Source organism: Humibacter soli, assembly GCF_054779035.1.
The window spans coordinates 1591910-1648128 of the sequence record NZ_BAAGYX010000001.1 but is presented as its reverse complement, the minus strand read 5'-3'; the positions used below and the strand labels follow the sequence as shown (position 1 = coordinate 1648128).

Genomic DNA, 56219 nt, shown 5'->3' with positions numbered 1-56219 from the left:
AGGCTCACCGAGCTCAACAGCAGGGAACTCGCCGAGTTCGCGCCTGCGGATCGCTTCGTGACCGTGCGCAACCTGCCGAACGTGCAGCGTGTGCTCGATGGGGTGCAGGAGCCGCTCGAGACTCTCGACGGTCATCCGATCGACGAGGAGACGTTCGAGGCGATCGTCCCCCCGTGGGTCCCGGAGCTCCAGGAGCACAAGGGCAGGTGGTTCGTCACCGTCGGCAGGCTCTCGCCCGAGAAGAACCACGCGCGGCTCATCCGTGCCTTCGCCGCCGTGCACGCCGAGCATCCCGACACCCGGCTGCTGATCGTCGGAACGGGCCCGCTCCGCGCCGAGCTCGAAGAGCAGATCCAGTCGCTGCGACTCGGCGGCATCGTCACGCTCACCGGCGCCTACCAGAACCCCTTCGCGATCATGGCCGCTGCTGACTGCTTCGTGCTCTCGAGCGTGTACGAGGGCCAGCCGATGGTGCTCCTCGAGGCGGCGGTGTGCCGTCTCCCGATCGTCTCGACCGCGTTCTCGTCGGTGCACGACTCCCTGCCGGGCGACTCGATCCACGTGGTCGGGCAGAGCGACGTCGCCCTCAGGGACGGCATGATCGCGTACCTGAACGGGGAGGTCGCGGAGAGCGGCCTCGACATCCCCGCCTACCAGGCGGAGGTCACGAGCGAGTTCGCGGCTCTGGTCGCAACGCCGGCACACGAGAGGACATGAACGGGACGGCCACTCCCGTCGCGTTGCGTCCGGTGCGACATCCGTGGCTCCTCGCCGTGATCGGGATGGCGGGCATCGCGCTCACGATCGTGATCGGTCTTCTCGTGACCCACTCGGCCTCGTGGACGGCGGTGGAGACCAGGGCCCCCGAGGCCATCGCGTCGAACCGCACCGCGCTAGGCCTGTCGGCTGCGCAGTTCGTCGCCTGGCTGTTCGGTGTCGCGGTTGCGCTCTGCCTGAGCCTCGTGATCGCTGTCGTGATCTGGCTCGTGACGAGGTCGCTGACGAGAGCCGTCGTGTTCTGCGCGGTCGTGCTTCTGTGCTGGAGTGCGACGGCGGCGATGAAGCACATCATCCAGCGGCCGAGGCCTCAGTTGAGCGCCGCGGTCGTCGCGACACCTCACGGGTTCAGCTTTCCCAGCGGGCACACGGCCCTTGCGTGCGCCGTGGTGATCGGATTGCTGCTGACCCTGCGCGACTGCCGGCATCGGTGGGCATATGTGACGGGCGGTGCCGTCGTCGTCGCGATCGTCGCCTGGTCACGCCTCTATCTCGGGGTGCACTACCCGACGGATGTCGCTGCATCGGTCCTGTTGACGGTCTCGGCCGCCTGCATCGTGATACCCCTGATCCTGAACGTCGTGCTGCCCGCGATCCACGGCCCGCGACGACGACACGCGGGAGGCGCACCATGACAGTGGCTGACGAGACCCGGGCGCGCCCCTACCTGCTGCTCATCGAGGACGACCCTCGACTGGGCCCGCTGATGGCCAAGGTGCTGCAGGCCTCCTTCGAGGTCGAGTTGATCGCCGACGGGCAGGCGGGGTTCGAGAGAGCGGAGACGGGCGACCACGACGTGATCGTCCTCGATCGCCGACTGCCGACCCTCGACGGGCTGAGCATCGTGCGCAAGCTGCGCGACGCGAGGGTGGTCACCCCGATTCTGCTGCTCACGGCGCTCGGCACGACGGCCGACAAGGTCGACGGACTCGACGCCGGAGCCAATGACTACCTGGTCAAGCCGTTCGAGTACGACGAGCTCACTGCGCGACTGCGCGCGCTGACCAGGCGCTTCGATCCGCAGGGCGTGGGGATGCCGGTGGGGGACTGGACCTTCTACCCTGACGATGCCTGCATCTACTCGCCGCACATCGGGCGCATCCTGCTCACGCCTCGTGAGAACGCACTGCTCAGGCTGTTCGCCGACCATCCGGATCGTACGTTCACCAGAGAGCAGATCTTGCGCGCAGTGTTCAGCTCGGACGACCAGCCGGGCACCGTCGACACCTACGTGCACTATCTGCGGCGCAAGACCGACAAGGACGTCATCCTCACGGTGCGTCGCAGAGGCTACCGTCTGGGGCAGCTCTGATGGCTCGTCGCCCGCGGCCGATCGGTGGGGATGCCGCAGCCATCGCCCACGCGTCGCGCGTGGTCACGGCACGCATCACCATCGCCGCCGCAGCGATCGTCGTGCTGGTCGTGGCGGCGACGGCCGCGTTCATCCTCGATCAGTCGCGGCCCAGCGAGTTGCTGGAGAAGCCGCAGCCGGGCCAGACGAAGATCTACGTCGACGCGGACGACCTGCTGATCGCCATGATCGGCGTCGGCGCGATCGCGATCGTGCTCGCCGGCTTCCTCAGCTGGGTGATCGCCCGCGGCGCGGTCGAGCCGCTCGGGGAGGCGCTGCGCATCCAGCGCACGTTCGTCGCGGATGCCAGCCACGAGCTTCGCACGCCGGTCGCCGTCGTCGCCGCGCGCGTCGAGGTGCTCAAGCAGGAGATCGACGCGGGGGATGACCCCGGCGACAACCTCAGGGAGCTGCAGCACGACGTCCGCCTGCTGGGAGACGTGATCACCGACCTTCTCCTCGCCGCGGCCCCGCCGGCGGAGCGGGAACAGGAAGGGCCGGTTCATGTCGCAGAGGTGGTGGACGACACACTGACCGACCTGCGCATCCTGGCGGAGCCGAGGGGCGTCGTTCTCGACGCAACGGTCGACGGTGATATCGCCACGACGATGCCGCGCACCTCGCTGCGCCGTTGCGTCGTCGTGCTCGTCGACAACGCGATCGGCCACTCTCCCGATGGCGGAACCGTCGGGGTGAGGGTCGCGTCGACCAGGGACAGGCAATGGTTCACCCTCGCGGTCGAAGACCACGGCTCCGGCATCAGCGGCGTCGACCCCGGTCGACTGTTCGAGCGGTTCGCGCACGGCGACGACGCGGTCACCGGACCCGTGCGCACCGGATACGGCATCGGGCTGTCTCTGGTGCGCGATCTCGCAGACCGCTACGGCGGACGCATCGAGGTGACCGACACGTCGAGCGCAGGCACCACCTTCACGCTCCACCTCCCGCGCGCCTGAACCGGCCTCTGGGACGTATCTGGGAACGGCTCGTGAACGCTGGACGAAGAAGCGGATCGTGGAGGTGCCGTGAAGGTGAAATGGATCGTGGGAACAGCGGTGGTGGCCACCGTTGCACTTGCGACGATCGCCTTTCTCGGCCTGGCCCTGCTCGGCGATGAAGTGCGGCTCCGCAACGAGGAGTGGCCACTCGACGAGCGGGACTGGAGCGAGGACTGACTGAGGAACGATTCAGACGACTTCCGCATGACGGCCTGGTGATCGTGCTCGGCGGGCCATTCTTGCTTGGCCGCTGCTGGGAACGCTTAGCCTGTTCTGGGAGAGTTTCGCATTGACTCCGGGCATGCTCGAACTCACTCTGCCGGCAGCGCAATCGTCCGCCGTGCGGGGTGCCGGACCGCGCCGTCTTGGGCTGGTCACGCTCGTCGTCGGAGCCGTCGCGACGGTGATCGGCCTGATCGGGTCGTGGATCCCGTCGCTGTGGGGCGACGAGGCGGCGAGCATGATGTCGGCGACCCGACCGCTCGGCAGCCTCGTCATGATGCTCGGTCACGTGGATGCCGTTCACGGCCTCTACTACGTGGCATTGCACTTCTGGGTCGAGGTTTTCGGTTCGAGCCCGTTCGCACTTCGATTGCCGAGCGCGTTCGCGATCGGCGTCGCCGCTGCCGCCGTCACCTGGATGTGCGGGCGTCTCGGCTCCCTCAGACTCGCCCTGTTCGCCGGCGGGATCGCTGCGATCCTCCCGCGTCTCACCTACGCCGCCGAGGAGGCGCGCGCCTACGCATTCGATGCCGCGATCGCCGCGGTGATCTGCGCCGTGGTCGTCGAGATCGTGCTGAGGGCGCGGCGATCGCCTGCGGAGCGGACGACCCGACTGTGGGTCGCCTACGGCGCCCTTCTCACGCTCGGGGTCTACTCGTTCCTCTACGACGGCCTGATGGCCCTCGCCGTCGGTGCGTTCTTCGCCGTCACGCCGTCTGTGCGCAGGCAGCTGAGGCCGTGGGCGCTCAGCACGGGAGCGGCGCTCGTCTGCAGCATCCCTCTCATCGTCTTCGCGTTTCTGGAACGTTCCCAGATCTCCTATCTGGTGCACCAGACCGAGGTCACGCCGTTCTCGGTGCTGGTGCAAATGTGGTTCGCCGCGGTGCCGTTCGCGATCGTCGCGTGGGTGCTCATCGCGATCGCGGTGGGCGACCTGGTGGTGAAGGCGGTGCGCCAACGCCGTGAGCGCGCCCAGGGCGAGGTCACGCCGATCGAGCCCGACCCGCGACGCGACCTGGTCGTGCTCGCGCTGTGCTGGCTGCTGATCCCGATGGGACTGCTCGTCATCACGAGCCCGGTGCTGGCGGGCTTCACCGCGCGTTACGGAACGTTCGCGGCGCCTGCGGCGGCCGTGCTGATGGCCGTCGCAGTCGACCGCATCTCCCGGCGAGTGTGGATGGCGGCCGTGCCCGCCGCGCTCATCCTGGCCACGGCGGTTCCGGTGTGGGTCGGGCAGCGCGAGGCGTATGCCATGAACCAGTCCGACTGGAACGAGATCGCCGCGACGATCCAAGCTCACGCTCAGAAGGGCGACGGGATCGTGTTCGACGAGGGGGAGCGTCCTTCGCGGCGAACCAGGCTCGCCATGAACACCGACCCCGCGGCGTTCTCGGCGGTGCGCGATGTGGACCTTCGCTCTCCGTACGCGTCGAACCCGACCTGGTACGACACGACCTACACGGTTGACGAGGCGGCGTCGCTCGGCCGATTCGCCGGCGTCGACCGTGTCTGGGTCGTCGAGTACTCGCTCGCGGGCCACACTGACACCTGGGGCATCCCGTCGCTCGAGCGGCTGGGGTATCACTCCACCGAACAGTTCGTCGATCACACCAGCGTCATCTCGCTGTTCACCCGTTGACCCACTCCCGAAAGACTCGACGCCCCATGACCGGCACCGCCCTCCGTCCGCGCGCGAAAGCACAGCGTGTTCCCGATCCCACGCCGCTGTTCTGGATCACGAAGGGCGTCTCGACGGCCATGGGCGAGGCGGTCTCCGACTTCTCCATCCACGTGATGCCGCCCGTGCTCGCCGTGCTGTGCGGCTTCGGGCTCTTCATCATCGCGCTGATCGTTCAACTCACGCGTCGCCGATACACCCCGTGGGCGTACTGGACGGCGGTCGGCATGGTCGGTGTCTTCGGCACCATGGCCGCCGACGTGATGCACGTCGCTCTCGGCGTGCCGTACGCGGTGTCGACGCTGTTCTACGCCGTCGTGCTTGCGGCGGTGTTCCTGCTCTGGTTGCGTTTCGAGCACACCCTGTCGGTGCACGAGATCCGCAACCTGCGTCGGGAGCTGTTCTACTGGGCGGCCGTCGTCGCCACGTTCGCGATGGGCACCGCACTGGGCGACCTCGCCGCCGTGGGGCTCGGGCTCGGCTACCTCGCGTCGATCGTGGTGTTCGCGGTGGTCATCCTCATTCCGGCCCTCGGGTACCGGTTCCTGCGCTGGAACGCGGTGTTCGCGTTCTGGTTCGCCTACGTGGTGACGCGCCCGCTTGGCGCCTCCATCGCCGACTGGTTGGGCAAGCCCGTGGCGGAGGGCGGGCTCGGAGTCGGCGAGGGATGGACATCCCTCGCCCTCGTGGTCCTCATGGTCTGCCTCGTCGCGGCGATGTACGTCGGCGCGCCGCGCAGGCAGCGCGCTTTCGCCGTGGATTCGTAGGTCAGTCGTTTCTTGGAGCCGGGCCGTGAGGCTGAAGGTCGACCCTTCATCGCTCAGCCCTCGCAAGGAGAACGACCGTGCACCTGCTCTCGACGCTGCTCAGCATCACCCCGTCGGCCGCAGGCGCCGTCGTCCACACGTCGTCGACCAGCGTCGCGTATGCGGGGTGGCTCGAGTCGGCGGGGCCATGGCTGCTCGTCATCGTCGCCGTCTTCGTGATCATCGAGACGGGGCTGCTCTTCCCGTTCCTGCCAGGCGACACGCTGCTCTTCGCTGCTGCGATCATGGCCGGTGCGGCAGGGGTGCCCGTTCCGCTGCTCATCGTCGTCGCGGCGGGGGCGGCGATCCTGGGAGACCAGATCGGCTATCTGATCGGCAGGCGGTTCGGTCGGGGCCTGTTCAAGGATGACGCACGCATTCTGAAGACGAAGTACCTGGTGCGCACCGACGCGTTCTTCGAGAAGTACGGACCCTTCGCGATCGTGCTCGCCCGCTTCGTGCCGCTGGTGCGCACGTTCGTGCCGCCGCTGGCAGGGGCATCCACCATGCGCTACCGCGTCTTCCTGCTCTGGAACATCGTCGGAGGCGTCGCATGGGCGACCGTCATCAGCGTTGCCGGATTGCTGCTGGGTAAGATTCCCTTCGTGGGTTCCAACCTCGACGTCATCTCGGTCGTCATCCTCGTGCTCTCCCTGGCGCCGTTCGGCGTCTCGTACCTGCGGAGCAGGCGGCGCGCGCGCCGCGATGTGGTGACGACGGAATCGGCAGGCGGGCCGGCTTCGCTTTCGTGACGGCGTCTCACCCTCAGGTAGGCGGCACGACCAAGAAGAGGAGCCGCAAACTCTACGAGCTCGAGGTCGTGCGCGTGCTCACCTTCGCGTGCGTGATCGCGGTGCACGTCGTCAGCCACACGGCGCGGGGGGATGTACCGCTCATCGCCTCGCTGATGCTGCTGCACTTCACCAGAGAGGTCTTCTTCGCCCTCACGGGGTTCGTGCTGACCCTCAGCTATCTGCGCCGTCCGCAGCCGATGCGCACGTTCTGGCCGAAGCGGTTCCTCCTCGTCGGCGTCCCCTATCTGGTGTGGTCGCTGATCTACTGCATCGTCGACCAGGTCGGGCATCCGTTCGATCTCGGCGCCTTCGTGGTGCACTACCTGTGGGCGGTGCTGACCGGCACGGCGTTCTACCACATGTACTTCCTGCTCGTCACGATGCAGATCTACCTGCTGGCGCCTCTGCTGTTCCGGCTCGTGGTCTGGAGCAGACGCTGGCACTGGCTGGTGCTCGCCATCGCGTTCGCCGGCCAGCTGACGACGAGCTCGCTCGACGCCTACGCTCCGGGGTCCCTGCACTGGCTCAACATCGTCACCAACGTGATCAACTACCAGGCGTTCGTGATCGGGGGTGCGATCGCTGCCGACCACGTGCCTGCCGTGATGGCATTCGTTCGCGCGCACAGGCGCGGCATCGCGATCACCACGGTCGTCGCCGCGATCCTCACGCTCGGGGTGTACTTCTTCCAGGTGTTCGTCGTCGGGTACTCGCCGTATCGTGCCGCGACGGCATACCAACCAGCGGTCATCCTGTGGTCGGTCGTCGCGGGCGTCGCCCTGATGGCGATCGGAGCGTGGTGGATCGACAGGCGAGCGGATGCACCGCATCGCACCCTCGACTACCTGTCCGATCGATCGTTCGGCGTCTTCCTCGCGCACCCGCTCGTGCTCTGGGCGCTCCTCGCGGTCGCGGGGTCGCTGTTCGACTCGTGGCCGCCGGTCGTCGTGGCGCTCGTCGCGTATCCGATCGTGGCGCTCGGGGCGCTCGGAATCGCGGATGGCGCGCGCAGGAGCATCCTGAGCCTTCCGCTTGCAGGACGCAGGCACACCCCTCGGCTGAAGAACACTCCGTGACCGACCGCGGGCCCGTTCGAGACCCGCTTCCCGAACCCGTAGGTTGGTAGTCATGACCGCTGTGAGCATGGGGCTGCCCATCCACACCCGTGCCCCTGGCAAGGTCAATCTGTACCTCGGCGTCGGCGCGGTCGGCGACGATGGCTATCACGATGTCGCGACGGTCTATCAGGCCGTGTCGCTCTACGAAGACGTTCGCGTCTGGCCGGCCGAGACGATCTCGGTCGGCTTCACCGGCCCCATCGACTGCTCTGGGCTGCCGACGGATGGCCGCAACATCGCCGTGCGTGCGGCCCAACTCGTCGCCGATGCGGCAGGCGTGCCGGGCGGGGTGCGCATCGAGATCGAGAAGAACGTCCCCATCGCAGGAGGCATGGGCGGAGGATCGGCGGATGCCGCAGCGACGCTCGTCGCGTGCGATGCGCTGTGGGATGCCGGCCTCAGCCGGGAGCGGCTGCACGAGCTGGCGGCCGAGCTGGGAGCCGACGTGCCGTTCGCGCTCTCCGGCGGAACGGCGATCGGGCTGGGACGCGGTGACGAGCTGAGCCCCGTGCTCACGCAGGGCCGGTTCGACTGGGTGCTCGTGCTGCCCCGGGGCGAGCTGTCCACGCCTGCCGTGTACCGTGAGCTCGACCTTCACCGGGAACGGCACGCGGGGGAGCTGGCGCCGGTCGTCGAGCATCCGACCGTGAACACCGAGCTGCTGCAGGCGCTGCGTGCAGGCGATCCGGCGATGCTGGCCGAGAACCTCGCGAACGATCTGCAGGCCCCTGCCATCCACCTCTCCGACGAGCTCGCCGACGTGCTCGAGCTGGGGGAGCGCAGCGGCGCCCTCGCCGGGCTGGTGTCGGGGTCGGGCCCGACGGTCGCGTTCCTCGCCGAGGACCGGGAGTCGGCGATCGACCTGCAGATCGCGCTGAGCGCGGCGCAGCTTCGCGCCGCACGCGTCTCCGCACCCGTGCACGGCGCGCGGGTGATGCCGCCGTCCTAGCCCCTCCGCCGGTCGACCCTTCCGTCGCGCACACCGACGGGTGAAGGATGAGCCCATGTTCGGTGAGTACACGGATGCCCAGTGGGTCGGGCTCTCGCTGGTCTTCCTCGGCATCGCGCTGATCCTCGCTGCGGTCATCCGCCGCTACGTACCGATCCTCGCCAGGCTGTACCTGCCGGCAAGCGTGATCGCGGGATTCCTCATCCTGCTTCTGGGGCCCCAGGTGCTCGGCCTCAGCGGTTGGAGCCCGATCCCCGTGCAGGTCACCGAGATCATGGCCCGGCTGCCTGGCTTGATGATCAACGTGGTGTTCGCCGGCATCATGATCGGCAAGAAACTGCCGTCGGTGAAGCAGATCTGGAGCGACGCCGCGCCTCACGTCATCCTGGGCTCGGTGTTCTCGTTCGGTCAGTTCGCACTCGGGGCGTTCGCCGTGGTGTTCATCCTGACCCCGTTCTTCGGCCTGCCGGACGTCGCGGGGTCGATCCTCGAGCTCTCCTTCGCCGGTGGCCACGGCACCATCGCGGGCATGGGCGGCCTCCTCACAGAGGCCGGCGCACCGGAGATGATCGACGTCGGGCTCGGGCTCGCCACGATCAGCATGATCACGGGCGTCGTCGGCGGGTCCATCCTGGTGAACTACGCGGTGCGCAACCCCCGCATCTCAGTCGCCCGCCAGCAGCCGACGCACGGTGAAGGTGCGGGAAAGCTGCAGGATGTGCGTCCCAACGCCGGCGATCAGGCCGGCGACATCGGCATCGGGTCGATCAGCCGGAGCTTCGGCGCGATTTCGGTCTCCATCGCGATCGCGATCGTTATCCTCGAGCTGCTGCGCTGGATCACCAACTCGTTCGGCTCCGACATCTTCGACCGCTTTCCGCTCTTCCCGTTCACGGTGATCGGCGGCTTCCTCGTGCAGCTCGTGCTGACGGTGACGAAGAAGGAGCACTGGGTCGAGCGGCGCACCGTCAACGACATCACCGGCCTCGCGCTCGACATCCTGATCGCCGCCGCCATCGGAACGATGTCGCTCGCCGCGCTCGGGTCGAACATCCCCGCCCTGGTCATCCTCACCGTGATCGCGTTCGCGTGGAGCGTGCTCGGCATGCTGTGGCTCGGCCCGCTCATCCACAGGAAGAACTGGTTCGAGCATTCCATCGCCGACTACGGGCAATCGCAGGGCAACGTCGCGACGGGCTTCGTGCTCGCCGATATGGCGGACCCCGAGCAGGTCACCACCACTGCCCGCGGCTACGGGTACAAGCAGCTCATCTACGAGCCGTTCCTCGGTGGTGGCATCCTCACGGCGTTCAGCATCCCGATCATCCTGCAGATCGGGTCGCTCTGGTTCGGCATCCTGTCGCTGCTCGCCACGATCGGCCTGATCGCGTGGGGCGTGCTGCGCGGACGACGTGCCGAGCCGTCAGGAACAGAATCGACCGGATGACCGAGCCTGGCGATACTCAGCCGTCGCAGCGGCTCAGCCGATCGCCTCGGTGAGCTCGAACCACCGTTCCTCGAGCTCCTCGGCCTCGCGCTCGAGGGCTCCGATCGCGTCGGTCTTCTCGCCGAGACCGACGTAGTCAGACTGGTCGTGTTCGGCCAGCGCGGTTCGTGCGGTGTCGATCCGCTCGGCGAGCTTGCCGAGACGGCGCTCCAGCGACGCGACTTCCTTCTGCGCGTCGCGCAGTGCTGCGCCGCTCAGCCCGGAGGCGCCCTCCTCGGCCGGTCCGGTGCTGGTCGACCCGCCGCCGGTCGTGGAGCCCGTCGACGTTCCTCGCACGGGGCCCGCAGCGGCGGAGGCATCCCGCCGCTCCTCCAGCGCGCGCAGCCGCAGGTACTCGTCGACGCCGCCTGGGAGATGCCGCAGGTGTCCGTCGAGGATCGCGTACTGCTGGTCGGTGACGCGCTCGATGAAGTACCTGTCGTGCGAGACGACGATGAGCGTGCCCGGCCAGGTGTCGAGCAGGTCCTCGATGGCCGCGAGCATGTCGGTGTCGAGGTCGTTCGTCGGCTCGTCCAGGATGAGCACGTTCGGCTGATCCAGCAGGATGAGCAACAGCTGCAGTCGCCGCTTCTGGCCGCCCGAGAGGTCCTTCACGGGGGTCGAGAGCTGCGGGGACGCGAACCCGAGCCGCTCCAGCATCTGGCCGGGCGTCAGCTCCTGCGCCTTCGATCCGGTGCCGATCGTGTACGTCGTGCGCAGGCGTGAGAGCACGACTCGCACCGGATCGTCGAGGTGCTCGTCGAGCTCGTCCATCTGCTGGGTGAGCGAGGCCACCTTCACGGTCTTGCCGCGTTTGACGCGCCCGGAGGTCGGCTGGATCGTGCCGTCGACCAGACCGAGCAGCGTCGACTTGCCCGCACCGTTCACGCCGAGGATGCCCGTGCGCTCGCCCGGCGCGATGCGCCACTCCACGTCGCGCAGCACCGTGCGCTCACCGCCAGCGCCGTCGGCTGCCGCTGTACCGCCAGCGCCCCCGCCCGCGGCCTCGCCCTTTCTCGCCGGATACGTGACGCCGGCGTCCACGAGGTCGACGACCTCTTTGCCCAGCCGCGACACGGCGAGCGCCTTCAGAGACACGGAGTCGCGGATCGGCGGCACATCGGAGATGAGCGCGTTCGCCGCGTCGATGCGGAACTTCGGCTTCGACGTGCGCGCAGGCGCTCCGCGGCGCAACCAGGCGAGCTCCTTGCGGGCGAGGTTCTGACGCTTGGCCCCTGAGGCCGCGGCCATCCGATCGCGTTCGACGCGCTGCAGGATGTACGCCGCGTACCCGCCCTCGAACGGCTCGACGATGCGGTCGTGCACCTCCCAGGTCGCCGTTCCCACCTCGTCGAGGAACCACCTGTCGTGCGTGACGACGAGCAGGCCGCCCGCGCTCGCGGGCCACCGGCCCTTCACGTGCCGTGCGAGCCACGTGATGGCCTCGACGTCGAGGTGGTTCGTGGGCTCATCGAGAGCGAGCACGTCCCAGTCGCCCGTGAGCAGAGCGGCGAGCGCGACGCGTCGTCGCTGTCCACCGCTCAGGGTGCCGACCGTTGCATCCCACGGGATGTCGGTGAGGAGCCCTGCGATCACGTCACGAACCCGAGCGTCGCCGGCCCACTCGTGCTCGGGCGTCTCGCCGACGACGACCCGCGACACGACATCCGCGTCGTCGAGCGTGTCCTGCTGGTCGAGCACGCCGATGCGGGTTCCGCCGCGCACGGTGACGCGTCCGGAGTCCGGCGTGAGGCGTCCGGACAGCATCGCCAGCAGGCTGGACTTGCCGTCGCCGTTGCGGCCGACGATGCCGATGCGGTCGCCCTCGTTCACGCCCAGCGAGACGGAGTCGAAGACCACTCGGGTCGGGTACTCGAGATGCAGGGCCTCAGCCCCGAGAAGATGCGCCATGTCAGGTTCAAGGGTAGGGGAGCGGCGCCGCGGTGCTGGATTTCGGAGATTCACCCCGACGCTCCGACGGGATGCCCCGACACGCCGACCCGCTCGGTGAATCTCCGAAATCCAGCGCTCAGCTCAGATCTAGATCAGCCCCAGCGCCAGCATGGCGTCGGCGACCTGCGTGAACCCGGCGATGTTGGCGCCCGCCACGTAGTTGCCAGGCGCGCCGTACTCGTCGGCGGTCGACAGGCAGCGGTCGTGGATCGAGCTCATGATGTCGGCGAGCCGCTGCTCGGTGTGCTCGAACGACCAGGAGTCGCGCGACGCGTTCTGCTGCATCTCGAGCGCGCTCGTGGCGACCCCGCCGGCATTGGCAGCCTTGCCCGGCGCGAAGGCGACCGAGGCGTCGCGCAGCAGGCGGGTGGCCTCGGGAGTGGTAGGCATGTTCGCGCCCTCGGCCACGATGCGGCATCCGTTCGCGATCAGCGTGGTGGCCGCCTTGGCGTCGAGCTCGTTCTGGGTCGCGCAGGGGAGTGCAATGTCGCACGGCACGTCCCAGACGGAGCCGCCAGCGACGTAGTGCACGGATGCCCCGCGTCGCTCCGCGTAGTCGCTGACGCGCCCGCGGTGACCGTTCTTGATCTCCTTGAGCAGCTCGAGGTCGATGCCCGCCTCGTCGACGATGTAGCCGTTGGAGTCCGAGCAGGCGACGACCCGTCCGCCGAGCTGGTGCACCTTCTCGATGGCGTAGATCGCGACGTTGCCCGACCCGGAGACGACGACGCGCTTGCCCTCGAAGGAGTCGCCGGAGGTCTTCAGCATCTCGTCGACGAAGAACACGACGCCGTAGCCGGTCGCCTCTGTGCGCACCTGGGATCCGCCCCACGTGAGGCCCTTGCCGGTGAGGGTGCCGGACTCGTAGCGGTTCGTGATGCGCTTGTACTGGCCGAAGAGGTAGCCGATCTCACGGCCCCCGACACCGATGTCGCCCGCCGGGACATCCGTGTTCTCCCCGATGTGCCGGTAGAGCTCCGTCATGAACGACTGGCAGAACCGCATCACCTCGGCGTCGGACTTGCCCTTGGGGTCGAAGTCCGAGCCGCCCTTGCCGCCGCCGATCGGCAGGCCGGTGAGGGAGTTCTTGAAGATCTGCTCGAACCCGAGGAACTTCACGATGCCGAGGTAAACGCTCGGATGGAAGCGCAGGCCGCCCTTGTACGGACCGAGAGCGGAGTTGAACTCGACGCGGAACCCACGGTTGAGCTGCACGCGACCTGAGTCGTCGGTCCACGGCACGCGGAAGATGATCTGGCGCTCCGGCTCGCACAGCCTACGGATGACCTCGGCATCGGCGTACTCCGAGTGCTTGGAGACGACCGGGCCGAGACTCTCCAGAACCTCGCGCACTGCCTGGTGGAACTCGTGCTCACCCGGATTGCGGCGCATGACCTCGTCGAAGACGGCGTGAAGGTTCTTATCTAGTTCGGGCACAGGGGAGTTCCAATCGGCGAGACGCGGGGGGTGTGCGGCCAAGCGATGCCGCGGCACGCCCAGTCTACCGTTACTGAGAGGACTCTCAGATTCAGTGGATCACCCTCTGGACATCCCACCGACCAAGCAGCGGACTAGGCCGCCGGCTCCTTTCGAGCCCGTTCGACGACCCGTCCGCGGGCCGACTCGGGGAACGTCGTCAGCAGGTAGCGCACCTGGTCGGCATCCACGTCCGCCCCGAACAGCTCGGTGTTCGGCTCCAAGCGGATGCCTTCCTTCAAGGGGCCGGCGACCACCGGGTCGAAGCCGAGCGCGTCGACGATGTGGGCGACGGCATCCACCTCGTCGGCCCCGTCTCCGGCGATCGCGATGGCCTTGCGTCCCTCCGCGCCGGGCGGGCGCGTCTCATCCTCGAGGTCGTGGTACCCCATGTGGTTGAGCGCCTTGACGACGCGCGACTCCGGCAGGAACCGCTGCACGATCTCGCTCGTCGACGTCAGGGGATCGTTGAGATCGTCGCGGATGCCGTCGACCTCCCACCAGTAGTTCATCGCGTCGATGACGAGCTTGTCTTTGAGCGCATCGACCGGCAGCGACTCGTGCTTGCCGAGCGGCAGGGCGAGGATGACCGCGTCCGCGTCCTTGGCGGCGTCTTCGGCGCTCACCGCTTTCGCCCCCGGCACGAGCACCTCGACGATCAGCGCGATCTTCCCGGGATCTCCCGACCCCGCGATCAGCACGTCGTACCCGGCAGCGACGGCGAGTCGGCCGAGAACCGTGCCGAGCTTGCCTGCACCGAGGATGCCGATGGTGCGGATGTCTGCTGCCTCCACGTCATACCTTCCGTTCACGCTGTGTGTTCAGTCATCGGTGAGTTTCACCGCACGTGTGCTTCGTCATCGGGGGAAACGTCGGGCGTGCTCCGCGGATTCCGCACTCAGGCCGGGGCGTCCGGCAGCGTTCGCATCCCGATCAGGGGTGAGAACACCACGATGCCGCACGACAGCAGCCCCAGCACGCAGCCGAGCCACATGGTCGGCACGACTCCGATCCATCCGCCGAGGAGTCCGGCTGCTACACCCGCGATCGGGATGACGCCCCAGACGACGAAGCGGATCGACGCGTTCATCCGACCGAGCAGCGGCGGCGGGCAGATGCGCTGACGGAACGACAGCTGCGAGATGTTGTACACGAGCACCGCGAACATGAAGAAGAAGTCTCCGCCGATGAGCAGCGCGATCGAGGCGCTCGGAACGGCGGCCGCCAGCGGGATGAGGAACGGGGCGATCGCGCTCACCAGTGCCGCGACCACGATGATGCGCCCCTCGCCGATCCGTCGCGACAGGGCCGGTGCCGCGATCGCGCCGAGGATGCCGCCGACGGCGCTCACTCCGCCGATGATGCCGTACACGGCAGGGGAGAGGCCCAGCTCCCGCAGCACGAACAGCGACGACAGAGTCGTCACCAGTCCCTCGAACAGATTGGATGCCCCGGTCATCATCACGATGCGTCGCAGCAGTCTGTTGCCGAAGACGAACCGCAGCCCCTCGCCGATCTCCCGTGCCAGCGACGCCTGCGGCGTCTTCACGTGCTTGGGCTCGGCGTCGCGAATGGAGGCGACGAACCCGAATGAGAACACGTAGCCGATCGACGTCGCCAAAACCACCAGCGGCGCGGGCATGATGTTCAGCAGACCGCCCGACACGGCAGGGCCGGCCACCCTTGCGACCTGCGCGCTCGTCTCCAACCCCGAGTTCGCCGAGGTCATCTGCTTCGGCTCAACGAGTCGAGGAACGTAGCTCTGGTACGTCACGTCGAAGAACACCGTCGCGCCGCCCACCACCGCTCCGACGACGTACAGCTGCCACATCTGCAGCAGTCCCAGCCACCAGAGCACGGGAATGGATGCCAGCGCAAGGGCTCGCACGACGTCGGCGGTCATCATCACGCGACGCTTGCGCATCCGGTCGACCCACGCCCCGACAGGCAGCCCGATCACCAGGAACGCGAGCGTCTCCGCCGCGCTGAGAAGACCCACCTGCTCCGCGGTGGCGTTGAGCACGAGCACGGCGAGTACCGGGATCGCGAGCGTTCCGACCTGTTCGCCGGCCTGGCTGAGCGTCTCGCCGATCCAGAGGCGCACGTACGACTGATTGCGCCACACCGACGCGGTGCGGGGAGTTGCGGTCTCAGCGACGGCGACATCCTCGACGCCGGCCTCGACCCCGGTGCCGTCGCCCTCGTCGAGCGGACGCGACGACTCCTGCGAGGAGGCGTCGGTCGGCTCGGACACCCGTCCACCCTAGTTCTTCCCCGCGAGCCACCCACTTCCCGTTGAGCCACCCACTTCCCGTCGAGCCACCCATATATCGACGCGGATTTCGTGGTGGTTCGGCGACAGGGTGGTCGCTCGGCGGGAAGCTGGTGGCTCGCGGGTGGGCATCCTGCGGTCTACCTGCCTATGGAGAACTCCTGCGTTCCCAGCACCGACAGGAGGCGCAGCTTTTCCGAGGCCTCGGTTCCGGGCGGAGCGGTCAGGATGAGCAACGCCTGGCCCTGATCCTCGGTGAACAGCACCTGGCAGTCCAACTCGATGGCACCGACCTCGGGATGGATGAGCACCTTGTGGTCCTCGAACCGCTTCGCGACCTCGTGGCGCTCCCAGATCTGCGTGAACTCGTCGCTGATCTCCTGCAGTCTTCGCACCAGCTCGCCGGCCCGCGAAGACGGCCCGGAAGTGCCGTACGAGACCCGCAGGCTGGCGACCAGTGCTCGCGACTGTCGTGGCCTGTCGTTCTCCGGATACAGCACCCGCTCGGTCCCCGGATGTGCGAACCAGCGGTACACCTCGCTGCGCTCGAGGCCGGTCAGCGCCGAGCGATCGCCGAACAGGGCATCCGCCATCCGGTTCTGCACCAACGACTCTCCGAGGCTGGAGATGATCAGCGCGGGGGAGTCGTCGAGCCGATCGAGCACGCGGAGCAGCGCAGGCGCAACGTTGGATGCCGTCGAGTTGCGATCGGGGATGCCGTGCCCGGCCATCCGATGCAGGTAGTCCTGTTCGTCACGGCTCAGCCGCAGGGCCCTCGCGAGCGACGCCAGCATCTGCTCGCTCGGCTGCGGACCGCGCTGCTGCTCCAGCCTCGTGTAGTAGTCGACCGACATCGAGGCGAGCTGCGCCACCTCCTCGCGTCGGAGCCCGGGCGCTCGCCGCCGTGCGCCCTGCGGCAGGCCGACGTCGGCGGGGGTGAGCTCGGCGCGGCGGCGACGCAGGAAGTCGGCGAGGGCGGCAGCATCCATGTGATCCATCATCCCCGCGTCGCGCCGTCGCAACCAGGGATCGCCGATCCCCCGGTGAGCGCTCTCTGCCGCGGTTTCGGCCGCTCGATCACGCTGAAGTCATGCAGATCAGCGGAAACACCATCTTCATCCCAGGTGCCACCAGCGGCATCGGACTCGCGCTCGCCATCGCCCTCGAGGCGAAGGGCAACACCGTCGTGATCGGCGGGCGGCGCACGGAGCTGCTTGCGAGCATCCGGTCGGAGCACCCCGGCATAGACACCATCGAGATCGACACGGCGGATGCCGCGAGCATCGCCTGCGCATCGGCCCAGGTGCTGCAGGCGCACCCCGACCTGAACGTGCTCATCGCGATGGCGGGCATCATGCGCGCCGAGGACTGGCACACACCCGCCTGCTTCGTCGCCAACGCCGAGCAGACCGTCACGACCAACCTGCTCGGGCCTATCCGGCTCATCGGAGCTTTCATCGATCACCTGCAGGGCAGGGATGACGCAACGATCATGACCGTCTCGTCCGGACTCGCCTTCACCCCGCTCGCCATCACCCCGAGCTACAACGCGACCAAGGCGGCCATCCACATGCTCAGCGAATCGCTGCGACTGCAGCTGGCCGACACGAGCGTTCGCGTCACCGAGCTCGTTCCGCCTGCGGTGCGCACCCAGCTGATGCCCGGTCACGACGAGAACGAGCACGCGATGCCCCTCGACGAGTTCATCGACGAGGTGATGCAGCTGCTCGAGACCCAGCCGGATGCCAAGGAGGTACAGGTGCAGACCGTCAAGTTCCTGCGCTACGGCGAGGTCCGCGGCGACTACGACCAGGTCGTCGGGATCCTCAACCAGAACCACCCGAGCGAAGACGCCGCCTGACCCGGGTGCGGGAACGGCTGTCTGCCACACTGGCCGCATGGCACAGATCGTCGTCTACGGGCACGCCGATGCCCTCCGTCCCCGCATCCCGGCTCTGTCGGATGCCATCCACACGGCCGCCGTCGAGACCCTGCAGCTGCCCGAGACCAAGCGCTTCCACCGGTTCGTGCCGCTCGACGACGGCCTGCTGATCGCGCCGAATGATCGCAGCAGGGACTACACGATCATCGAGGTCAGCATGTTCGAGGGCAGAACGACGGAGACCAAGAAGGCGTTCATCCGCGCGGTGTACCGCGAGACGTCCGCGCTGGGCATCGCGCCGAACGATGTGGAGATCACGATCACCGAGACGCCGCGCGCCAACTGGGGCATCCGCGGGGTCCCCGCCGACGAGCTCGAGCTGAGCTACCGCATCGACGTGTGAGGGGGTCGGCCACGTCTGCTACGCTCACCGTCATGACAACCCGCTGGTATGCGTATTTCGCGTTGGCTCTGGAGGAGCCGACGGTCACGAAGCGCTGACCAGCACCCTCCAGAGCCAACGGGCAGGATCCGACAGGAACCTGCCCTTCGTCGTTAAGGCGAAGATCGGCTCGGGAGACGGGCTGGGTCTCTCGCCGGGCGGCATCCGACCACGAAGCGAGAGAAGACCATGGACTCCACCTCCGATACCCGAGTCACATCGATCGAAGCGTTGCCCACCCCTGCGCAGGTGCGTGCAGAGGCGCCGCTGACGCCTGCCGCAGCCGAGTTCGTCGCGAACAGCCGGCGTGAGATCGAGGCGGTGCTGCGCGGCGACGACCCGCGGCTGCTCGTCGTCGTCGGGCCCTGCTCGGTGCACGACCCCGAGGCGGCGCTCGACTACGCACGTCGGCTGGCGGTCGCTGCGCGCGAGCATCGGGACGACCTGCTCATCGTCATGCGCGTGTACTTCGAGAAGCCGCGTTCCACCGGCGGGTGGAAGGGCCTCATCAACGACCCTCACCTCGACGGGACGCACCGCGTCGCCGATGGACTCCGCATCGCGCGGAGGCTCCTGCTCGACATCCTCGAGCTCGGTCTGCCCGTCGGGTGCGAGTTCCTCGAGCCGACCAGCCCGCAGTACATCGCGGATGCCGTGAGCTGGGGTGCGATCGGCGCCCGCACGACCGAGAGCCAGATCCACCGGCAGCTCGCCAGCGGGCTCTCGATGCCGATCGGCTTCAAGAACGCCACGGACGGCGACGTGCAGGTCGCGGTCGACGGCTGCACGGTCGCGGCTCAGCGGCACGTGTTCTTCGGAGTGACGGAGACGGGCCAGGCGGCGCTGGTGTCGACGAGCGGCAACGACGCGGCGCACGTCATCCTGCGCGGCGGACGCGGCACCCCCAACTACGACACGGCGAGCATCGAGGATGCCGCAGCCCTGCTCGCCCGCGCCGGCCTGACGCCTCGCGTGGTGGTGGACGCCAGCCACGGCAACAGCGGCAAGGACCACGTTCGACAGGCGGCCGTGCTGCGGGAGCTCGCCGACCAGGTGCGCGCGGGCGAGCCGATCGCCGGGGTGATGGCCGAGAGCTTCCTCGAGCCAGGCAACCAGAAGCTCACGGATGCTGGCCTCGCCGGTCTCGTGTACGGACAGTCGGTCACCGACGCGTGCATCGGCTGGGGCGACACCGCCGAGCTGCTGGGCGAGCTCGCCGCGGCCGCTGACGCCCGCAGCCGCCCCCGCCACGGTGCCGCCGTCTGACAGCGTCGACCCGCGCCAGCGTCGACCCGCGCCAGCGTCGACCCGCGCCAGCGTCGACCCGCGGCAGCGTCGACCCGCGGTAGCGTCGACCCGCGGCAGCGTCGACCCGCACTCCGATAACGCCGACCGGGCCCTCCGGTAGTGCCGACCCGGCCCTCCGGCAGCCAGCAGCGCCACGTTCGCTCTAGTGGGCCACTCCAACTGGCGCAATAGAGCGCAACTGGCGCAATAGTGGGCAGGTCGGCCCGGCTGGGCTGCCCGGCTGGGCTGCCCGGCTGGGCGGGTCGGCGAGTCAGCGGGTGGAGGCAGGGAGAGGCCGTCAGATCGCGAGCGTGCGCGGCGGCTGCGGGTAGCCGCGCACTTCGTGGTGCAGCCGCTCCATGGTCGCGTCGAGGTGTGCAGCGGTCTCGGCCGCCTCGGTGAGCCCGTCGATGAGGTGCCGCGGCACCTGTCGGTCGTACTTGTAGTAGGTCTTGTGCTCGAGGCTGGCCCAGAAGTCCATCGCGATGGTGCGGAACTGCACCTCGACACGCACCTGCTCCGGGCCGCCGGAGAGGAACACGGGCACCTCGAGGATGACGTGCAGGCTGCGGTACCCGTTCGGCTTGGGGTTCGCGATGTAGTCCTTGACCTCGAGCACGGTGATGTCGGCCTGCGAGGTCAGCATGTCGAAGATGCGGTACACGTCGCTGACGAAGCTGCAGATCACGCGCACGCCTGCGATGTCGGAGAGCCCGTCCTCGATGGCGCCGAGGTCGAGCGGGATGCCCTTGCGCATCGCCTTCTCGAGCACACCGTCGAGCGACTTGACGCGGCACGCGATGTTCTCGATCGGGTTGTACCCGGCGGTGAGGTTGAACTCCTCGCGCAGGATCGTGAGCTTCGTCTCCACCTCGGAGATTCCGAACTTGTAGCGCATCAGGAACCGGTTGAGCTGGTCGCGCAGGGACGTGAGTTCGGCCACAGTACCGCTGTCGGCGTGATCGAGGAGCTCGACGGTGCGATCGCTCAGCAGGGGCGCGCCGGTTCGGGTCGGGAGGGGGTCGTCGTCACTCATCCCTACGAAGGTATCGGCATCGACTTGGGGCTCGTTGTGAGCCTGCCATCGACCCCTTCAGTGACTAGTCAAAATCAAGGCTGAGCTTGCGGAGTAGCGCAGCCAAGCGCGTCTGGTCGCCGGATGCCAGCGTGCGCAGCAACTCCGCCTCGGCGTCGACGAGGCGGGTGATCGCGGCATCCACCCTGGTGAGGCCCTGCGAGGTCATCCGCACCAGGATGCCCCGCCCGTCGTTCGGATCCGTCTGCCGTTCGACAAGGCCGCGCTCGACGAGCCGGTCGATGCGGTTGGTCATCGTGCCGCTGGAGACCAGCGTCTGCGTGAGCAGCGCTTTCGGGCTCAGCCGGTACGGCGAGCCGGCGCGTCGCAATGCCGAGAGCACATCGAACTCCCACGACTGCAGCTCCGACCGACCGAAAGCACCCTTCCGTGCCCGATCGAGGTGCCGCGAGAGCCGGTCGACTCGCGACAGCACCTGCAGGGGAGCGAAGTCGAGATCGGGTCGCTCCCGCTCCCACGCGTCGACGATCCTGTCGACCTCGTCAGCGTGCTCGGACATCCCACCATTATCCCGTGCCCGCTTTCGGCTCTGGGTGGCCGTTCTGGCAGACTGGGGGGCGCGATCCGCCGTGGTGTAATGGCAGCACGACAGCCTTTGGAGCTGTGAAGTCTAGGTTCGAGTCCTGGCGGCGGAGCTTCTGTCTGGATGACGCCGGTCGGCACACGCAGCCCGTTCGGGAATACTTGTACGGTGACCGATCCGAACCTCGCCATCATCGTGCTCGCCGCAGGGCAGGGCACCCGCATGAAGTCGTCGACTCCCAAGCTGCTGCACGACCTGGCAGGCGCGCCGATCGTCAGCCACGTGCTCGCCACGGCGGAAGCATTGGACCCCGCCATCGTGCTCGCGGTCGTGCGGCATGAGCGCGATCGCGTGAGCGAGGCGATCACCGCGGTGCTGCCGCAGGCCGTGATCATCGACCAGGACCACGTGCCAGGCACTGGTCGCGCGGTGGAGCAGGCGGTCGACGGTCTCCCCGTCGGGTTCGCCGGCGACGTCCTCGTTCTCAACGGCGATGTTCCGCTCTTGGATGCCGACACCTTGCACGAGCTCGTCGCGCGTCATCGCAGCAGTGGCGCGGCGGCGACCGTGCTGAGCAGTGTCGTCAGGGATGCCGCGGGCTATGGACGCATCGTGCGGGGTTCCGACGGTGATCTCGACCGCATCGTCGAGCATCAGGACGCGACCGCTGCTGAGCTCGCCATCGACGAGATCAACGCGGGCATCTACGTGTTCGGCGTGAACGCGCTGCGCGACCAGCTCGCCCACCTCGGCACCCACAACGCCCAGGGCGAGAAATACCTCACGGATGTCATCGAGCTTCTGCGCCGCGCGGGAAGCGACGTCGGCGCCATGCCCGTCGAGGACTCGTGGAAGGCGGAGGGCATCAACGACAGAGCCCAGCTCAGCGAGGCTGCCGCCCGGCTCAACGCCCTCATCGTGCGCGGCTGGCAGCTGAACGGCGTCACCGTGCAAGACCCGGCGACCACCTGGATCGACCTCACGGTCACGCTCGCGAACGACGTGACGATCCTGCCCGGCACGCAGCTCAAGGGTGCGACGACGGTGGAGAAGGACGCCGTGATCGGGCCGGACACAACGCTCGTCGACTGCGAGGTCGGGGAGGGTGCGACCGTGAAGCGCACGGACGGAACCCTCGCCGTGATCGGCGCGCGTGCGACCGTCGGCCCGTTCTCGTACCTGCGGCCCGGCACCGTGCTCGACGAGAACGGCAAGATCGGCACGTTCGTCGAGACGAAGAACTCGCACATCGGCGAGGGCAGCAAGGTTCCGCACCTCAGCTACATCGGAGACACCACGATCGGCCGTCACGTCAACCTCGGCGCGGGCGCCATCACAGCCAACTACGACGACCTCGTCAAGCACCGCACCGAAATCGGCGACGAGGTGCACACCGGCTCGCACAACGTGTTCGTTGCGCCCGTTAGGATCGGAGACGGCGCGAAGACAGGGGCCGGTGCCGTCGTCCGCAAGGATGTTCCCGCTGGAGCCCTCGCACTCAGCGTCGCACCTCAGCGCAACATCGAGGGGTGGGTCGAGAAGAACCGACCGGGCACGGGGGCAGCGGATGTCGCTGTCCGGGCCCGGTCCGCACAGAAGGCGGACGATGGGACGCAAGGACAAGACGGTTGATCTCGATCGGGAACGCGGAATTGCGCCCGGCATCGTCGCGAAGACGAAGAAGCGACTCGTCGTCGCTTCCGGCAGGTCGCATCACGGGCTAGCCGCCGAGGTGGCTGACCACCTCGGCACCGAGCTGGTTCCCACCGAGTACCGCACCTTCGCGTCGGGGGAGATCCTCACCCGGTTCGAGGTGTCGATTCGCGGATGCGACGTGTTCCTCGTGCAGTCGTTCGGCCCTCCGGTCAACGAGTGGCTCATGGAGTTGCTCATCATGCTGGATGCCGCCAAGCGCGCGTCCGCCAAGCGCATCACCGTCGTCGCGCCCTACTACCCGTACTCGCGGCAGGACAAGAAGGGCCGCGGACGCGAGCCGATCAGCGCCCGTCTCGTCGCCGACCTCCTCAAGACCGCCGGCGCGGACCGGGTGATGACCCTCGACCTGCACGCTGCGCAGATCCAGGGGTTCTTCGACGGGCCGGTCGACCACCTGTTCGCCAAGCCCGTGCTGCTCGAGCACTTCCAGCAGAACCTCTCGGCCGAAGACCGCGAGAAGCTCACCGTCGTCTCGCCGGACACCGGCCGGGTGCGCGTCGCCGACCAATGGTCCGACAGCCTGAATGCGCCCCTCGCGATCATCCACAAGCGTCGTGATCCCAATGTGGCCAATCAGGTCACGGTGAACGAGATCGTCGGTCGCGTGCAGGGCCGGGTGTGCCTGCTGGTCGACGACATGATCGACACCGGCGGCACCATCGTCAAGGCCGCGCAGGCACTCAAGGCGAACGGTGCGGAGCGCGTCATCGTCGCAGCGACGCACGCTATCTTCAGCGACCCGGCGGTCGAGCGGTTGCAGGACGATTCGGTCGACGAGGTCGTCGTCACCGACACCGTTCCGATTCCGGCCGAGAAGCGGTTCCCAGGGCTCACGATCCTGCCGATCGCCCCGCTGCTGGCGCGCGCGATCCACGAGGTGTTCGAAGACGGCTCGGTCACCTCGATGTTCGACGGCGCGGCGTAGCTACGCCGTCACGAGAACCGACGCGATCCCCGTACCACAGGCGAGAAGCGTAGCGAGGGCGAGCAGCCCGAGCGGCACCGCGGGCGCGGCGACCGGCTCCTTATCGTGGTGGCGTCCGTGACCGGAGATCGCCCTGCCGCGCAGGTTGCCGTAGATGACGAAGGCGGCCGATATGAGCAGCAGCACGATGCCTGTCACAGTGAGCGTCACCGTACCGGACACCCAGCCGTTGCGCAGTGCGAGCAGCCCGTTCACGGCCAGCGCCAGGCAGGTGCGCGACCACGACAGGGTCGTGCGCTCGCCCTGCAGGCCGGGGTCTCGCGATGACGACTCGCTCATCGCCCGTAGATCACCAGCAGCACCGTGAGGATCGCCGCGACGGCGAGCACGACGGCGGCGATGAGCGGGATCGCGACGGTGAGCGGCAGCCTGCGCCCCTCGCGCATGGCGATCTCGTTGGCGCGCCACCGCACGTACGCGATCACCGCGAGCACCGCGGAGAGCGCGCCGAGCACCACGGCGAGCACGACCGTGACCCAGTGCGGACCGATGTGCGAGCTGAACTCCTCGAGCAGCACCGCCCCCGCGAGAATGGCGAGAGCGGTGCGGATCCAGGCCAGAAATGTGCGTTCGTTCGCCAGCGAGAACCGGTAGTCGGGGTCTTGACCGCTGTCACGCCATCTCGGTTCACGCATGTGTCAAGGCTAGCGACACCTGAGTGTCGTACCCGCTCGCTACGCTGGCCCGATGACCGCGCATCCGGCCACAGCAGAGACCCACGATTCCACCGCAGTTCAGCGAGATTCCCGCGTGCTGTGGCTCCTTCTCGTAGCGACGTTCGTCGTCATCCTCAACGAGACGATCATGTCGGTGGCGATCACCGACATCATGGCCGACTTCCACGTCGATGCAAGGGCCGGACAGTGGCTGACGACGGCGTTCATGCTGACGCTCGCGGTGGTCATCCCGATCACGGGAATTCTGCTGCAGAGGTTCAGTACGCGCACCATGTTCATCGCGGCCATGAGCCTGTTCAGCACCGGCACGCTGATCGCGGCGATCGCTCCGACGTTCGGCGTGCTGCTCGCTGCGCGCGTGGTGCAGGCGTCCGGAACGGCCATCATGATGCCGTTGCTGATGACGACCATCATGACCGTGGTCGCGCCCGGCAAACGCGGCAGGACGATGGGCAACGTCTCGATCGTCATCTCGGTGGCGCCGGCCGTCGGTCCGACGATCGCCGGCATCATCCTCAGCGCCCTGACGTGGCGGTGGATCTTCTGGTTCGTGCTGCCGATCTCGCTGCTCATGCTGGTCATCGGCGCCTTCAAGGTGCGCAACGTGTCGACGCCGCGACAGGTGCCCATCGACGTGCTCTCCGTCGTGCTCTCCGTGTTCGGGTTCGGTGGTCTCGTCTACGGACTCAGTCAGATCGGAGGAGCGGGCAGCGGAGCGGATGCCTCGACCTCAGCCCTCTCGATGACGCTCGCCTTCGTGGTCGGCGGCATCGCCCTCGTGCTGTTCGTCATCAGGCAGCTGAGCCTCGCCAGGCACGATCGCGCGCTGCTCGATCTGCGCACCTTCGGGTCGTCGACGTTCGCGGTATCGATCGTGCTGATGGCGATCAGCATGGCGGCCCTGCTGGGCACGGTCATCCTACTTCCGCTCTACATGCAGCAGGTGCTCGGCCTCGACCCGTTGTTCATCGGCCTGATCCTGCTGCCCGGCGGCCTCATCATGGGTCTGCTCGCACCGTTCGTCGGGAGGCTGTACGACAGGGTCGGCGCCAGAATTCTCATCGTCCCAGGTGCCGTCGTGATGAGCGCCGCGCTCTGGATGCTGACACTGATCGGACCGAACACGTCGCCGTGGTACCTGCTCGGCGCCCACATCACGCTCAGTGTCGGACTCGCGTTCCTGTTCACCCCGCTGTTCACCGCAGGGCTCGGCGCCGTGCCCGAACGCTACTACTCGCACGGAAGCGCGATCATCGGCACCGTGCAGCAGGTCGCGGGAGCCGCTGGCACGGCGCTGTTCGTCGCTGTGCTGTCGGTGCGCAGCGCCGCGCTGGTGGCCGCGGGGGAGACCCAGCAGGACGCCACGGCATCCGGTGTCGCGCTCGCGTTCCTGGTGGGCGCGATCATCTCGCTCGGCGGCATCGTTGCGGCATGCTTCGTGCGCACCCCGCCGGCGCAGACCGAGGATGCCGATGCTCCACAACAGGGAGCCATTGCGGCGCTGGCCGAGTGACCGGCTGCGCCCCTCCCAGGGGTTGAGGAACTCGCCCGACGCGCGCTTCGCGAGCTCCTCAACCTGCGGTGAGGTCGTTCAGTGGCTGGACGGCGTGGTCTCGATCTCGGTGCGGTCGCCCGACCACAGCGTGTGGAAGATGCCGTCCTTGTCGACGCGCTTGTAGGTGTGCGCGCCGAAGAAGTCGCGCTGTCCCTGCACGAGCGCCGCCGGCAGCCGGTCCGCACGCAGACCGTCGTAGTAGGCCAGGCTCGAACTGAACGCGGGGGAGGGGATCCCGCCCTGCGCCGCGGTCACGACCACTCGACGCCACGCCTCCTGCGTGCGCTCCAGCGCCTCGCGGAAGTACGGTGCGGTCAGCAGCGCGACGAGTCCGGCATCCTCTGCGTACGCCTCGGTGATGCGGTTCAGGAACTGCGCACGGATGATGCAGCCTCCGCGCCAGATCGCGGCGATGTCGCCCTTCTTGATGTCCCAGCCGTACTGCTCTGCGCCGGCGACGATCTCGTCGAAGCCCTGCGAGTACGCGACGATCTTCGACGCGTAGAGGGCCTGGCGGACGTCTTCGACGAACGCGTCGGGGTCGGAGACCTTCCACGCCTCCGACGGGCCGGGGAGGTCCGACGCGGCGGCGCGCTGGGCTGGCTTGCTCGACAGCGAGCGGGCGAAGACGGCCTCGGCGATGCCGGAGACGGGGATGCCCAGGTCGAGCGCCGTCTGCACCGTCCAGGCGCCAGTGCCCTTGGCGCCGGCCTGGTCGAGGATGACGTCGACGAGCGGCTTGCCGGTGTCGGCGTCGGTCTGGCGGAGCACCTCAGCGGTGATCTCGATGAGGTAGCTCTCGAGTTCGCCCTTGTTCCATTCGGCGAAGATGTCGGCGATCTCTGCCGGACTCTTGCCCGTGCCGCGACGGATCAGGTCGTACGCCTCGGCGATCAGCTGCATGTCGGCGTACTCGATGCCGTTGTGCACCATCTTCACGAAGTGGCCGGCGCCGTCGTGGCCGACGTGCGTGACGCAGGGCTCGCCCTCGGCGACAGCGGCGATCGAGCGAAGGATCGGTCCGAGCGTGACCCACGACTCGTCCGAGCCGCCCGGCATGATGGACGGCCCGAGCAGGGCGCCTTCCTCACCGCCGGAGATGCCCGCGCCGACGAAGTTGATGCCGGTCTCGCGAACGGCCTTCTCGCGGCGGATGGTGTCGGTGAAGAGCGCGTTGCCGCCGTCGACGATGATGTCGCCCGGCTCGAAGACCTTGGTGAGCTCGTCGATCACGGCGTCCGTGCCGCGACCCGCCTGCACCATGATGATCGCGGTGCGCGGCTTCGACAGCGTCGCAGCGAACTCCTCATAGGTCGAGGCCGACAGGAATCCGGCCTCCGGGTGCTCGTCGAGCAGCGTCTGCGTCTTCTCGTAACTGCGGTTGAAGATCGCGACGGTGTTGCCCTCACGGCTGGCGAGGTTGCGGGCGAGGTTCGACCCCATCACCGCCAGTCCGACAACACCGATGTTCGCTTCTTGCTTCTCTGACACGACACTGCTCCTCAGGCGGGGGATGAGTGGTATTCCGCGATACGCGGGAGTTACCACTTTAGCGAAGGGTGGGATACCGACCACGATGGCTGCAAGCCGCCGCCGGTCGGTCAGAATGGTGCGATGACCGTCGTTCCTCCCGCCCAGCTGCCGCCCATCGTGCTGATGGGAGTGAGCGGCGCAGGCAAATCAGTGGTCGGAAACGCACTCGCGGATGAGTCTGGTCGCGTCTTCATCGACGGCGATGACCTGCATCCTGCCGCCAACAAGGCGAAGATGCGCGCTGGCATCCCGCTGACCGATTCCGATCGGGAGCCGTGGCTGCGCATCGTCGGCGAACGGCTTGCGGTCGGCGACGGAGTCATCCTCGCGTGCAGCGCGCTCAAGCGGAGCTATCGCGATCTGCTGCGCGAGTATGCGCCCGGCACGTTCTTCGCTCACCTCGATCCGGGCCGCGACGTGCTCGAGAAGCGCCTTGCGGTGCGCGTGCACGAGTACATGCCCGCGGGGCTGCTCGACTCGCAGCTCGGCACGCTCGAACCGCTCGGGCCCGACGAGTTCGGAGCGGTCTTCCGCGTCGACGAATCGGTAGAGGCCACGGCAGCCGACATCAGGGCGGCGCTCGCGGGCGACTGACCTGCACGGCCAACGCACCCGACCCCAGGTCTGGTCAAGTCTGGTCAACCGGGTTAGCCTGGAACCATGACGACTCACGCCTACAACATCTACGAAGCGAAGACGCACCTCTCGCGGCTCGTGAACGAGGTTGAGGCGGGAGAGGAAGTGGTGATCAGCCGCAACGGCCGCCCAGTGGCCAAGCTGGTACCGGTCGAGCCCGAGCGCAAGCCACGGGTACCGGGATCACTCAAGGGCAAAATCTGGATTTCCGATGATTTCGACGAGTTCACCGAGCAAGACGAGAAAGATTGGTACGGCGAGTGAGGATTCTCCTCGACACGCACGTACTTCTGTGGTGGCAGCAGGACGATCCGCGTCTGTCACGGGCGCACCGGAACCTCATCCGGGGTCCCGAGAATGTCGTTCTCGTCTCGGCGATCTCCGTCGCTGAAGCATCGATCAAGGCGTCGCTGGGCAAACTTGAGATCGTTGATGACCTGGTTGCTCAGCTTGAAATCGACGGATTCGAGGAGTTGCCGTTCATCGCGGAACACGCCGAGGCGCTGCGCGACCTCCCGCTGCTTCACCGTGACCCGTTCGACCGCATGCTCGTCGTGCAGGCGAAGGTCGAGGGCATCCCGTTGCTCACCGTCGACCCTCGAGTGAAGGCCTACGACGTCGCGACGATCTGAGGGCACGCCCACGATTCCGCCACGCCACCACTCAGGCGGCACCTGGGAGAATGACACGGTGAACGACTCCAGCATCCGCACGCCAGCGCGCTCCGGCAAGGACGAGAGCGGGGCTCGCCGTCCCCAGGTTCGCCCGGCGACCGAGGGTTGGACCCAGCAGCTCAACGCCGAGGGACGCCCGGCGCTGCAGTTCGCGTCGCCGCGTCGCAAGCAGCCTGAGACGCACTTGGCCGACCTCACGCCGGCCGAGCGCAAGGCGAAGGCCGAGGAGCTCGGCCTGCCGGGCTTCCGCGCGAAGCAGCTCTCGACGCACTACTTCACGCACTACACGACGGATGCCGCTGCCATGACGGATCTGCCGGCCGCCGGTCGCGACGATCTCGTCGCCTCGCTGCTGCCTCCGCTGCTCACGGAGGTTCGCCGGTTCCGCACCGACGACGGCCGCACGATCAAGTTCCTGTGGCGCCTCTTCGACGGTGCCCTCGTCGAGTCGGTTCTGATGCGTTACCCGGGCCGCATCACCCTGTGCATCTCGTCGCAGGCCGGCTGCGGCATGAACTGCCCGTTCTGCGCCACCGGACAGCAGGGCCTCACACGCAATCTGTCGGCCGCCGAGATCGTCGATCAGGTGGTCGCCGCGAACCGTGCCATCGCCGAAGGCGACCTGGGGCATCGTGCCTCCGGTGCCCCGGAGCGCGTGAACAACATCGTGTTCATGGGCATGGGGGAGCCGCTGGCGAACTACAACCGGCTCATGAAGGCGATCCGCACCCTCATCGCGCCGCAGCCCGACGGCCTCGGCATGTCGGCGCGCGGCATCACCGTCTCGTCGGTCGGACTCGTGCCCGCCATCCGCAAGCTCGCCGACGAGGACATCCCGCTCACCTTCGCTCTCTCGCTGCACGCACCCGACGACGGGTTGCGCGACGAGCTCATTCCGGTGAACTCGCGCTGGAAGGTCGACGAGGCGCTGGATGCCGCCCGCTACTACTTCGAGAAGACCGGGCGCCGCGTCTCCATCGAGTACGCGCTCATCAAGGACATGAACGACCACGGCTGGCGCGCCGACCTGCTCGGCCAGAAGCTCAACGAGCGCGGCCGCGGCTGGGTGCACGTCAACCCGATTCCGCTGAACCCGACGCCCGGCTCCATCTGGACGGCGAGCGCGAAGGATGTCACGAACGAGTTCGTGCAGCGTCTCGAGTCGGCAGGCATCCCGACCACGCTGCGTGACACCCGCGGCAAGGAGATCGACGGAGCCTGCGGGCAGTTGGCCGCTGCGGAATAGTAGAACCTGCGCCCGGCCTCGGTCGGGCGCGAGCCTCACCCAAGCCCGACCACAGGAGGAACGTCCATGCCCCACTTCGATCTCGTCGTTCTCGGGGCAGGCCCCGGCGGCTATGTCGCGGCCGTGCGTGCCGCGCAGCTCGGTCTTCAGGTCGCCGTCGTCGAGCAGCAGTACTGGGGTGGGGTGTGCCTCAACATCGGCTGCGTTCCGGCGAAGACACTGATCCGCAACGCAGAGGTGCTCAGCCTCGTCACTCGTGAGGGTGCGCAGTTCGGCATCTCGGGCGACATCCACGCCGACTACGGCGTCGGCTGGGACCGCAGCCGTACGGTCGCGGATGCCCGCGCAAAGGGCGTGCACTATCTGATGCGCAAGAACAAGATCACCGAGTTCGACGGGCACGGGTTCTTCACCGGACCGAAGTCGATGGACGTCGCGCTCGCCGCGGGCGGCACCGAGCAGCTCACGTTCGACAACGCGATCATCGCGACCGGCTCGACAGTTCGCCTCCTGCCCGGCGTGACGCTGAGCGACAACGTTGTGACGTACAAGGAGCTCATCCTCACCCGCGAGCTGCCGAAGTCGATGGTGGTCGTCGGAGCGGGCGCCATCGGGCTGGAGTTCGCGTACGTGATGGCGAACTACGGCGTTCAGGTCAGCGTGATCGAGTTCCTCGACCGCGCGCTGCCGAACGAAGACGTGGATGTCTCCAAGGAGATCACCAAGCACTTCAAGGCGCTCGGGGTGCCGATCCTCACCTCGACCAAGGTGGAGAGCGTCGTCGACGCAGGTGGCCAGGTCACCGTCACCTACACCGGCGCGGACGGCGTCCAGGGCAGTGTCGTCGCCGACAAGGCACTGATCTGCGTCGGCTTCGCCGCCAACGTCACGGGCTTCGGCCTGGAGAACACCGGTGTCGAGCTGACGGACCGCGGGGCGATCGCCATCGACGACTTCATGCGCACGAACGTTCCCGGCGTCTACGCCATCGGCGACGTGACCGCCAAGCTGCAGCTCGCCCACGTGGCGGAGGCGCAGGGAATCGTCGCCGCCGAGACGATCGGCGGTGCTGAGACGATGACGCTCGGCGACTACCGCAACATGCCCCGTGCCACGTACATGCAGCCGCAGGTGGCCAGCTTCGGCCTCACCGAGCAGCAGGCACGCGACGCAGGCTTCGACGTCGAGGTGGCGACGTTCCCGATGCTCGCGAACGCGAAGGCGCATGCGCTCGGGGATGCCCGTGGCTTCGTCAAACTCGTCGCGGACAAGAAGCACCACGAGCTGCTCGGCGGCCACATGGTCGGCCTCGACGTCTCAGAACTTCTGCCCGAGCTCACGCTCGCTCAGAAGTGGGACCTCGGAGCGCTCGAGCTCGCGCGCAACGTGCACCCGCACCCGAGCCTCTCCGAGTCGATGCAGGACGCCTTCCACGGCCTCGTCGGCCACATGATCAACCTGTAGCGGAGCTCGCGGCGCAGCCGCGCGCGTCTCGAAACCCGCCCGCCCCGCTTCGAACGGGGTTTCGAGACGCCCGCTTCACGGGCTCCTCAACCCGCGGTACGGGTGGCCGGGTTCACAGGCGGAAGGTGCCGACCGGGATGTCCTTCACCAGGCGACGCGCGACGGCGAGGGCGTCGTCCTCGCTGAGCTGGTGGGTCACGACGAGGGACGCGAGGCAACCGGCATCCACGCGTCGCGACATGTCGTGCCTCGCCGGAATGGAGCAGTAGGCCCTGGTGTCGTCGATGAACCCGCTCGTCTTCGTGAAGCCGGCGGAGTCCGTGACGGCCGCGCGGTACCTCGCGATGCCCGCGGGGGAGTCGAGGAACCACCACGGGGCTCCCGCGTACACGCTCGGGTAGAACCCGGCGAGCGGTGCGATCTCGCGGGAGAACAGCGTCTCGTCCACCGTGAAGAGCACGAGCCGGAAGGTCGGGTTCACTCCGAAGTCGCGCAGGATCGGCGTGAGCGGCACGGTGTAACCGCCGACGGCGGGCACGTCGTGACCGGTGTCGGGGCCGAACGCGTCGAAGGTCGGGCGGTGGTGATTGCGGATGACTCCGGCGTGCAGCTGCATCACGAGCCCGTCATCCGCGCTCATCTCCGCCAACCGGTAGAGCATGTTGCGCCGGTAGGCGTCGGCCTCGGCCTGCGTGATAGGGCCGAGCTGCGCCTCGCGGTGGATGCGCTCGGCGTCGCGTGACTCCAGCGGTTCGCTTCCCGCATCGAAGACCCCGGTGTCGGTGGCGGTTCCTCCCGCTGCCTTGAAGTACGCCCGGCGGGAGCGGAGGGCGTCGAGGGTTCCCGCGTAGCTGCCGGTGTCGACGTTCGACGCCTCGGCGAGCGCGGCCAGCTTGCCGCGCCAGGTCGCCTCGAGGGGGTGCATGTAGCGGTCGGCTCGGAACGTGGGCACCACTCGTCCGGTGAACGTCGGGTCGTCGCGCAAGGCGAGGTGCGCGGAGAGGTCGTCGGCAGGGTCATCCGTCGTGGCGAGCACCGCGATGCGGAAACGGTCGAAGAGCGCCCTCGGCCGGAACTCCGGCCGGGCGAGCGCGTCGGTCAGCTGGTCGTACAGGGCGTCGGCGGTCTGCGGCGACGGGGCGTCCTCGAGCCCGAACACCTCGGCGAACTCGCTCTCGAACCAGTAGCGAACGGGTGTGCCGAGAAAGTCGTCCCAATGGTCGCACAGGTGTCGCCAGGTCTCACGGCCGGTCGCAGTCGGATGCTCGCCGAGCCCCTGCTCGCCCAGCGGAACGCCGACCGCGTGCAGCATCCGCGTCACGTAGTGGTCGGGCGTGATGAGAAGCTCGGCGGGGTCGCCGAACGGCTCGTCATCCAGCAGCATGCGCGCGTCGACGTGTCCGTGGGGGGAGTAGATCGGGGCGTCCGCCACCTCGGCGTACAGCCGGCGTGCGACGTCACGGGTCGCCGGATCGGCGGGCAGCAGGCGGTCGGGGTGCGGGCTCAGTGCTGTCATGGTCTCAGCTCTCCTTCGGGGCGGCGGTGGTGTCGGCCTGGGCCGCGGTTGTCTGGGTGATGGTGGTACCGGCGGCGGTGTCGGCCGCGACGTTCTCGGCGGCGGGTCCGGTGGACGATCGAACGGTCAGATAGGTCGGCAGCACTGTCGTCTGCCGCATGCCGGGAGCGTCGCCGTTGTCGAGCTGAGTGAGCAGCATCGTGACGGCAAGCCGTCCGGCCTGTTCGACGGGGGCCGTCAGCGTCGTCAGCGGCGGGTTGCAGAAGTCCGCACCGAAGATGTCGTCGCAGCCGACGACGCTCAGCCGCTCTGGCACGCGGATGCCCCTGCTCGCCAGATGCTGCAGCATGCCGATCGCCAGCAGATCGTTGAACGCGATCGCCGCGGTGGCCCCGGTGTTGAGCACGGCGTCCGCGGCGGCCGCGCCCGCGTGCTGCCGCGGCGCGAACGGACCGAGGCGGTGCATCGTCGCACCGCGGGCCGATGCGGCCTTCACGAGCGCCCGCCAGCGGCTCTCGTTCGACCACGAGGTCTCCGGACCCGAGACGTACGCGATGTCGCGATGGCCGAGCGAGACGAGGTGCTCCAGCGCCTGCACCACCCCGCGCGGCGTGTCGATGAACACGCTCGGCACCCCGCGGGTCTGCCGGTTCACGGCCACCAGCGGAAGTTCGTCGGCCAGCCTGGCGAGCGACCTGTCCGAGAGCCGAGACGCCGCGAGGATGACCCCGTCGAACGACGAGCGCAGCCGGTGCAGCAGCTCGTCCTCGTTCTGGTCTGACTCCTCGGTGTCGACGAGCAGTTGCGAGTATCCGGACGCTTTCAGCTGCTGCTGCGTGCCCCTGATGATGCCGAAGTAGAACGGGTTGGTGACGTCGGAGACGAGCACCGCGATGGCACGAGCCCTTCCGGAGGTCAGCGCGCGGGCCTGCTGGTTCGGCGAGTACCCGAGTTCCGACGCCACCCGTTCGATGCGCTGCCTGGTGACGACATTGACACGCCCGGGATTGGAGAGCGCACGCGAGGCCGTCGAGACCGCGACGCCCGCGCCCGCGGCGACGTCGGCGAGCGTCGGAGCTCGCTGCGCCTTCTCGCCGTGCGGGGTCTCGCTCATGCGCACAGCAAACCACAGCAAGGAGCTTTGGCAAACCGATGGCAAGCGTTTGCCGTTCGTCGGCGCCCTGCCTAGGGTCGAAGGCATGAGTTCCGATCCGGCCGTCGACGGCCCCACTTGGCAGCTGTCCGGCTTCGGCGATGAGATCGACCAGGATCCGCGCATCCAACTTGCGGTGCTCGAGGCGCTCGGCGCCAGGCACATCGAGGTGCGCAGCGCGTGGGGCGTGAACATCGTCGACCTGGACTCCGAGCAGCTCGCCACGCTGAAGGCCCTCATCGACGGCGCGGGCTTCGGAGTCTCCGCTATCGCGTCGCCCATCGGCAAGGTCGACGTGACCCTTCCGGTGGAGCACGAGGTGGAGCGGCTGGGCAGGGCGATCGGCGCCGCGCATGCCCTCGACTCGCGCTACGTGCGCATCTTCTCGTTCTATCGCGGCGAGGGCATCGAGGCCGCCGACGTCAGGGATGACGTGCTCGTTCGCATGCGGGCGCTCGCCGATCTGGCAGAGAGCGAAGGCGTCGTGCTGCTGCACGAGAACGAGAAGGAGATCTACGGCGACATCCCGGAGCGGGTGCTCGACATCGTGGAGTCCGTCGGATCCGACGCGCTACGTCTTGCCTGGGACAACGCCAACTTCGTGCAGGTCGGCGTACGCCCCTTCACGGATGCCTGGCCCCTGCTGAACCAGCATGTCGAGTACCTGCAGGTGAAGGACGCGCTCTTCGCCGACGCCTCCGTCGTGCCGGCCGGCGAGGGCGACGGGGAGCTCCTCGAGACCCTCACAGCGCTGCGCGACGCCGGATACAACGGCTTCGCCTCCCTCGAACCGCACCTCGCCACCGGGTTCTCGCTCGGCGGCTTCTCCGGTCCCCGTGCATTCGGCACGGCCGGCCGCGCCCTCGCCCGCCTGCTCGACACGATCGGGGTCACCTCAGCATGAACACCGTCCCAACAGAAGGCACTGCAGGAGCATCCGCCCGCCTCACAGCCGCCATCGTCGGCTGCGGTGTCATCGCCGACAACCACGTGCAGGCGCTCGCCGCACACGGCGAGGTCGACATCGTCGCGCTCGTCGACCCGATCGCGCAGGCGACCGATCGCGTCGCCGCCCTCGTCGAGGGAACGGGCGCCGCGCGCCCTGCGCTGTTCGCCGAGCTGGAAGACGCCCTGGCCGCCCGCGACGTCGACCTCGTCGTGGTCTGCACGCCGAGCGGGCTGCACGTCCGCGTCGCCGAGACGGCGCTGAACGCAGGCTGCCATGTCGTGATCGAGAAGCCGCTCGACGTCTCGATGGGCAGGGCCCGGCGCATCCTCGAGCTTGCGGATGCCGCAGCCGAGCGCGGTCTCGTCACGACGGTGATCAGCCAGCACCGTTTCGACCCGGCGTCGGTCGTCGTCGCCGGCGCCGCCCACTCAGGCGAGTTCGGTGTGCTGACGAGCGCCGTGGCATCCGTGCCGTGGTGGCGCACGCAGGAGTACTACGACTCGGGGCAGTGGCGCGGCACCTGGGAGCTCGACGGCGGCGGAGCGGTGATGAACCAGGGCGTGCACACCGTCGACCTGCTGGTGTGGTTCCTCGGTCGCCCGGTCGCCGTGTTCGCTCACACTGCTCGGATCGCCCACGAGCGCATCGTCGTCGAGGACACGGCCGTCGCAACGGTGCGCTTCGAGGGCGGGGCGCTCGGCGTGCTGCACGCGACGACCGCCGGATACCCGGGGCTCGCTGTCCGTGTGCAGGTGCACGGCTCGCGCGGCTCCGGCGTGATCGAGAACGATCAGCTCGCCTACTTCGCTTCGGGAGGCGAGGTGGCCTCCGGCGCGAACGCCGATCCGACGAAGGCCGCTGTCGAGAACCGTGCCGCCGAGCTGGTGGACTCCTCCGAGCTGCTGGGAAGCGAGCGCATCGGCGGCGCGTTCGTGAACGGGCACAGGCGCCAGTACGACGACATCGTTCGTGCGATCCGCGAGCGTCGGGCCCCGGGAGTCACGGTGGCCGACGCGCTGCTCTCGCTCGCCGTCGTGCGCTCGGTGTATCTGTCTGCAACTCTCGGACAGGAGATCCTGGTCGACGACGTGCTCGCGGGCGTCTACGACGACCAGGATGTGCACACCGAGATCACCGAGCTCACCGAGTTCGCCGACATCACCGAATAGGCGCATCGTCATGAAGTTCTCCGTTTTCACGGCATCGACCCCCGAATGGACTCCCTCCGAGGCCGCGACCACTCTCGCTGCACAGGGCTGGGACGGCATCGAGTGGCGCGTCACCGACCAGCAGGGCGCGGAGACTCCCGGGTTCTGGGCCGGCAACAAGACGACCTGGCCCCTCACCGGCCTCGAGTCGCACCTCGACGAGATTGTGCGGATCACGAGGGATGCCGGCCTCGAGTTCTCCGGCGTCGGAGGCTACGTTCGTGCCTCAGACCACGAGAACACCGAGCGGATGCTCGCCGCGACCGCCGAACTCGGCGCCCCACGCGTGCGCGTGACGATGCCCGCTCCGGGCGTCGGCGACTACCGCGAGCTGTTCGCCGCAACCCGCGCCGATGTCGAGTGGGTCGCCGGTCGGGCGGCGCACCACGGCGTCCAGGCCGTGATCGAGCTGCACCACGGCACCATCACGCCGTCGGCCTCGGCAGCGATGCGGATGATCGACGGTCTCGATCCGGCGCACGTCGGGGTCATCCACGACTCGGGCAACCTCGTGTTCGAGGGATTCGAGGACTATGACGCCGCGTTCGACCTGCTCGGGGAGTATCTTGCCCACGTGCACGTGAAGAACTCGACGAGGCGGGCACTGCCCGAGCGCAGTGCCGATGGTGCCGTCGTCTGGGAACAGGGCTGGGCCACGCTGCGCGACGGTCAGGCCGACCTCGCGAACTACTTCGGGGCGCTCGCCCGTGCCGGGTACGACGGCTGGGTCACGCTCGAGGACTTCTCCACCGAGCTTCCGCTCACCGAGCGCACGAGCGACAACCTGGCATACGTGCGCTCACTGCACGAGAAGGCGCTGCATGCCCTCGATCGCTGACGCTCGCACCTCGCGCGAGCCCGTTCGCATTGCACATCTCGGGCTCGGCAACTTCCACCGGGCCCACCAGGCCTGGTACACGCAGCGGGCGAACGCGGAGGACACCGCCGATGGCTGGGGCATCGCCGCCTTCACCGGACGGTCGCCGCACGCCGCTGAGGTGCTCGCTGCGCAAGACGGCGTCTACAGCCTCATCACACGGTCGGCGGAGGCCGACACCGCCGAGATCGTGCAGTCGATCAGCGAGGCGCACGACGGCGGTGGCGCCGAGTGGGAGCGCGCGCTCGCCGATCCGGCCGTCGCGGTGCTCACCGTCACGATCACGGAGCGCGGATACGAGGCCGAGCCGGCCGAGAGCGACGCAGCAGGCGAGAGCGCGGGGGCGCGGATCGTTCGCGGACTCGCTGCCAGGGCGGGGGCATCCGCCGGGCCGATCGCGCTGGTCAGCTGCGACAATCTGAACGCGAACGGCGACGTGCTGCGGTGCACCGTTCTGCGTGAGGCCCCTGACGACCTGGTGGGCTGGATCGAGGCGAACGCCACGTTCGTCTCGACCATGGTCGACCGCATCACGCCGAAGACGACGGATGCCGACCGGGCGACGGCCCGCGACCTCACCGGATACGACGATGAAACGCCGGTGGTGACCGAGCCGTTCAGCGAATGGGTTGTCAGCGGTGGCTTTCCCGCCGGGCGACCGGCGTGGGACCGCGTCGGCGTGCGGTTCGTCGACGACATCGAGCCCTACGAGCGACGCAAGCTGTGGCTCCTCAACGCGGGGCACACGCTGCTCGCCGCTGTGGGTCTGCCGCGCGGACACGAGACGGTCGACCAGGCATTCGCCGACCCTGACTGCCGCGCTCTCCTCGAAGAGCAATGGCAGGAGGCCAGGCCTCTGCTGCCGTTCGACGACGAGACGACGGATGCCTCGCTTGCAGCGCTCCGTTCCCGCTTCGCCAACCCGCGCATCGCCCACCGCCTCGTGCAGATCGACGACGGCAGCCTTCAGAAGCTTCGCCAGAGGCAGGCCGAGATCATCTCGGCGCGACTCGACGTCGGAGATGAGCCCGGCAGGGCATCCCTCGCGGCAATCGAGGCATGGGGCAAGAGCCGCGGGTTCGACCTGCCAGAGGCGCTGGACGCGCTGAAGCCCGGACTCGCCAGGCGCGCCTACCTCGGCTGACAGCACTGCAGCACCGCCACCCGCCGATCCGGCCACCACACAAGGAGAACGCAACCATGGTCATCGACAGGGCAGAGGTCATCGTCACGAGCCCCGACCGCAATTTCGTGACGCTCAAGCTGACCACCGACGACGGGCTCACCGGCCTGGGCGATGCCACGCTGAACGGTCGTGAGCTCGCCGTCGTCTCCTACCTGAGCGAGCACGTCGTGCCGCTCCTGATCGGCAAGGATGCCTCGAAGATCGAGGACACCTGGCAGTTCCTGTACCGCTCGGCGTACTGGCGACGGGGGCCGGTGACGATGGCCGCGATCGCCGCTGTGGACATGGCCCTCTGGGACATCAAGGCCAAGGCAGCCGGCATGCCGCTCTACCAGCTGCTCGGTGGGGCATCCCGAACGGGTCTGCTCGCCTACGGCCACGCCTCGGGCAAGGAGCTGTCCGAGCTGTTCGACTCGGTGCGCGCCCACCAGCAGGAGGGCTTTCGCGCGATCCGCATCCAGACCGGGGTGCCCGGCCTGAAGGCCATCTACGGCATCGCATCCCAGTCGGCGGACACCTTCGGCGGCGAGGCCAGGTACGACCACGAGCCCGCCCGTCGCGGGGCGAAGCCCATGGAGGAGGACTGGGACACTCGTGCATACCTGCGTCACCTGCCCGGTGTCTTCGAGGCCGTGCGCAACGAGTTCGGCCCGGAGATTCCACTGCTGCACGACGGTCACCACCGCATGACCCCGATCCAGGCTGCGAAGCTCGGCAAGTCGCTCGAGCCGTACGACCTGTTCTGGCTGGAGGACTGCACGCCCGCCGAGAACCAGGAGGCGCTGAAGCTCGTTCGCCAGCACACCACGACGCCGCTGGCGATCGGCGAGATCTTCAACACCATCTGGGATTTCAAGGACATCATCCGCGACCAGCTCATCGACTACGTTCGCGGCGCCGTGACGCACATGGGCGGCATCACGCCGCTGAAGAAGACGATCGACTACGCCGCGATGTACCAGATCAAGTCGGGCTTCCACGGCCCGACCGACATCTCGCCGGTCGGCATGGCCGCGCAGATGCATCTCGGGCTGGCGATCCACAACTTCGGCATCCAGGAGTACATGCGTCACGGAGAGAAGACCGACCAGGTGTTCCAGCAGTCGTTCACCTGGCAAAACGGACTGCTGCACCCCGGCGACAACCCCGGTCTCGGCGTGGAACTCGACGTCGACGAGGCGGGCAAATGCCCCTACGAGCAGGCCTACCTGCCGTACAACCGCCTGGCCGACGGCACCGTCCACGACTGGTAGGCCCCTCACCACTGCCATCCACGCCCCGCCGACCCACGAGCTGCACCGAATACCGGAGAGATCGCGCTCTCGCCGCGAATACCGCAGAAATCCTGCTGTTCTGGAGTCCATCTCCGGTTTTCGGACGGCGGGCGTGCGCCGCAGCGGGAGAGGATGCCCACAGGGGCTGGTAGGCTGATACACCGAACTTCGGCGAGGGATGCCGGCAGCGCGTCAGAGCGCGTGCCAGACATCCGTGATCGACGCGGTGGATCAGGCTCACGTCTGTCCTCACGCTGACATGCAGCACGAGTTGACAACGAATCCCCAATACGACGTGGGCCACGCCCACCGAAAGCGAGACATCACCATGGCTGACGACAGCAACAAGGTGGTCGCGGAGGCCCGCGACCAGTTCGGCAAGGGCGCCGCCCGCAAGATCCGTGCGGCGGGCAAGATCCCTGCCGTGCTCTACGGCCACGGCACCGACCCGCAGCACCTCACGCTGCCGGCGCACCAGCTCGGCCTGATCCTGCGCAAGGCGAACGCCGTGCTCGACCTCGACATCGCGGGCACGTCGCAGCTCGCCCTAGTCAAGGACGTGCAGAAGGACCCGGTGCACCAGATCATCGAGCACATCGACCTCATCATCGTTCGTCGCGGTGAGAAGGTTCAGGTCGAGGTTCCGGTGCACGTCGAGGGCGAGTCGTTCTCCGGCACCATCGTCGTGCAGGACCTCTCCACCATCCACATCGAGACCGAGGCGACCCACATTCCGGAGCGCGTCGTCGTCGATGTCGAAGGTCTCGAGGAGGGCACGCACATCACGGCCGGCCAGATCGAGCTGCCGGGCTCTGCCGCGCTTCTGACCGACGCGGATGCCCTCGTCGTGGCGATCACCGTGCCTGCCGCTCCGGCTGCCGAGGAGACCGAAGAGGCAGAGGCCGCCGCCGAGGCCGAGGTCGCCGCGGACGCCGAGTCCGCCGAGTAGTCGACCACCGGTAGTCGACGGTAGGCGCGCGCATGGCGGAGCAGCCCTGGCTCATCATCGGCCTTGGCAACCCCGGAACGCAGTACGCGCGCACCCGCCACAACATCGGTCAGATGGTGGTGGACGAGCTCGCCGCGCGGGCATCCGCCACCTTCAAGACGCACAAGACCAACGCGAGGGTCGCCGAGGGACGCATCGTCCCCGGCGGCCCTCGCCTTGTTCTCGCCAAGCCGAACACGTACATGAACGTTTCCGGCGGTCCGGCTGCACAGCTCGTGCGGTTCTACTCCGTCGAGCCGTCGCGGCTGATCGTGGTGCACGACGAGCTCGACATCCCGTTCGACACCATCAAGCTCAAGTCCGGCGGCGGCCACGGCGGCCACAACGGTGTGCGCGACATCGCGAGCGCGCTCGGCACACCGGACTTCATCCGCGTGCGGGTCGGCGTCGGCCGTCCCCCCGGCCGAACGGATGCCGCGGACCACGTGCTCAGCCCGTTCAGCTCGGCCGAGCGTGAGCTGCTGCCGAACCTGGTGTCAGACGGCGCCGACGCCGTCGAGCTCGTCACAGAGCAGGGCCTTGTCGCGGCGCAGCAGAGGTACCACTCGCCCGCGTGACATGACGCGGTGCCGGCTGCCGATGCGGTACGACGTTCAGCGTCGTCGGCCGGCGAAGCGACGGCGGCGACGCGGCCGAGCGGCAACGACGACGGTCGTCGTGTTGGCGGTCGCGGGATAGATGTGTCCGTCCGCACCGATGATGAGTTCCGGCAGTCCGCCGGGGATCTCGCTCGGCAGCGGGGGATGTGCAACGGACATGTTCGCTCCTCGTTCCTATGCCTACGTGAGAAGAGGAGCGCTGTCGCCGTCGCCCTGATACATCCGGAAGATTCTCGGGCCGATGTGTATCAAAGGATGACCGGTGGGCTCCTGAACTGTCGGAAGGGGTTCACCATGAAGGACACGCAGGGGCACGACGCCGCGACGAGTCCGATGCCGCCCGCGACTGCATACCCGATCTCTGAGCAGTCGTCGGTGGATTCTCGGACGAGCGTTCTCGCTCGCATCGCGCTCGAGGTCACACAGCCGATCACCATCATTCGGTCGGAATGACTGTCTTGCCGCAACCCGACCTGCAGGCCACAGTGGTGTCCATGGGGGTTGGTGAACCGGCGGAGGCATCCGCTCGCCCCGCTCACGCGGTGGCGGCGGATGCCTTCCGCTCCTGGCTGGATGGCGATCGCGCCGCGATGACCCGGCTCGTGCACGCCATGAACCCGGTGCTGTGGCACGTCGTGCGCGCGTACCGCCTCGATGAGGCGACCGCGAAGGATGTCGTGCAGGAGACCTGGGTGAGGTTCGTGCGGGGTTACTCGTCGATCGACGATCCCTCTGCCGTCGCGGCGTGGCTGATGGTCACGGCGCGAAGGGAAGCGTGGCGAACGGTGAAACGAGAGGCTGACGCCACCCCGGTCGAACCCGTCGCCCTGGAGCCTCACCTCGAGGTGGCGCCGTCCGCCGAGGATGCCGCAGTCGACCGCATCACGGATGCCGACCTGTGGCGCTGCGTGCGCACGCTCTCCGACCGCTGTCAGCGGCTGCTGCGCATCGTGGCGTTCGACGACAAACCCGACTACCGCCGTATCGCGGAGGAGACGGGGATGCGTGTCGGAAGCATCGGACCGACACGATCCCGCTGTCTGGACAGACTCCGTGCCGCACTCGTAGCGGAAGGACAACGATGAGACCCGAAACACTGGACGACAACGAGCTGCTCGACGCCCTCCGCGACATGTGGATGCGCCTCGACCCACCGCCGGAAGACCTCGATGTCCTGGCGATCCAAGCGATCGAGCGGGCTGAGCTCGACGATCCGATCGTGCTCGAGCTGATGTCGGAAGACTTCGCCTTCGAGAACGTGCGAGGCGAGGGCGAGAGAACCCTCCGGTTCGAGGCAGGCCAGTACGAGGTGCTGCTGCGCATTGCGCGCGAACCCGAGGGCTATCGCATCGACGGTTGGAGCACACCGGCGGCGCAGGGCGTCGTACGCATCGAGTGCGACGGCCACGAACGGGTCACCGACTCGGATGCCCTCGGCCGGTTCGCGTTCGTCGGCATCGCCTCGGGGACGGCGACGGTGTCCCTGACGGAGTCGCCAGGCGCCGCGCCCGCATGGACCACGGCGGCCTTCACGCTCTGAGCCGCTTCACCCTCTGATCACCTCACCTGACGACTTCACCCTCTGATTCCTTCATGCTCCGAGAGGAACGACCATGGCCGAGAACGCGAATCCTGTGCGCCACGTCAGGCACTGGAAGCCGCAGTCGCCGCCAGCCGAACTGGGAACGCTGACGACCGAGACGGCCAGGGCCATTCCGGTTCCCGGTGTGGTGGCTCATCCGACGACGTACACCCCCGATCAGTTGCTCGTGTCGACGCTTGTGGACGCCGACGGCACGCTCGAGCTGCTCTCGAGGGCGGCGGAGACGTTCGGGTGGAAGATTCCGCACGAGAACGTCATGCCGATCGCGCACGTGGACGAAGACGACGAGGTGCGGAGCCGTCGGGTGCGCCAGCACTCGTGGGCGACCGGCCCCCTCGGCATCAAACGCGTGCCTATCGTTGCGGGAGAGAGCAGCACGCAGTCGCCGAACGCCTGGCTCGTGCTGCAGCGCGCCAGGATGCTCGCGCCTGACAACCGGCTGCCGGGCGTCGGACTCAACCACGTGCTCACTGTCGGCACCGACATCGTCGCGGAGCCCTATGAGCGCACGAACCCGTATGAGCGCACCAACCCGTATGAGCGTACGAATCCTTACGAACGCACCAACCCGTATGAGCGCACGAACCCGTTCGGTGCCGTCGGCGCGGCCATCGCGGGCTATGGCGTCGCAGGGTCTGGCGGCCTGCAGCCCGTCGCGGTGACGCTCGCCCCGCCCGTGCGAACGCCCAAGACGAACCGAACAGTGGTCGGCGTGCTCGACAGCGGCTGCGGCAGGCATCCGTGGTTCGACGGGCGTCCCGGCGATCAGGTCGTCTACCGAGACGTCGAGGTCCTTGGCCCCGGCGGCAAAGCCCACCCGATCGGGTACCGCGATTCCCAGCACGACAGCGAGGTCCACGCCGATGTCGTCGGCCCGCTCGACGGCGAGCTCGACCCGATAGCCGGCCACGGAACCTTCATCGCCGGACTGATCCATCAGGCCGATCCCGATTCGAACATCGTCGCCTGGCGCGTCGTCGAGCCCGACGGGACCGTCAACGAGGATGAGCTGCTGGATGCCCTCTCCGGAGTCGCCAAACTCGTCACGGACGACGCCAAGGGCGAGGGTGGGCAACGCCTCGACGTTCTCGTGCTGTCGCTCGGCTACTATCACGAGACCCCGCAGGACGGCCTCTACGACATCACCCTGTATCAGCTCCTCGCGGCCATCGGACGCACCGGCACCATCGTGGTCTGCTCTGCAGGCAACGACGCGACGGATCGTCCTCAGTTCCCGGCCGCTCTGTGGGACTGGCCGGGTGCGGATGGCGACTCCATCGTGCATCCATCGGATGACTCGACACCGATCATCTCGGTCGGAGCGCTCAACCCGAACGGCACCGTCGCGCTGTTCAGCAACGACGGCCCGTGGGTGAGGACGTGGGCGCCAGGAGCAGCGGTCGTGAGCACCATGCCTCCCGTGAACGGGGGACTGAACGCGGAGGGCTCGCGGTGGTTCGAGGGCGAGCGGCGGTCATCCATCGATCCCGACGACTTCCGCGGGGGCTTCGCGGTCTGGAGCGGCACCTCCTTCGCGGCGCCGGTCGTTGCCGGGCGTCTTGCAGCGGCGATCGACGGTCTCGGGACTGCGACGACACCGCAGGAGCGCCGGGCGCGTGCCGCCAAGGCGATCGACCTGGTCATCAAGGAGCTTTAGGCGCTTCGCGCAGGCAAGGGCACCCGGATGACGCGGTCTGTGAGCATAATCAAAGGATGCTCACGGCTGCCGTTCTCTTCGATCGGGCGGTGGGGCTCGTCAACGCAGGCAAGCATGCCTCGGCGAGGCGCGCCCTCGATGCCGCATCGCAGCGAGCTACCGATGCGAACCTGCGCGCCCGGATCGCAGGGACGACGTCGTATCTCGTGCTGGAGACCGGCGCAGTCGACGAGGCGGACGCGCTGTGCCGCAGCGCGCTCCGCATCCGCGGCTTGACCACGCACACCCGCTCGGTGCTGCACGGACAGCTCGGCTTGGTCGCACTGCACCGCGGCGACCTCGGTGAAGCGCTCCGGCTCTTCGGCCTCGCGCGCAAGGGGCTCGACGACGATCCGGTCGTCGCAGGAACGATCGCCATGAACCGCGGCAACGCCCTGCTGGAAGCCGGCAGATTCGCCGAGGCGGGGGAGGAGTTCGGCGTCGCCGCGAAGCTGCTGCACTCGGCCGGCTTGCGCGACGATGCGGCCAAGGCCACGCACAACCAGGGATACGCATCGCTGCTCACCGGAGACCTCGTCTCCGCGCTGCGCTACATGAACGCTGCACGCGCCCGCGCGTCGGCCGCATCACCGGTCGACGCGGCCGTCGGAGACGTCGACAGGGCAGAGGCCCTCGTCGCCGCCGGCATGCCGTTCGAGGCCTCAGCCGCGCTCGCCGATGCCGCGGCGGTCTACCGGGCGCGACGGCTGCGGCTCCGCCAGGCGGACGCGGTGTGGCGTCGCGCCCGCACGCTGCTGTACTTCGACCCGGCCGCCGCGGGGCGGCTCGCACGAGAGGCGAGCAGGCTCTACGAGTCGCACGGCAACGTGGCGGGAGCGCTTCGCGCGCGTGCCGTCGCTCTCCGTGCAGAGGTGAGGAACGGCGGTCGCTCTGCGCGACTGGAGACCGAGCTCGAGCGCACGGCCGAGGAGCTCGCGCGCCACGGGCTGCGTGATGAATCGAGGGATCTTCGCCTGGTCACGCAACGAGTGAGGGTGCGGCGCGGAGGACCGACGGCGGCGCGTGAGGCATTGCGGAGCATCCGCGTCGATCGCGATGCGCCGATCACCAGGCGCGTGCTGTCACGCGAGGTGAGGGCCGAGGCGGCGGAGGTGCTCTCCGACGACCGACGCGTCGTGCGCGAGGCGGCTCGCGGCCTCGACGAGCTGGCGGAGTGGCAGGCGGTGTTCCGCTCGGTCGACCTGCAGACCAGCGCCGCGATGCACGGTCAGGCGCTGACCAAGGCGGGTATCGCCGCGGCGCTGCGATCCGGCGACGTGGCTAGCGTCTTCGAGTGGTCGGAGCGGGCACGGAGCATCGCGAGCCACGCCGTGCTGCCCAGACCGCCGGCCGACTCCCGGGTCGCGGCGGACCTCGCCGAGCTGCGCGGGCTCCGGCTCATGCCGAGAGGGCACGCGGAACAACGACGCGAAGCCGAGCTCAGGGAGCGCATCCGGTCCAGGCAGTGGTCGAAGGCCGGCGGGGGCGTCGTGTCGGCTATCGCCTCGCTGGAGGACGTGCAAAGGAACCTCGACGACCGGACGGTGCTCGTCGCCTACCTCTGGTCGGGACAACGGCTCGTCGCCCTCGTCGTGGAGCCGGATGCCGTGCGCGTCGTCGACTCCCGCGCGGATCCCTTCAGCCTGACGGAGAAGGCGGCGCTCTTCGCCGACCTCGACATGCACGCAGCTCGGCTCGGCGGTGCGCTGGGCGACTCGGTGGAGCGGTCGCTCGATCGTCGGCTCGGGGCGCTCGACGACCTGCTGGTCGAGCCCGTGATGTCCGCGTCGGCGCTTGCTGCAGCACCGGGGACGAAGGTCGTCGTCGTGGCCCCCGGAATCCTCGCCGGCGTGCCCTGGGCGATGCTCGGGGCTCTGGCCGGCCATCCTGTGACGGCTCCGCTGTCCGCGACCAGGTGGATCGCCGATTGTGCGGTCGGCCGTCGTCGTGGCGGGGACGATTCCGTGGGATTCGTCGTCGGACCGGGCGTGCCGCGTGCCGCGGAGGAGGCGAAGCGGTCGGCATCCGAATGGCCCGACGCGACGGTCATCGACGGCGCCGATGCGACGACCGATGCGGCGTCAGGTCTGGCCGCGTCGGTCGACGTCTTCCACGTGACGGGGCACGGCAGGCACGCCATCGACAACCCTCACTTCTCCGGCATCGAGCTCGTCGACGGGCCGTGGTTCGGGTACGACATCGAGCGAGTCGAGCGGATGCCCTCCACCGTGGTCATCTCGGCGTGCGAGTTGGGCCGCTCGTCGATCGGCTGGGGTCACGAGGCCCTCGGGATGGCGCGGACCTGGTTGCACGCCGGCTCGCACAGCGTGATCGCGTCGCCCGTCAGTGTGAACGACGGGGACGCGTGCGAGCTGCTCAGCGCCGTGCACGCTCGGTTGGCGACGGGGGAGCCGCCGGCCGTCGCCCTGGCAGCGGCGACCGCCAGCACGGGGATCGCGACTCCGTTCCTCTGCTACGGCGCAGGGTGGTGAACAGGCAGTACGGCGTCCGGCGATGGCGGCTCGCCGATCTCTCAGAATCGCCGGGCATCCTCATGGTCGCCTCCGAGTGAACGCCAGACCGCCGTCGGGCATCCGCACATGACGTGCACGTAGCCTCGGCGCATGCAGTTGTTCACCCGCGAGTGGGGCACCGGAGACCGCGTCGCGGTCCTGGTGCACGGCCTTTTCAGCAGCTCGCGCACCTGGCACAGGCTCGGACCCGATCTGGCGGATCGCGGCTACCGCGTCGTCGCCGTCGACCTCGCCGGTCACGGGCAGAGCCCCCGGTCCAACGCCTACTCGCTCGCGGGTCTCGTGCGCAGCATCGCGGACAGCGTTCCGCTGCGTCCCGAGCTGGCGATCGGTCACTCGCTGGGCGGCCTGACGCTGTCCCGTCTCGTGGGTCGGCTGCAGCCGCGGAGCGCCGTCTACATCGATCCTGCGTTCCTCGGCACCCGTTTGCCGTGGTGGCAGCGAGCCGGTGCTCCCATGCTCTTCCACGGGCTGCTGAACCGTCGCGCCGACACCGTCGCCCGCAGCAATCCGCGCTGGCATCGCGACGACGTGGAGATCGAGGTGTCGGACTACGCCGCCTTCGACCGCAGGTTCTTCAGACGCTTCGGCGACGGACGGGCCATGCCGCTGACCGCGCCGGATCGCATGGCGGTTCCTTCGCTGCTGATGCTCGCCGACCGGTCGAAGCTGGTCAGCACCCCGGTCGCCGAGCGGATGCGCCGTCTCGGTTTCGAGGTGCGCGTGGTCTCCGGGGCCGGCCACACGGTGCACCGGGACGACTTCCCTGGCTTCCTGCGTGCCCTGAGCGGCTGGGTGTAGACGCGGCGTAGAGCCGTGCAGACCCCAGCGCAGCCCACGTGATCAGTCGGTGATCAGGCCGGACCGCTACCGTGGTGAAGGACCGACCATCCGGTCGCTCCCCGGACGAGACGCGCCGTACCCGGATCTGACGACGACGCTCGTGGAGAGCACATCGTGGACATCGTCATCCAGGTCGTCGGATCGCTTCTCGTGCTGGCGGGTTTCGCCCTTGCTCAGTGCGGCGTCCTCGACCCCAAGTCGATCGGGTATCTCGTCTTGAACGTGGTCGGGTCGGGCATCCTCGCCGTCAACGCCGTCTTCGGAGCCCAGTGGGGCTTCCTGCTGCTGGAGGGCGTGTGGGCGATCGTGTCGCTCGTGAGCCTCATCGGCGTGCTGCGGCTCCGCCTGGTCGCGAAGCGCGCGGCCGAGTAGCCGAGTGCGCCTGCCCGTCCTTCGCCGAGACTACGAGCGGGCGGCGCTCAGCGGCCGTGCGCGGCCAGGATCTGGTCGATGTCGATGTGGCCGAGCAGTTGCTGCCAGTCGAGGTCGCGTGCGACATCCTCGACGCGCTTCTCTGCGAAGACCTTGCCATTGCGCTGCACGACGACGCCCTCCGGGACGATGGCGTTGAGTTCTGCGAGCACGGCGTCGTTCACCGCCTCGGTGTCGAAGTCGGCTCCGTAGCGCGCGTAGACGTCGGCGGAGACGGTGTAGTCGATGGTCGTGATCTCTGTCGCCATGTGCCGAGCTTAACGACGCGACCACGGCAGGTGTCGGAGCACCTGGCCGGGGTCGCCTGGCGAGCTGTGACTACGCCTGAAGCGTCGCCTGCAGGTCGATCGTGATGGTAACGGTGTCGCCGAGCAGCATGCCGCCGGTCTCGAGGGCAGCGTTGTAGGTGAGGCCGAAGTCCTCCCGGTTGATGACAGCCTTGGCGCTCGCACCGCCCTTGTGGTTGCCGTAGGGGTCGCCGCCGAAGCCGCCGAACTCGAAGTCGAACGTCACAGGCTTCGTGACGCCCTTGATCGTGAGGTTGCCGTCGACGAGGAACTCGCCGTTCTCGACGCGGGCACCGGTGGAGACGAAGTCGATGGTCGGGTACTTCTCGGCCTCGAAGAAGTCACCGGTGCGCAGGTGCGCGTCGCGGTTCGGCTCGTTCGTGTTCACAGATGCCACCTCGACGTGCGCCTGCACGGTCGCCTCGAGCGGGTTGGCGGGCGTGACGAAGGTCGCGTGGAACTTCTCGAACTTGCCCTTGACCTTGCTGATCATCAGGTGGCGGATCGTGAAGCTCACCTCGCTGTGGGCGGGGTCGATGATCCAGGTGCCCTCCTTGTAACCGGGGATGTCGAGGGTTGCGGCGGTGTCGGTCATGGTTCTCCTTGATGGTGACGAGCTGAAGGGAGCGGATGTCCCGAGTACGCGTATGCAAACGCATGCGATTGGGGAGTATTCCCGACGCGGATGAACTCTTTGCCACGCCCGTACACTTGGTCCAGTGATCCTCGAGGGCTTGACCGGGGCGCTTTCGCGCGCCCAGACATTCGCCGACGCCCTCGCCTACGCGAATCGCGACGCTGACTTCTCGGTGACCACCGGCCTGCGCGTCCCCCTCGCTACGGCGCTGCTCGGCAGACGACCCGGCGACAAGCAGGTGCTGCTCGTCGTCACCGCGACAGGACGCGAGTCCGAGTCGCTTCGCGCAGCCCTCGCATCGGCGGCACCCCACGCGGAGATCGTGGAGTTCCCCGCGTGGGAGACGCTGCCGCACGAACGGCTGAGCCCGAGCGCAGAGATCGTGGGCAAGCGCCTCGCCGCGCTACGTCGGCTCGGAGCGTGGACGGCGGATGACGGGCATCCGCTCATCGTCGTCGCCTCGGTTCGCGCCGCCCTGCAGCCCATCGCAGCCGACCTCGATCAATTGCAGCCGATCGTCCTCGAACAGGGCAGCCGAGGGAACGACCTCACCTCGATCGCCTCGGGGCTGGTCGCCCTCGCGTACTCCCGTGTCGACATGGTGACGAGACGAGGCGAGTTCGCGGTGCGCGGCGGCATTCTCGATGTGTTCCCGCCGACCGCGGACCATCCGGTGCGTGTCGACTTCTTCGGCGACGAGGTGGAGCAGATCCGCGCGTTCTCGGTCGCCGATCAGCGCTCGTTGCCGCACGAGGCACCGAAGATCGAGCTCGCTCCTGCGCGTGAGCTGCTGCTCACCGATGCGGTCAGGCAGCGTGCGGCGGAGATGGCGCACGAGTTCCCGGGGCTGGAGCAGCTGCTCACCAAGGTGGCAGAGGGCATCCCCGTCGAGGGCATGGAGTCGCTCGCTCCGGCATTGGTCGACAGGCTCGTGCCGCTCACCGACTACCTGCCGGAGGGGGCGGCCGTCGCTGTGATGTCGCCCGAACGCGTCGCGGCTCGTGCCGTGAGCCTCGCCGAGACCAACCGCGAGTTCCTCGAGGCGGCGTGGAGCGCCGCAACGGTGGGCGCCGCCGCTCCGATCGACCTGGCCTCCGGTGACTTCATCTCGCTGCGGCAGCTTCGCGACGCCGCGCAGCTCAGCAGGCCGGGGGAGAGCGCTCCGGATCATCCGTGGTGGACGTTCTCCAGCTTCGACACCGGAGGCGCCGAGCCACTGGCGCCCATCTCGGAGCAGTCGGTCGAGGATCTCGTGGAGGCCGCGGGCGACTACGTGCGAGTTGCGGCGGAAGCCGTGCCGAGCTTCGCGGGCAATGTCGACGGTGCCATCGGCCACGTCGCTGCGCGGCTGTCGGATGGCTGGCGAGTCGCGATCGTCGCGGCCGGGCACGGTCTCGTCGAGCGCGCTGTGGACGTGCTCGGTGAGCGCGGAGTCGCAGCCCGGCAGGTTGAGGAGTACCCCGCGGAGGCCGAGGCGGGCGTCGCGTACGTGCTGCCGGCGTCCGTCGAGCAGGGCTTCGAGCTGCCGGAGGCGAAGCTCGCCGTGATCGGCGAGACGGAGTTCTACGGCCGCACGATCGGCTACGACTCTCGTCAGGTCAAGAAGCTCGGCGTGCGGCGCAAGAACGTCGTCGACCCGCTGCAGCTGCGGCCCGGCGACTTCGTGGTGCACGAGACGCACGGCATCGGCAAGTTCGTCGAGCTGGTGCAGCGCGAGGTGTCGAGCGGTGGACGCAACGCCGTGAAGTCCAAGCGCGAATACCTCGTGCTGGAGTACGCCCCGTCGAAGCGCGGATACCCGGGCGACAAGCTCTACGTGCCTACTGATCAGCTCGACCTGCTGAGCCGGTACGTCGGCGGCGAGGCGCCGCAGCTCTCGAAGATGGGCGGCAGCGACTGGGCGCAGGCGAAGGGTCGCGCCCGCAAGGCGGTTCGCGACATCGCCGTCGAGCTCGTCAAGCTGTACTCGGCGCGTATGGCGTCGAAGGGACACGCCTTCGGGCCGGATACGCCATGGCAGCACGAGCTGGAGGAGGCGTTCCCGTTCGTCGAGACGCCCGACCAGCTGCAGACCATCGACGAGGTGAAGGCCGACATGGAGCGGCCGATCCCGATGGACCGGCTGATCTCGGGCGACGTGGGCTTCGGCAAGACGGAGATCGCCGTTCGAGCCGCGTTCAAGGCCGTGCAGGATGGCAAGCAGGTGCTCCTGCTCGTGCCGACGACCCTGCTCGTTCGGCAGCACTTCGAGACCTTCCAGGAGCGGTTCGCAGGCTTCCCGGTGCACCTGCGTCAGCTCAGCCGGTTCCAGACCGACCGTGAGGCGAAGGAGGTCATCGAGGGCCTCGCCGACGGCACCGTGGATGTCGTGATCGGCACGCACCGCCTGCTGGCCAAGGGCCTCACGGTGAAGAACCTCGGCCTCGTCATCATCGATGAGGAGCAGCGCTTCGGCGTCGAGCACAAGGATGCCCTCAAGAAGCTGAAGACGAACGTCGACGTGCTCGCGATGAGCGCGACGCCGATCCCGCGCACGCTGGAGATGGCGGTGACGGGCATCCGTGAGATGTCGACGCTCGCGACTCCGCCAGAGGACAGGCATCCGATCCTCACGTTCGTCGGACCCTACTCCGAGAAGCAGGTCGCGGCAGCCATCCGTCGTGAGCTTCTTCGCGAGGGCCAGGTGTTCTTCGTGCACAACCGGGTGTCGAGCATCCAGCGCGTCGCCTCGCAACTCGCCGAGCTCGTCCCTGAAGCGCGGGTCGCCGTGGCGCACGGGCAGATGAACGAGCACGTGCTGGAGCAGATGGTCGTCGACTTCTGGGAGCGCAAGTTCGACGTGCTGGTGTGCACGACGATCATCGAGACCGGCCTCGACATCGCGAACGCGAACACGATCATCATCGATCGTGCCGACAAGTACGGGCTGTCGCAGCTGCACCAGCTGCGTGGCCGAGTCGGCCGTGGCCGTGAGCGTGCCTACGCGTACTTCCTCTGGGATGCCGACAAGCCGCTCTCCGAGACCGCACACGACCGACTGTCGACCATCGCGGCCAACAACGAGCTCGGAAGCGGTATGCAGGTGGCGCTGAAGGACCTCGAGATCCGTGGAGCTGGAAACCTGCTCGGCGGCGAGCAGTCCGGGCACATCGCGGGGGTCGGCTTCGACCTCTACCTCAGGATGATCGGCGAGGCCGTCAACACCTTCCGAGGCGAGGTGGCTGAGGGTCAGACCGAGCTGCGGCTGGAGTTGCCGGTGGATGCGCACATCCCCGAGGAGTACGTCGACTCGGAGCGGCTGAGGCTGGAGGCGTACCAGAAGCTGTCTGCGGCGTCGGCGCCGAACGCCAAGCCGGAGACCATCGACCTCGTACTCGAGGAGCTCGCGGACCGCTACGGGGAGCCGCCGGAGGCGGTGACGAACCTCATCGCGGTGTCGCGTCTGCGTCGCCGCGCGCAGCAGGCCGGCCTGTCGGATGTCGTTGCCATGGGTTCGAACCTGCGCGTCGCCCCCGTCGAGCTGCCGGATTCCCTCCAGGTGCGGCTGCAGCGCATGTACCCGAAGTCGCGGCTCATCACCGCGCAGAAGGTCGCGTTGGTGCCGTTGCCGGTCGTCGACGGCGAGCCGCTTTCCGACGCCGACCTGATCGGCTGGGTGCGCACACTGCTCGATGCGATCTTCCCCCTCCCCGAGCCGGAGGTGGAGGCCGCCTCGGCCGCCGAGACGGCGTAGTGGGGTCGGGTTTCACGTTGCGTCTGAGGTGGAGCCCGGCTCAGCCACTGAGACGGCGTAGGCAGGCTGGGTTTCATGCTGCGCCGTGGCCCTGCCAGTGCTGTGCTGACCGATGCCTCGCCATCACGCGGCGGTGCGGAACTGGAAGCGTCGCGGCGGTGGATCGAACTGCCGCCACGCGTAGTGCAACGTGAGACGCGGTGGCAGCGCAACAGGCTCGGTTGCGCCGGGCGGGTGCAGCAGGAAGTCGTCTTTGCCGTTCCGCGTGATGCGCCATCCGCCGTGGTGCAACTGCATGTGATGGAAGCGGCAAAGGAGGATTCCTCGGTCCACGTCCGTTCGCCCGTTGTCGGCGGCCCATTCGTCGATGTGGTGGGCTTCGCAGTACGACGCGGGTCGATCGCATCCGCTCCAGCGACATCCGCCGTCGCGGATGGACATGGCCACCTTCTGTTTGGAGGAGAAGCACCTCTGCTCCCTACCGAGGTCGAGGGGGTTGCCGCCCGAATCGAGAGTGCAGCTGCGGGTCCCCGTGTCGCACGCGTGCTGGCCCGCGAGCCATGCCGGCACCGCGCCCCCGTCTTCTTCCCAGTGGGCTGGGTGCGCCACAGAGAGCTTCCCGTCGGAGTCAGCGATCGCCACCAGACGAACACCGGCCTGACGCGTGCCGTAGACGGTCTCGGCTTCCGTGAGCGCTCCGGCCCGCAACAGATCGAGCACGAGGTCGTAGGCGAGCTGATCGTTGGTACGGGGATCGACCTTCATCAGCTCGGCCTGTTCGCTCTCCGACGGGTCTACGAATCTCGGCCCGCCTCGCCGTGGTCGCAGCGCCGAGTCGATGATCGATCGAATCCACGCTGCGCCCTCGTCGTCGAAGGCGAACCAGCCGCGGGTCGTTCCGTCGTCAGCGGTGCGAATGCGGAATGACCTGGCGTCGTATCGCGCCTGGAACCGGGCATCGGCCCCGGCAGGATCGAGCCGGTCGCGGATGCTGCGGGCAGCCCGCCCCAGCTCCTCGACAGTGCGACACGCGGCTTCACCGATCAACTGTTCCGCCGCCACCGACCAGGCCTCGATCGCTGCCGCTGCTTCCGGTTGCGAAGCGGCTCCGGCATGCGATTGGTCGGCCGTTTCGTCGTTCGGTGCGGCCACGACAACCGGGTGTGGCACCGGAGGAGTGCCGAGTCCTCTGAGGATCGCATCGTGCTGATCGGTACTGAGCGCGCCGGCAAGCAGTGCTCTGCCCAGTGGAGCGTGCCACGGCTCCGGTGCCGTCGCGACGCCCTCATTCATGGATCCGGGCCCGACCTCGCGAGCCAGCGTCCCATCGCCGTCTGCCTGATCGGGCAGCTCGCCCGCTGGAAACTCGGCGGCAAGCAGCGACTGTCCGAGACGTACCTGCTTCGCTGCACCCGAGCGTGACATCCCGGTCAGCTCCTGCAACAGCTCAACGGATGATCGGTGGCCGCCCGATTGCGCAAGACCCGCCTGCCCGAGGTCACGGGACGAGCGTGCGGCGGCGACGCCGGATGCGACGACACGCACCCGTTCGAGAAGGGAGATCACGGCGGTCGATCCGGCGATGACCGCGAGCACGTCGGCGTCAGAGAGCGATGCGGTTGTTGCGGCGAGTCGATCCGCGTCGCATCCGTCACCGAGCACGCATCGCAGCCCTTCCAGATGCTGCGTGGTCTCGGTGAGGATGTCCATGACTCATGGTCTCAGCAGCCACCGACATTCCAGAGGGTTGAGAGCGCGCACGGGTCGGCCACCAGAACCTGTCCCCGAGGTCTTCGGCATCGCCGTCTGAGGAGCTGAACACCCCCGCTCTGCGGAAACCGCAGGGAAATTCCTGAACGATCGTAGAGCCTCGACGATTCAGGCACCGTTCAGGGTCGTTTCTGGGAACCGGACGCCTTCGCTTGCAGTGTGACCGTCACGATTCCGACCGCGCCCGTCCCCGCCGCGCCTGCCCCGGCCGGGCCGAAGGGCCGTGCGGTCACGAGCAACAGCACGGCGGTTGCAAGCAGCACGAATGCGCCGGGTCGGTCATCCGACACCCGAATCACTTCGCGGTGGGTCGTATGGATGCTCGCTGCAGCCGGAACCGTGGCGTCCGCTGCTCTCGCTTTCGGACGCCTCACGCCCACCGCGCGCGACACGCTCTGGGCCGAGGACGGCAAGCTGTTCCTCGCCGGCGCCGAGCAGCACGGCCTGCTGCTGACCTTCGTGCCCTACAGCGGATACCTTCAGACGATCCCGCGCATCATCGCGGCCGGGGTCGTCGGCCTCCTGCCCGTGTCCGCGTGGGCGCTCGCCATGACGGTCGGCTCGTGCCTGGTCGCCGGTGTCATCGCGGTGACGGTGTTCTTCGCGTCGCGAGCGGTGGTGCCGCCCGTTCTGCTGCGGGTGGTGCTCGCGGCTGTCACCGTGCTGCTTCCACTCGCCTCGCGGGAGGTGCTCGGCAACACCGCCAATCTGCACTCCGTGCTGATGTGGGGATTGTTCTGGCTGGTGCTGGCGCGGCCGGCCAGCAGAGCGAGCGCCATCGCATTCAGCGTCTTCGGGCTGTTCGCAGCGCTGAGCGAGATTCAGGCGGTGTTCGTGGTTCCCCTCTTGATCATCGCCTGGAGACGCCCGTTCGGCAGGTGGCTCGTGGTTGGACCGGCTGTCGGTGTCGCAGCGCAAGTTATCGCGACACTGCTCGCGCCGCGGGGATCCGGCCAGCACGTGAGCGTGTCGCCGCTGTCGCTCGCCGAGGGGTGGATCGTCAACGGTGTCATGCCCGACCTCGCCCCGCTCAACGGAGTCGGCGGGCTCCTTGCCGTCGGCGGCATCCTGCTCGGGCTCTTAGTGCTGGTGGGTGTCGCTGCGCTCGCTGTGGTGGCCTGGCAGCATGCCACGCGCGACCAGCGCATCGCGATCGCGGCGGCGGCCGTGCTGTCCCCGGTCATCTACGCACTTTCGGTGATCATCGACCCCGGCACGTACTACGACTACGCGTCGATGAGCTCGGCGCAACTGGCGCACGTGTGGCTCGCGCGTTATGGGGTCGTTCCAGGCATGCTGCTGATGGGAATCGTGATC

Annotated in this window: 55 protein-coding genes, 1 tRNA gene and 1 riboswitch (2 of these 57 running past the window's edge); of the genes, 39 read left to right on the top strand and 17 right to left on the bottom strand. The window is 68.2% G+C overall.

Annotated elements, in window-relative coordinates:
• From ACYVDN_RS07740 to ACYVDN_RS07690, 11 genes are all read left to right on the top strand, one after another.
• Positions 1–717, top strand: partial view of a CDP-glycerol glycerophosphotransferase family protein gene (locus tag ACYVDN_RS07740; RefSeq protein WP_460570065.1) — the 3' portion only. It extends 1788 nt beyond the left edge of the window; 717 of the gene's 2505 nt are visible here — the last part of the coding sequence; the start codon falls outside the window, past its left edge; it ends in the stop codon at positions 715–717.
• A complete protein-coding gene (locus tag ACYVDN_RS07735; RefSeq protein ID WP_460570063.1) occupies positions 714–1412 on the top strand; it encodes a phosphatase PAP2 family protein in 699 nt (232 codons plus the stop codon). Before ACYVDN_RS07740 ends, ACYVDN_RS07735 begins: the two co-directional genes overlap by 4 nt.
• Complete coding sequence (locus ACYVDN_RS07730) at positions 1409–2089, top strand: response regulator transcription factor (RefSeq protein ID WP_460570061.1); 681 nt, start codon at positions 1409–1411, stop codon at positions 2087–2089. Before ACYVDN_RS07735 ends, ACYVDN_RS07730 begins: the two co-directional genes overlap by 4 nt.
• Positions 2089–3084: a sensor histidine kinase gene (locus ACYVDN_RS07725; RefSeq protein ID WP_460570059.1), complete on the top strand. Its 996-nt coding sequence runs from the start codon at positions 2089–2091 to the stop codon at positions 3082–3084. Before ACYVDN_RS07730 ends, ACYVDN_RS07725 begins: the two co-directional genes overlap by 1 nt.
• A gap of 69 nt (positions 3085–3153) precedes the next feature.
• Positions 3154–3303 (top strand): hypothetical protein, encoded by a 150-nt coding sequence (locus ACYVDN_RS07720; RefSeq protein ID WP_460570057.1) that lies wholly within the window; start codon positions 3154–3156, stop codon positions 3301–3303.
• A gap of 124 nt (positions 3304–3427) precedes the next feature.
• Complete coding sequence (locus ACYVDN_RS07715; RefSeq protein ID WP_460570055.1) at positions 3428–4987, top strand: glycosyltransferase family 39 protein; 1560 nt, start codon at positions 3428–3430, stop codon at positions 4985–4987.
• A 26-nt stretch (positions 4988–5013) separates the two neighbouring features.
• Positions 5014–5793 carry a COG4705 family protein gene (locus tag ACYVDN_RS07710; protein WP_460570053.1) on the top strand — a complete coding sequence of 260 codons (780 nt, stop codon included), beginning with the start codon at positions 5014–5016 and terminating at the stop codon, positions 5791–5793.
• A gap of 77 nt (positions 5794–5870) precedes the next feature.
• Positions 5871–6584, top strand: coding sequence for an SNARE-associated domain-containing protein (locus ACYVDN_RS07705; RefSeq protein WP_460570051.1), 714 nt, complete (start codon positions 5871–5873; stop codon positions 6582–6584).
• A complete protein-coding gene (locus ACYVDN_RS07700) occupies positions 6581–7702 on the top strand; it encodes an acyltransferase (RefSeq protein ID WP_460570049.1) in 1122 nt (373 codons plus the stop codon). Before ACYVDN_RS07705 ends, ACYVDN_RS07700 begins: the two co-directional genes overlap by 4 nt.
• A 52-nt stretch (positions 7703–7754) precedes the next feature.
• Positions 7755–8693 carry a 4-(cytidine 5'-diphospho)-2-C-methyl-D-erythritol kinase gene (locus ACYVDN_RS07695; protein WP_460570047.1) on the top strand — a complete coding sequence of 313 codons (939 nt, stop codon included), beginning with the start codon at positions 7755–7757 and terminating at the stop codon, positions 8691–8693.
• A gap of 55 nt (positions 8694–8748) precedes the next feature.
• On the top strand, positions 8749–10140 hold the full coding sequence (locus ACYVDN_RS07690; RefSeq protein WP_460570045.1) for a sodium/glutamate symporter: 1392 nt from the start codon (positions 8749–8751) through the stop codon (positions 10138–10140).
• Between the two features lie 33 nt (positions 10141–10173).
• Here the strand turns inward: ACYVDN_RS07690 and ACYVDN_RS07685 are convergent, their stop codons facing one another.
• The 5 genes from ACYVDN_RS07685 to ACYVDN_RS07665 form a co-directional block, all read right to left on the bottom strand.
• Positions 10174–12090 carry an ABC-F family ATP-binding cassette domain-containing protein gene (locus ACYVDN_RS07685; protein ID WP_460570043.1) on the bottom strand — a complete coding sequence of 639 codons (1917 nt, stop codon included), beginning with the start codon at positions 12088–12090 and terminating at the stop codon, positions 10174–10176.
• A 129-nt stretch (positions 12091–12219) separates the two neighbouring features.
• Positions 12220–13569, bottom strand: a complete 1350-nt coding sequence (gene gdhA, locus ACYVDN_RS07680) for a glutamate dehydrogenase (protein ID WP_460570041.1) — start codon at positions 13567–13569, stop codon at positions 12220–12222.
• A 134-nt stretch (positions 13570–13703) separates the two neighbouring features.
• Complete coding sequence (locus ACYVDN_RS07675; RefSeq protein WP_460570039.1) at positions 13704–14402, bottom strand: NADPH-dependent F420 reductase; 699 nt, start codon at positions 14400–14402, stop codon at positions 13704–13706.
• A 104-nt stretch (positions 14403–14506) separates the two neighbouring features.
• A complete protein-coding gene (locus tag ACYVDN_RS07670; protein ID WP_460570037.1) occupies positions 14507–15862 on the bottom strand; it encodes an MFS transporter in 1356 nt (451 codons plus the stop codon).
• A 158-nt stretch (positions 15863–16020) separates the two neighbouring features.
• On the bottom strand, positions 16021–16869 hold the full coding sequence (locus tag ACYVDN_RS07665) for a helix-turn-helix transcriptional regulator (protein ID WP_460570035.1): 849 nt from the start codon (positions 16867–16869) through the stop codon (positions 16021–16023).
• A gap of 101 nt (positions 16870–16970) precedes the next feature.
• On the opposite strand from ACYVDN_RS07665, the gene ACYVDN_RS07660 reads away from it, so the two are divergent.
• The 3 genes from ACYVDN_RS07660 (at position 16971) to ACYVDN_RS07650 (ending at position 19470) form a co-directional block, all read left to right on the top strand.
• On the top strand, positions 16971–17741 hold the full coding sequence (locus tag ACYVDN_RS07660) for an SDR family oxidoreductase (protein WP_460570033.1): 771 nt from the start codon (positions 16971–16973) through the stop codon (positions 17739–17741).
• A 37-nt stretch (positions 17742–17778) separates the two neighbouring features.
• Positions 17779–18165, top strand: coding sequence for a tautomerase family protein (locus ACYVDN_RS07655; RefSeq protein WP_460570031.1), 387 nt, complete (start codon positions 17779–17781; stop codon positions 18163–18165).
• A 228-nt stretch (positions 18166–18393) separates the two neighbouring features.
• Positions 18394–19470 (top strand): 3-deoxy-7-phosphoheptulonate synthase, encoded by a 1077-nt coding sequence (locus tag ACYVDN_RS07650; RefSeq protein WP_460570029.1) that lies wholly within the window; start codon positions 18394–18396, stop codon positions 19468–19470.
• Positions 19471–19789: 319 nt separating this feature from the next.
• Here the strand turns inward: ACYVDN_RS07650 and ACYVDN_RS07645 are convergent, their stop codons facing one another.
• Positions 19790–20527: a GTP pyrophosphokinase gene (locus tag ACYVDN_RS07645; RefSeq protein WP_460570027.1), complete on the bottom strand. Its 738-nt coding sequence runs from the start codon at positions 20525–20527 to the stop codon at positions 19790–19792.
• A gap of 64 nt (positions 20528–20591) precedes the next feature.
• Positions 20592–21086 (bottom strand): MarR family winged helix-turn-helix transcriptional regulator, encoded by a 495-nt coding sequence (locus ACYVDN_RS07640; RefSeq protein WP_460570025.1) that lies wholly within the window; start codon positions 21084–21086, stop codon positions 20592–20594.
• Between the two features lie 64 nt (positions 21087–21150).
• On the opposite strand from ACYVDN_RS07640, the gene ACYVDN_RS07635 reads away from it, so the two are divergent.
• The 3 genes from ACYVDN_RS07635 to ACYVDN_RS07625 all read left to right on the top strand — a co-directional run bounded on the left by ACYVDN_RS07635 (position 21151) and on the right by ACYVDN_RS07625 (position 23751).
• A tRNA-Gln gene (locus ACYVDN_RS07635) sits at positions 21151–21222 on the top strand.
• Between the two features lie 56 nt (positions 21223–21278).
• The gene (glmU, locus tag ACYVDN_RS07630) at positions 21279–22742 is read left to right on the top strand and encodes a bifunctional UDP-N-acetylglucosamine diphosphorylase/glucosamine-1-phosphate N-acetyltransferase GlmU (protein WP_460570023.1); all 1464 of its coding nucleotides are present in this window, start codon (positions 21279–21281) and stop codon (positions 22740–22742) included.
• On the top strand, positions 22717–23751 hold the full coding sequence (locus tag ACYVDN_RS07625) for a ribose-phosphate pyrophosphokinase (RefSeq protein WP_460570020.1): 1035 nt from the start codon (positions 22717–22719) through the stop codon (positions 23749–23751). The genes glmU and ACYVDN_RS07625 overlap by 26 nt, the downstream gene beginning before the upstream one ends.
• Here ACYVDN_RS07625 and ACYVDN_RS07620 read toward each other — a convergent pair whose 3' ends face one another.
• Both ACYVDN_RS07620 and ACYVDN_RS07615 read right to left on the bottom strand, forming a co-directional pair.
• Complete coding sequence (locus ACYVDN_RS07620) at positions 23752–24090, bottom strand: DUF202 domain-containing protein (RefSeq protein WP_460570018.1); 339 nt, start codon at positions 24088–24090, stop codon at positions 23752–23754. It lies immediately after the preceding gene.
• Positions 24087–24446, bottom strand: a complete 360-nt coding sequence (locus ACYVDN_RS07615) for a YidH family protein (RefSeq protein WP_460570016.1) — start codon at positions 24444–24446, stop codon at positions 24087–24089. The genes ACYVDN_RS07620 and ACYVDN_RS07615 overlap by 4 nt, the downstream gene beginning before the upstream one ends.
• Positions 24447–24498: 52 nt before the next feature.
• Here ACYVDN_RS07615 and ACYVDN_RS07610 point away from each other — a divergent pair, with 52 nt between their 5' ends.
• A complete protein-coding gene (locus ACYVDN_RS07610) occupies positions 24499–26001 on the top strand; it encodes a DHA2 family efflux MFS transporter permease subunit (protein ID WP_460570014.1) in 1503 nt (500 codons plus the stop codon).
• Positions 26002–26079: 78 nt separating this feature from the next.
• Here ACYVDN_RS07610 and gndA read toward each other — a convergent pair whose 3' ends face one another.
• Complete coding sequence (gene gndA, locus ACYVDN_RS07605; protein ID WP_460570011.1) at positions 26080–27534, bottom strand: NADP(+)-dependent, decarboxylating phosphogluconate dehydrogenase; 1455 nt, start codon at positions 27532–27534, stop codon at positions 26080–26082.
• Between the two features lie 123 nt (positions 27535–27657).
• Between gndA and ACYVDN_RS07600 the strand changes: the two genes are divergently transcribed.
• The 5 genes from ACYVDN_RS07600 (at position 27658) to lpdA (ending at position 31596) form a co-directional block, all read left to right on the top strand.
• Entirely contained in the window at positions 27658–28170 is a 513-nt protein-coding gene (locus ACYVDN_RS07600) for a gluconokinase (RefSeq protein ID WP_460570009.1), read from the top strand.
• A 66-nt stretch (positions 28171–28236) separates the two neighbouring features.
• Positions 28237–28476, top strand: a complete 240-nt coding sequence (locus ACYVDN_RS07595) for a type II toxin-antitoxin system Phd/YefM family antitoxin (RefSeq protein WP_460570007.1) — start codon at positions 28237–28239, stop codon at positions 28474–28476.
• Positions 28473–28844 carry a type II toxin-antitoxin system VapC family toxin gene (locus tag ACYVDN_RS07590; RefSeq protein ID WP_460570005.1) on the top strand — a complete coding sequence of 124 codons (372 nt, stop codon included), beginning with the start codon at positions 28473–28475 and terminating at the stop codon, positions 28842–28844. The genes ACYVDN_RS07595 and ACYVDN_RS07590 overlap by 4 nt, the downstream gene beginning before the upstream one ends.
• A 58-nt stretch (positions 28845–28902) precedes the next feature.
• Positions 28903–30132, top strand: coding sequence for a 23S rRNA (adenine(2503)-C(2))-methyltransferase RlmN (rlmN, locus tag ACYVDN_RS07585; protein WP_460570003.1), 1230 nt, complete (start codon positions 28903–28905; stop codon positions 30130–30132).
• A 66-nt stretch (positions 30133–30198) separates the two neighbouring features.
• Positions 30199–31596 carry a dihydrolipoyl dehydrogenase family protein gene (lpdA, locus tag ACYVDN_RS07580; RefSeq protein WP_460570001.1) on the top strand — a complete coding sequence of 466 codons (1398 nt, stop codon included), beginning with the start codon at positions 30199–30201 and terminating at the stop codon, positions 31594–31596.
• Between the two features lie 112 nt (positions 31597–31708).
• On the opposite strand, the gene uxaC is transcribed toward lpdA, so the two are convergent.
• Positions 31709–33112: a glucuronate isomerase gene (gene uxaC, locus ACYVDN_RS07575; protein WP_460569999.1), complete on the bottom strand. Its 1404-nt coding sequence runs from the start codon at positions 33110–33112 to the stop codon at positions 31709–31711.
• Between the two features lie 4 nt (positions 33113–33116).
• A complete protein-coding gene (locus ACYVDN_RS07570; RefSeq protein WP_460569997.1) occupies positions 33117–34226 on the bottom strand; it encodes a LacI family DNA-binding transcriptional regulator in 1110 nt (369 codons plus the stop codon).
• Between the two features lie 85 nt (positions 34227–34311).
• Between ACYVDN_RS07570 and ACYVDN_RS07565 the strand changes: the two genes are divergently transcribed.
• The 7 genes from ACYVDN_RS07565 (at position 34312) to pth (ending at position 41325) form a co-directional block, all read left to right on the top strand.
• Entirely contained in the window at positions 34312–35169 is an 858-nt protein-coding gene (locus tag ACYVDN_RS07565) for a sugar phosphate isomerase/epimerase family protein (RefSeq protein WP_460569995.1), read from the top strand.
• Positions 35166–36383 carry a Gfo/Idh/MocA family protein gene (locus ACYVDN_RS07560; RefSeq protein ID WP_460569993.1) on the top strand — a complete coding sequence of 406 codons (1218 nt, stop codon included), beginning with the start codon at positions 35166–35168 and terminating at the stop codon, positions 36381–36383. Before ACYVDN_RS07565 ends, ACYVDN_RS07560 begins: the two co-directional genes overlap by 4 nt.
• Before the next feature lie 10 nt (positions 36384–36393).
• Complete coding sequence (locus ACYVDN_RS07555) at positions 36394–37260, top strand: sugar phosphate isomerase/epimerase family protein (protein ID WP_460569991.1); 867 nt, start codon at positions 36394–36396, stop codon at positions 37258–37260.
• Entirely contained in the window at positions 37244–38443 is a 1200-nt protein-coding gene (locus ACYVDN_RS07550; RefSeq protein ID WP_460569990.1) for a mannitol dehydrogenase family protein, read from the top strand. Before ACYVDN_RS07555 ends, ACYVDN_RS07550 begins: the two co-directional genes overlap by 17 nt.
• Before the next feature lie 56 nt (positions 38444–38499).
• Positions 38500–39738 carry a D-galactonate dehydratase family protein gene (manD, locus tag ACYVDN_RS07545; RefSeq protein WP_460569988.1) on the top strand — a complete coding sequence of 413 codons (1239 nt, stop codon included), beginning with the start codon at positions 38500–38502 and terminating at the stop codon, positions 39736–39738.
• 349 nt (positions 39739–40087) lie between these two features.
• On the top strand, positions 40088–40708 hold the full coding sequence (locus ACYVDN_RS07540; RefSeq protein ID WP_460569986.1) for a 50S ribosomal protein L25/general stress protein Ctc: 621 nt from the start codon (positions 40088–40090) through the stop codon (positions 40706–40708).
• Positions 40709–40740: 32 nt separating this feature from the next.
• Entirely contained in the window at positions 40741–41325 is a 585-nt protein-coding gene (pth, locus tag ACYVDN_RS07535) for an aminoacyl-tRNA hydrolase (RefSeq protein ID WP_460569984.1), read from the top strand.
• A gap of 36 nt (positions 41326–41361) precedes the next feature.
• On the opposite strand, the gene ACYVDN_RS07530 is transcribed toward pth, so the two are convergent.
• Complete coding sequence (locus ACYVDN_RS07530) at positions 41362–41526, bottom strand: hypothetical protein (protein ID WP_460569982.1); 165 nt, start codon at positions 41524–41526, stop codon at positions 41362–41364.
• Between the two features lie 135 nt (positions 41527–41661).
• Here ACYVDN_RS07530 and ACYVDN_RS07525 point away from each other — a divergent pair, with 135 nt between their 5' ends.
• The 7 genes from ACYVDN_RS07525 (at position 41662) to ACYVDN_RS07495 (ending at position 48415) form a co-directional block, all read left to right on the top strand.
• A complete protein-coding gene (locus tag ACYVDN_RS07525) occupies positions 41662–41820 on the top strand; it encodes a hypothetical protein (RefSeq protein ID WP_460569980.1) in 159 nt (52 codons plus the stop codon).
• Positions 41821–41861: 41 nt separating this feature from the next.
• Positions 41862–42452: an RNA polymerase sigma factor gene (locus ACYVDN_RS07520; protein WP_460569978.1), complete on the top strand. Its 591-nt coding sequence runs from the start codon at positions 41862–41864 to the stop codon at positions 42450–42452.
• Positions 42449–42907 carry a hypothetical protein gene (locus ACYVDN_RS07515; RefSeq protein WP_460569976.1) on the top strand — a complete coding sequence of 153 codons (459 nt, stop codon included), beginning with the start codon at positions 42449–42451 and terminating at the stop codon, positions 42905–42907. The genes ACYVDN_RS07520 and ACYVDN_RS07515 overlap by 4 nt, the downstream gene beginning before the upstream one ends.
• Before the next feature lie 73 nt (positions 42908–42980).
• Positions 42981–44627: a S8/S53 family peptidase gene (locus ACYVDN_RS07510; protein WP_460569974.1), complete on the top strand. Its 1647-nt coding sequence runs from the start codon at positions 42981–42983 to the stop codon at positions 44625–44627.
• Between the two features lie 56 nt (positions 44628–44683).
• Positions 44684–47158 carry a CHAT domain-containing protein gene (locus ACYVDN_RS07505; protein WP_460569972.1) on the top strand — a complete coding sequence of 825 codons (2475 nt, stop codon included), beginning with the start codon at positions 44684–44686 and terminating at the stop codon, positions 47156–47158.
• A gap of 132 nt (positions 47159–47290) precedes the next feature.
• Positions 47291–48001: an alpha/beta fold hydrolase gene (locus tag ACYVDN_RS07500; RefSeq protein ID WP_460569970.1), complete on the top strand. Its 711-nt coding sequence runs from the start codon at positions 47291–47293 to the stop codon at positions 47999–48001.
• Positions 48002–48079: 78 nt separating this feature from the next.
• Positions 48080–48144, top strand: a riboswitch (guanidine-III (ykkC-III) riboswitch).
• 13 nt (positions 48145–48157) lie between these two features.
• Positions 48158–48415 (top strand): CBU_0592 family membrane protein, encoded by a 258-nt coding sequence (locus ACYVDN_RS07495; protein ID WP_460569968.1) that lies wholly within the window; start codon positions 48158–48160, stop codon positions 48413–48415.
• Between the two features lie 47 nt (positions 48416–48462).
• Here the strand turns inward: ACYVDN_RS07495 and ACYVDN_RS07490 are convergent, their stop codons facing one another.
• Positions 48463–48723, bottom strand: coding sequence for a hypothetical protein (locus ACYVDN_RS07490; protein WP_460569966.1), 261 nt, complete (start codon positions 48721–48723; stop codon positions 48463–48465).
• 70 nt (positions 48724–48793) lie between these two features.
• Complete coding sequence (locus tag ACYVDN_RS07485; protein ID WP_460569964.1) at positions 48794–49357, bottom strand: YceI family protein; 564 nt, start codon at positions 49355–49357, stop codon at positions 48794–48796.
• Positions 49358–49481: 124 nt separating this feature from the next.
• On the opposite strand from ACYVDN_RS07485, the gene mfd reads away from it, so the two are divergent.
• A complete protein-coding gene (gene mfd / locus ACYVDN_RS07480) occupies positions 49482–53132 on the top strand; it encodes a transcription-repair coupling factor (protein WP_460569962.1) in 3651 nt (1216 codons plus the stop codon).
• Between the two features lie 123 nt (positions 53133–53255).
• Here mfd and ACYVDN_RS07475 read toward each other — a convergent pair whose 3' ends face one another.
• Together ACYVDN_RS07475 and ACYVDN_RS07470 are read right to left on the bottom strand one after the other, a co-directional pair.
• Positions 53256–54842, bottom strand: a complete 1587-nt coding sequence (locus ACYVDN_RS07475) for an HNH endonuclease signature motif containing protein (protein WP_460569960.1) — start codon at positions 54840–54842, stop codon at positions 53256–53258.
• A 179-nt stretch (positions 54843–55021) separates the two neighbouring features.
• Positions 55022–55192 (bottom strand): hypothetical protein, encoded by a 171-nt coding sequence (locus tag ACYVDN_RS07470; protein WP_460569958.1) that lies wholly within the window; start codon positions 55190–55192, stop codon positions 55022–55024.
• A 28-nt stretch (positions 55193–55220) separates the two neighbouring features.
• Between ACYVDN_RS07470 and ACYVDN_RS07465 the strand changes: the two genes are divergently transcribed.
• On the top strand, positions 55221–56219 hold the 5' portion of the coding sequence (locus tag ACYVDN_RS07465; RefSeq protein ID WP_460569956.1) for a hypothetical protein. 318 nt of this gene lie beyond the right edge of the window; the window shows 999 of its 1317 coding nt (coding positions 1–999); it begins with the start codon at positions 55221–55223; the stop codon falls past the right edge of the window.

Bases quoted from the DNA above. Each gene is read 5' to 3' on its own strand.
- ACYVDN_RS07735 (WP_460570063.1), top strand. From the start codon at position 714: ATGAACGGGACGGCCACTCCCGTCGCGTTGCGTCCGGTGCGACATCCG.
- ACYVDN_RS07730 (WP_460570061.1), top strand. From the start codon at position 1,409: ATGACAGTGGCTGACGAGACCCGGGCGCGCCCCTACCTGCTGCTCATC.
- ACYVDN_RS07725 (WP_460570059.1), top strand. From the start codon at position 2,089: ATGGCTCGTCGCCCGCGGCCGATCGGTGGGGATGCCGCAGCCATCGCC.
- ACYVDN_RS07715 (WP_460570055.1), top strand. From the start codon at position 3,428: ATGCTCGAACTCACTCTGCCGGCAGCGCAATCGTCCGCCGTGCGGGGT.
- ACYVDN_RS07710 (WP_460570053.1), top strand. From the start codon at position 5,014: ATGACCGGCACCGCCCTCCGTCCGCGCGCGAAAGCACAGCGTGTTCCC.
- ACYVDN_RS07695 (WP_460570047.1), top strand. From the start codon at position 7,755: ATGACCGCTGTGAGCATGGGGCTGCCCATCCACACCCGTGCCCCTGGC.
- ACYVDN_RS07690 (WP_460570045.1), top strand. From the start codon at position 8,749: ATGTTCGGTGAGTACACGGATGCCCAGTGGGTCGGGCTCTCGCTGGTC.
- ACYVDN_RS07685 (WP_460570043.1), bottom strand. From the start codon at position 12,090: ATGGCGCATCTTCTCGGGGCTGAGGCCCTGCATCTCGAGTACCCGACC.
- ACYVDN_RS07665 (WP_460570035.1), bottom strand. From the start codon at position 16,869: ATGGATGCTGCCGCCCTCGCCGACTTCCTGCGTCGCCGCCGCGCCGAG.
- ACYVDN_RS07660 (WP_460570033.1), top strand. From the start codon at position 16,971: ATGCAGATCAGCGGAAACACCATCTTCATCCCAGGTGCCACCAGCGGC.
- ACYVDN_RS07655 (WP_460570031.1), top strand. From the start codon at position 17,779: ATGGCACAGATCGTCGTCTACGGGCACGCCGATGCCCTCCGTCCCCGC.
- ACYVDN_RS07650 (WP_460570029.1), top strand. From the start codon at position 18,394: ATGGACTCCACCTCCGATACCCGAGTCACATCGATCGAAGCGTTGCCC.
- ACYVDN_RS07645 (WP_460570027.1), bottom strand. From the start codon at position 20,527: ATGAGTGACGACGACCCCCTCCCGACCCGAACCGGCGCGCCCCTGCTG.
- ACYVDN_RS07640 (WP_460570025.1), bottom strand. From the start codon at position 21,086: ATGTCCGAGCACGCTGACGAGGTCGACAGGATCGTCGACGCGTGGGAG.
- ACYVDN_RS07625 (WP_460570020.1), top strand. From the start codon at position 22,717: ATGGGACGCAAGGACAAGACGGTTGATCTCGATCGGGAACGCGGAATT.
- ACYVDN_RS07620 (WP_460570018.1), bottom strand. From the start codon at position 24,090: ATGAGCGAGTCGTCATCGCGAGACCCCGGCCTGCAGGGCGAGCGCACG.
- ACYVDN_RS07615 (WP_460570016.1), bottom strand. From the start codon at position 24,446: ATGCGTGAACCGAGATGGCGTGACAGCGGTCAAGACCCCGACTACCGG.
- ACYVDN_RS07610 (WP_460570014.1), top strand. From the start codon at position 24,499: ATGACCGCGCATCCGGCCACAGCAGAGACCCACGATTCCACCGCAGTT.
- ACYVDN_RS07600 (WP_460570009.1), top strand. From the start codon at position 27,658: ATGACCGTCGTTCCTCCCGCCCAGCTGCCGCCCATCGTGCTGATGGGA.
- ACYVDN_RS07595 (WP_460570007.1), top strand. From the start codon at position 28,237: ATGACGACTCACGCCTACAACATCTACGAAGCGAAGACGCACCTCTCG.
- lpdA (WP_460570001.1), top strand. From the start codon at position 30,199: ATGCCCCACTTCGATCTCGTCGTTCTCGGGGCAGGCCCCGGCGGCTAT.
- uxaC (WP_460569999.1), bottom strand. From the start codon at position 33,112: ATGACAGCACTGAGCCCGCACCCCGACCGCCTGCTGCCCGCCGATCCG.
- ACYVDN_RS07570 (WP_460569997.1), bottom strand. From the start codon at position 34,226: ATGAGCGAGACCCCGCACGGCGAGAAGGCGCAGCGAGCTCCGACGCTC.
- ACYVDN_RS07565 (WP_460569995.1), top strand. From the start codon at position 34,312: ATGAGTTCCGATCCGGCCGTCGACGGCCCCACTTGGCAGCTGTCCGGC.
- ACYVDN_RS07560 (WP_460569993.1), top strand. From the start codon at position 35,166: ATGAACACCGTCCCAACAGAAGGCACTGCAGGAGCATCCGCCCGCCTC.
- ACYVDN_RS07555 (WP_460569991.1), top strand. From the start codon at position 36,394: ATGAAGTTCTCCGTTTTCACGGCATCGACCCCCGAATGGACTCCCTCC.
- ACYVDN_RS07550 (WP_460569990.1), top strand. From the start codon at position 37,244: ATGCCCTCGATCGCTGACGCTCGCACCTCGCGCGAGCCCGTTCGCATT.
- manD (WP_460569988.1), top strand. From the start codon at position 38,500: ATGGTCATCGACAGGGCAGAGGTCATCGTCACGAGCCCCGACCGCAAT.
- ACYVDN_RS07540 (WP_460569986.1), top strand. From the start codon at position 40,088: ATGGCTGACGACAGCAACAAGGTGGTCGCGGAGGCCCGCGACCAGTTC.
- pth (WP_460569984.1), top strand. From the start codon at position 40,741: ATGGCGGAGCAGCCCTGGCTCATCATCGGCCTTGGCAACCCCGGAACG.
- ACYVDN_RS07530 (WP_460569982.1), bottom strand. From the start codon at position 41,526: ATGTCCGTTGCACATCCCCCGCTGCCGAGCGAGATCCCCGGCGGACTG.
- ACYVDN_RS07525 (WP_460569980.1), top strand. From the start codon at position 41,662: ATGAAGGACACGCAGGGGCACGACGCCGCGACGAGTCCGATGCCGCCC.
- ACYVDN_RS07520 (WP_460569978.1), top strand. From the start codon at position 41,862: ATGGGGGTTGGTGAACCGGCGGAGGCATCCGCTCGCCCCGCTCACGCG.
- ACYVDN_RS07515 (WP_460569976.1), top strand. From the start codon at position 42,449: ATGAGACCCGAAACACTGGACGACAACGAGCTGCTCGACGCCCTCCGC.
- ACYVDN_RS07510 (WP_460569974.1), top strand. From the start codon at position 42,981: ATGGCCGAGAACGCGAATCCTGTGCGCCACGTCAGGCACTGGAAGCCG.
- ACYVDN_RS07505 (WP_460569972.1), top strand. From the start codon at position 44,684: ATGCTCACGGCTGCCGTTCTCTTCGATCGGGCGGTGGGGCTCGTCAAC.
- ACYVDN_RS07500 (WP_460569970.1), top strand. From the start codon at position 47,291: ATGCAGTTGTTCACCCGCGAGTGGGGCACCGGAGACCGCGTCGCGGTC.
- ACYVDN_RS07490 (WP_460569966.1), bottom strand. From the start codon at position 48,723: ATGGCGACAGAGATCACGACCATCGACTACACCGTCTCCGCCGACGTC.
- ACYVDN_RS07485 (WP_460569964.1), bottom strand. From the start codon at position 49,357: ATGACCGACACCGCCGCAACCCTCGACATCCCCGGTTACAAGGAGGGC.
- ACYVDN_RS07475 (WP_460569960.1), bottom strand. From the start codon at position 54,842: ATGGACATCCTCACCGAGACCACGCAGCATCTGGAAGGGCTGCGATGC.